Origin of the sequence: Micromonospora sp. WMMD1219 (assembly GCF_049315215.1) — a bacterium.
Classification (GTDB): Bacteria; Actinomycetota; Actinomycetes; order Mycobacteriales; family Micromonosporaceae; genus Micromonospora; species Micromonospora tulbaghiae.
The window spans coordinates 1977501-2035171 of the sequence record NZ_CP186057.1 but is presented as its reverse complement, the minus strand read 5'-3'; the positions used below and the strand labels follow the sequence as shown (position 1 = coordinate 2035171).

Sequence of the window (57671 nt, the reverse complement as noted above, 5' to 3'; positions counted from 1 at the left end):
CGACATGGGGGTGACGGCCGACCACGGCGGCGAGCGCGTCGGCGTCGTCGAGACCCATCGCGTCCATGCCCGGCACGCCCACCGCGACCGGCGGATGGTGCAGGCACACGACGGCGGGCGCGTCGGTACGCCCGCCGAGCACCCCGTCCAGCCAGGCGAGCTGCTCGTCGCCGAGCCGACCGCCGGGGCTGCCCGGGGTGAGCGAGTCGAGCACGACGAGCGTCGCGTCCGGCAGGTCGACGTGGTAGTGCGCCGAGAAGCCACCGGCCAGGTAGGGGGTGCCGCCGAACGTGTCGAGCAGCGACTCGCGGTCGTCGTGGTTGCCGGTGACCAGGTGCACCGGCAGCGGGAACGCGCCGACGATCTCGCGCAGGGCGAGGTATTCGTCCGGCCGGCCGTTGGCGGTGAGGTCGCCGGTGATCACCACGCAGTCGGGCCGGGGACGCAGCGCGAGCACCATGCCGAGCGCCCGGTGCAATCCGGACGCCGGGTCGGCCGCGAGCGGGCCGGTGGTCACGTGCGGGTCGCTGAGCTGGGCGATGAGCATCGGCCGCCTCCTCGGGTGCCCGGGCCTTCACGCTATCGCCGCGCGGCCTCCCCGCGCAGGCCCGATCCTGCCCACAGGCTGCGTCCACAGCCTGTGGATAGCACATGTGTACGAAGGTCGGCGGCGGCTGCGCTGAGTACCCTTGATCGCGACCCGACCCCCTCCGAGCAGGAACGACGTGGATCACGAGCGAGTCCTCCGCGACGTCACGGTGCGCCTTCCCACGGCGTCCACCGTCCCGGAGGCGTGCCAGTGGACCGTCGCCGCGCTCGCCCGGCACACCCCGGCGACCGCCACCGTCCTGCTCCGCGTCCACGACCGTCTGCGCTGCGTCGCCGCGACCGGCGCCTGGCAGGTGTTCTCGCACGTGCCGGCCACCGCCGACGGCGCCCCGCCGGGCCGGCACCGGCCCGAACCCTCGGTGGTGCGGCGGGTCTACGCCTCCGGGATCACCGCCGCCGTGCCCGACGTCAGCGCCGACCCCGACTACCTGGAGGTCCGCCCGGACGTCACAGCCGAACTCTGTGTGCCGGTACGCGACCCGGACGGCCGTCCGATCGGCGTGCTCGACCTGCAGTGGAGCGAGCCGGTCGTGCTCGCGGCGTGGCGGGAGACCGCCGAACTGGTGGCCGACCGCCTCGGCGGCCGGATCGCCGCGCTCGGCGGGCCGCCGGCCGAGAGCCGCAGCGAGAAGCTGCTCCGGCACGCCGCCGCCTTCACCGCCGCGCCGACCGACTGGGATCTGATGACCGCCGCGCTCGCCGCGGCCCGGGACGTGTCGGCGCTCGCCGCCGCCGTGCTGGTGCTCACCGGCCGGCGCGGCCCGCGCCTCGGCGCGCCCACCGGCACCCCGGGTGACCTGGAGGCGCGGATCCGGGCCGAGCTGGACGAGGCCGGACCAGCCGGGCTGGACCGCATGATCGACCGGGCCCACCGGTACGGCTCGGCATACACGCTGGGCGAGGCCGGCCACCCGCCCACCGACGAGTACCTGCCGCTGACCCGCGCCGGCGCGCGCACGCTGGTGGCGGTGCCGGTCGGCACACCGGCCTCCGGTGGCGTGCTGCTCGTCGCCGACGAGCAGCGCCTGCGCCCCGATCCGACCACAGTCAACCTGATCGAGCTGCTCGCCGGGCAGGCGTGGACCTGCCTGGACCGGCTGCGGACGCTCGCCCGGCTCCGCGAGCAGGCCAGCTCGGACCCGCTCACCGGGCTGCGGCACACCGGCCCCTTCGGGCAGCGGATCGCCACCGCCACGCCGGGGCGTACCGCGCTGCTGGCGATCGACGTGGACGGGTTCAAGGACGTCAACGACACGTACGGCCACCAGGCCGGCGACCGGCTGCTGGTGGGTCTGGCCCGGGCCCTGGAGGGCGCGTTGCGTCAGGGCGACGAGCTGTACCGGACCGGTGGCGACGAGTTCGTGGCGGTGATCGAGGTGAGCCGCCCGGAGGAGGCGGTCCGGATCGCCGAACGGCTCACCGAGGCGGCCCGCCGTACCGGCCGGACGATCAGCGTCGGCGTCGCCCTGCCGAGACCCGGCGAGTCCCCCGAACGCACCCTGCACCGAGCCGACCAGGCCCTGTACGCGGTCAAGCGCCACGGCCGAGACGGAGTCCACCTCTCCGCCGCCTGACCGCCCCCGCTCCCGTCACCCCTCTCCCCCGCGATCTTGCACTTTAGGCCCTGGCAAATGCCGCATATGCCCCACAATCAGGGCGGGAAGTGCAAGATCAACGCCGGACGAGGCGGCGGCGGGAGGGCGGCCGCGTTACGGGCGGGTCAGGTCCTTGGCCAGGAGTTCGGCGATCTGGGCCGTGTTGAGGGCGGCGCCCTTGCGGAGGTTGTCACCGGTCACGAAGAGGTCCAGGGCGCGGGGGTCGTCGACCGCTCGCCGGATGCGGCCCACCCAGGACGGGTCGGTGCCGACCGCGTCGATCGGCATCGGGAACTCCCCGGCCGCCGGGTCGTCGACCAGGATCACGCCCGGGGCGTTGCGCAGCGCCTCGCGGGCGCCCTCGGCGTCCACCTCGGTGGCGAAGACCGCGTGCACGGCGACCGAGTGACCGGTCACCACTGGCACCCGTACGCAGGTGGCGGACACCTTGAGGTCGGGCAGCCCGAGGATCTTGCGCGACTCGTTGCGCAGCTTCATCTCCTCGGAGGACCAGCCGCCGTCGGCGAGCGAGCCCGCCCACGGTACGACGTTGAGCGCCAGCGGCGCCGGGAACGGACCCAGCTCGTCGCCGACGGCCTGTCGCACGTCACCGGCGCGGGAGCCGAGCACCCGGTCGCCGGCGATCTTGCCGAGCTGGAGGTGCAGCGCGTCCACGCCGGCCTGCCCCGCCCCGGAGACCGCCTGGTACGAGGCGAGCACCAGCTCGCGCAGGCCGTACTCGCGGTGCAGCGGCGCGACCGCCACGATCATCGCCAGCGTGGTGCAGTTGGCGTTGGCGATGATCCCCTTGGGCCGGTTGCGTACCTGCTCGGGGTTGATCTCAGGGACGACGAGCGGCACGTCGCGGTCCATCCGGAACGCGCCGGAGTTGTCCACCACCACCGCGCCACGCGCGGCGGCGACCGGGGCCCACTGCGCGGAGACGTCGTCCGGCACGTCGAACATCGCCACGTCGACGCCGTCGAGCGCGTCGGCGGTGAGCGTCTGGACGGTCAGCTCCTCGCCCCGGCACTGCACGCGCCGGCCCGCCGACCGCTCGGAGGCGAGCAGCCGGATCTCGCCCCACACGTTGCGCCGGGAGGAGAGGATCTGACACATCACCGTACCGACGGCACCTGTCGCCCCGACCACGGCGAGGGTGGGCAGCGACGGCATGGCGCGTTACCGCCCGGTGCCGGCGTAGACGACGGCTTCGGTGTCACCACCCAGCTCGAAGGCGTCGTGGATGGCCCGGACCGCCTTGTCGAGGTCGGTGTCGCGGCAGACCACGGAGACCCGGATCTCCGACGTGGAGATCATCTCGATGTTCACGCCGGCCGCGCCGAGGGCGGCGAAGAAGCCGGCGGCCACGCCCGGGTGCGAACGCATGCCCGCGCCGATCAGCGAGACCTTGCCGACGTGGTCGTCGTACAGCAGGCCCTTGAACTTGACCGACTCCTGGATCTTGCTGAGCGCGGTCATCGCGGTCGGGCCGTCGGCCTTGGGGAGCGTGAACGAGATGTCCGTGCGGCCGGTGCCCTCGGTGGACACGTTCTGCACGATCATGTCGATGTTGATCTCCGCGCCGGCCACGGTGTCGAAGATCGCCGCGGCGGCACCCGGCTCGTCGGGCACGCCCACGATCGTGATCTTCGCTTCGCTGCGGTCGTGGGCGACCCCGGTGATCAGTGCCTGTTCCACAGGAAGGTCCTCCATCGATCCGGTGACCATCGTGCCGGTGTTGGTCGAGTATGACGAACGGACGTGGATCGGCAAGCCCGCGCGCCGCGCGTACTCGACGCTGCGCAGGTGCAGCACCTTCGCGCCGCAGGCGGCCAGCTCCAGCATCTCCTCGTAGGTGATCTGCTTGATGTGCCGGGCGTTCGGCACGATGCGCGGGTCGGCGGTGAAGATGCCGTCCACGTCGGTGTAGATCTCGCAGACGTCCGCCTCCAGCGCGGCGGCGAGCGCCACGGCTGTGGTGTCCGAGCCGCCCCGCCCGAGCGTGGTCACGTCCTTGGTGTCCTGCGAGACGCCCTGGAAGCCGGCCACGATGACCACCGCGCCCTCGTCCAGCGCGCCCTTGAGCCGCCCCGGGGTCACGTCGATGATCCGGGCCCGGCCGTGCACCGAGGTGGTGATCACGCCGGCCTGGGAACCGGTGAACGAGCGGGCCTCGTACCCCAGGTTGTGGATGGCCATGGCGAGCAGCGCCATGGAGATCCGCTCCCCGGCGGTGAGCAGCATGTCCAGCTCACGGCCCGGCGGCAGCGGGCTGACCTGGTTGGCCAGGTCGAGCAGCTCGTCGGTGGTGTCGCCCATGGCGGACACCACCACCACCACGTCGTCGCCGGCCTTGCGCGCGGCCACGATGCGCTCGGCCACCCGCTTGATCCGCTCGGCGTTGGCGACGGAGGACCCGCCGTACTTCTGCACCACGAGTGCCACGACGGTGCACTCCCTCCCAGCGACGACCCTGAGCGTGCCGACGCCGCCGGGTCTCTCGGTCCGGCGGCGCGTGTCAGACCGCCTCAGCCTATCGGGCGGGCCGCGACGCCGGGCCGGGTGATCCCACCATCCGGCCCCGGCGTGGGGCGGCTCACCAGCCCGGGAGGACGCGACACGCCAAGCGGTACAGCCGTACGGTGGGATGACCGGGACCGTGTCCACGACGCAGAATGAGCCGGTGCACGCTCATCGACGTGCGGCCCGCCTGACCGGCGTGGTCGCACTCACCCTGCCGGTACTGCTGGCCGCCTGCGACGGCGGCACTCCCGAGGCGGCGCCCACCGGCACCGCCGACCCGGTCCCGGTGCAGGTCGACGCCGCCCGCGAGGAACTGGCCGGGCTGGCCGCCGCGGCGCAGGACCGGCACCTCACCGCCACGTACGCGTTCGCGCCCGCCGAGGGCTCCCCCCGCACGGTGTCCTTCACCAGCGCCAACGACGGCAGCTGGCGGGTCGACGTGCCCGGCTGGGGGCACGCCGGCACCGTGGACGTCTCGCTCGCCGGCACCTCCGACGGGCTGTTCCAGTGCGCGCTGCCCTCGGCCGGCTGGGCCCAGGCGGCGACCTGCGTGCGCCTCGGCGACGCCGACGACGCGGTGCCGCGCCGGCTCGACCCCCGGGTGCAGCACCCGTTCACCGACTGGCTGGAGGTGCTGACCGACCGGCGCGCGCCGCTCGCGGTCTCCCCCGCCGAGCCGCTGCCCGGCGCCGACGGCCCGTGCTACACGGTCGACAGCACCTCGGCGTCGCTGAACGCGCCGCTGGACGTGGGCATCTACTGCTTCCGGGAGGACGGCACACCGGCGGCGGTAAAGGCCGGATTCGGCACCCTGACGCTGACCGGCGAGCCCGGCGCCGCGCCGGGCACCGTCGAACTGGCCGGCGCGGTGACCGACGGCGAGCCGGTCAGCCGGGACGCCCCGAGCCCGGGAGCGCCGTAGCCGATCCGGTGACTCCGATCCCATAGTCCGGACCAGCCTTCCCACCGCACGTCCCACCACGTAGGGTGACCTTGTCATGTGGCGCGCGTACCTTCTCCTTGGCTGCCGCGACGAGGCCTGACCGGCCGGCACCTCGTCGCGGAGTAGAAACGCGCCGTCCAGCACATCCGATCTTCTTCTCGGCACCGCCGCGCACCGTCGCCCGGCATCTCGCCGACACCTTTCCGATCTGCTGACGCCACATGTTCCAGGGAGCACTCCGAGATGGCTCAACCTGTCACCGAGACCGATCCGTTCGCCAGCCAGCGCCCCAGCCGGATGCCGGTCCACCGCTACGTTCCGTACGACCGTGAGTTCGGCGTCGACCTGCCGGACCGCGCCTGGCCGACCCGCCGCGTCGAGGCCGCGCCCCGCTGGTGCGCAGTCGACCTCCGCGACGGCAACCAGGCCCTGATCGACCCGATGTCGCCCGAGCGCAAGCGCCGGATGTTCCAGCTCCTGGTGCAGATGGGCTACAAGGAGATCGAGGTCGGCTTCCCGTCGGCGAGCCAGACCGACTACGACTTCGTACGGCAGCTGATCGAGCAGGACCTGATTCCCGAGGACGTCACCATCCAGGTGCTGACCCAGTGCCGGGAGCACCTGATCGAGCGGACCTTCGAGTCGCTGCGCGGCGCCCGCCGGGCCATCGTGCACTTCTACAACTCCACCTCGACGCTGCAGCGCCGGGTGGTCTTCGGCCTGGACCGCGACGGCATCACCGACATCGCCACGCAGGGCGCGCGGCTGTGCCAGAAGTACGCGGAGATCCACACCCCGGACACCGACATCCACTACGAGTACTCGCCGGAGTCGTACACGGGCACCGAGCTGGAGTACGCGCTGGAGGTCTGCTCGGCGGTCATCGACGTGATCGACCCGACGCCGGACCGGAAGCTGATCATCAACCTGCCGGCCACCGTCGAGATGGCGATGCCGAACGTCTACGCCGACTCGATCGAGTGGATGCACCGGCGCCTGCCCCGGCGGGACAGCCTGGTGCTGAGTCTGCACCCGCACAACGACCGGGGCACCGGCGTGGCCGCCGCCGAGCTGGGCCTGCTGGCCGGCGCCGACCGGATCGAGGGCTGCCTGTTCGGCAACGGCGAGCGCACCGGCAACGTGGACCTGGTGACGCTGGGCCTGAACATGTTCTCCCAGGGCATCGACCCGATGATCGACTTCTCGAACATCGACGAGATCAAGCGCGCCGTCGAGTACTGCAACCAGCTGCCGGTGCACGAGCGCCACCCGTACGCGGGCGACCTGGTCTACACCGCGTTCTCCGGCTCGCACCAGGACGCGATCAACAAGGGCTTCGCCGCGCTGAACGCCGCCGCCACGGCGGCCGGGGTGCCGGTCGACGACTTCACCTGGGCGGTGCCCTACCTGCCGATCGACCCGAAGGACCTGGGCCGCACCTACGAGGCGGTCATCCGGGTCAACTCGCAGTCCGGCAAGGGCGGCGTCGCGTACATCATGAAGACCGAGCACCAGCTCGACCTGCCGCGCCGCCTCCAGATCGAGTTCTCCGGCGTGGTGCAGCAGGTCACCGACCACGACGGCGGCGAGGTCGAGCCGGGCGCCATGTGGGAGATCTTCGCCCGCAACTACCTGGTCGACCACCAGGTCGACCCGGCCGTCAAGCTGGCCGACTACACGATCGGCACCGTCGACGGCAAGGTCGAGATCGACGCCCGCGTCGGCTTCGGCGGCGACACCCGCGCGCTCACCGCTGTCGGCAACGGCCCGATCGACGCGTACGTCAACGCGTTGCAGTCCCTGGGCGTGGCGGTACGGGTGCTCGACTACCACGAGCACGCGCTGTCCTCCGGCGGGGACGCACACGCCGCCGCGTACGTGGAGTGCGAGGTGGACGGCCGCACGGTGTGGGGCGTCGGGGTGGACGCCAACATCGTCACCGCCTCGATCAAGGCGGTCACGAGCGCGGTGAACCGCACCCGCGCCTGATCCCGGCGACGCGGGGGTCCGGCCTCAGGCCGGACCCCCGCTCTGCTTCGGCGGGCGGTGGATCAGCACGGCGGCGAGCACCGCGCCGGCGAGCAGCAGCCCGGCGCACCACGCCAACGCCCCCCGGTACGCGTCGGCCAGTGCGCCCTTCTGCTCGTACCCGGTGCCGGAGAGCCCGACCAGCAGCGGCAGCGCGGCCACCGCGAGCAGGCCGCCGGCCCGGGAGGCGGCGTTGTTGAAGCCGCTCGCCACCCCGGCGAAGCGGTCCGAGACCGCGCCGAGCACCGACGTGGTCAGCGGCGCCACCACGAGCGTGAGCCCGGCGCCGAACAGCGTCACGCCCGGCAGCACGTCCACCCAGTACGACGCGCCCGGCCCGACCCGGCGCAACAGCAGCAGACCCGCCGCGGCGATCACCGGGCCGACGGTGAGCGGCAGCCGGGGGCCGATGCGGGCCGACAGCGCGCCCGCGCGCGGCGAGCCGACCAGCAGCAGCACCGTCATCGGCACCGTGGCCAGGCCGGTGAGCAGCGCCGACCAGCCGACCACGTTCTGCAGGTAGACGGCGAGGAAGAAGGTGAACCCGCCGAGCGCCGCGTACACCACCACCGTGAAGACGTTCAGCACAGAGAACAGCCGGCTGGAGAACAGCCCGGTGGGCAGCATCGCGGTGTCGCCGCGCCGCCGCTCGACCAGCACGAACACCACCACGGCGGCCACCCCGAGCACCGCCGTGACCAGCACCGCCGGGGAATCCAGGCCGCGCGCCGGCGCGTCGATCAGCGCGTACGTGATCCCGCCGAGCGCGAGCGCGCCGAGCAGCGCACCAGCCACGTCGAACCGACGCCCCTCCCCGGTACGCGACGCCTCCTCGTCCCGGCTCTCCGGCACCCAGCGCAGCGCGGCGAGGACCACGCCGACGGCCAGCGGCAGGTTGACGAAGAAGATCCACCGCCAGGAGAGCGTGTCGATGAGCCAGCCGCCGAGCAGCGGACCGAGCGCTGTGGACACCCCGGACAGCCCGGACCAGGTGCCGATGGCCCGGCCCCGGTCGTCCGGGTGGAAGCTGGCCTGGAGCACCGACAGCGAGCCGGGGGTGAGCAGCGCCCCGCCGGCGCCCTGGAGGAACCGGGCGGCGACGAGCCATCCGGTGTCCTGGGCCAGCCCGCAGAGCACCGACGCCACCGCGAACCAGACCACGCCGAGCAGGAAGACGCGCCGCCGCCCGAACCGGTCCCCGAGTGCGCCGCCGAGCAGCACGAACGCGGCGAGCATGAGCAGGTAGCCGTTCACCGTCCACTGCAGACCGGCGACGGTGGCGTCCAGTTCGGCGCCGAGGCGCGGCAGCGCGACGTTGACGACCGTGCTGTCCAGGAACACCATGCCGGAGGCGAGGATCGCGGCGAGCAGCGTGCCGCGTCCGGCGGCGGAGCCGGTACGCAGCGCGGGAGCGGGTGCGGTCACGTCTCACCACTCTGCCCGCCGCCCACCGTCGACGCCACGAATCGCGGAAACCGCCGCCGGGTACTGTGCGGACTCGCCCGGAGCACGCAAGCTGGAGAGGTGTCGTCTGTGCGTACGAGATCAGGAGCCCGTGCCGGGCTGGCGGCCGCGCTGAGCGCGGTGCTCGCCCTCGGCGTGGCCGGCTGCGACGTGTCGGTCACCGAGCCGGAGGCGCCGCCGAGCGCCTCCGGGAACGTCAACAAGCAGCTCGGTGAGCTCACAGTGGCCACCGCCGGGTCGATGAAGGGCTACAGCCGCTCCCGTTTCCCGCACTGGCGCGACACCGGCAAGAACTGCGACGTGCGCGACAGCGTGCTACAGCGCGACGGCGAGGGCATCAAGCTGTCCGGCTGCAACGTGGTGGGCGGCCGGTGGGAGAGCGTCTACGACGGCGTGGTGCTCAACGATCCGTCGGGCGTGGACATCGACCACACGGTGCCGCTGGCCGCCGCGTGGCGGTCGGGCGCGGACGAGTGGGACGACTCGAAGCGCGGCGACTTCGCCAACGACCTGACCCGGCCGCAGCTCATCGCGGTTTCGGCGCGGTCCAACCGGGCAAAGGGTGACCAGGATCCGTCCCAGTGGAAGCCGCCGAACCGGTCGTCCTGGTGTCAGTACGCGGCGGACTGGGTGACGGTCAAGCACTACTGGCGGCTGACTGTGACAAGTGCCGAGAAGGCCGCTCTCACCGACATGCTGGAGGGCTGCACATGGGCGAGCAAACCGTGACCGGGCCGGGCGCCACACCGGCCCCGGAGGCAGGCGGCGCACCGGCCCCGGAGTCCGCACCGGCCGGTCCGGCCTCGGCCGGGATGACGGCGGACGGCCGGCAGCCGGCGTCCGCCGACGTCGCCGGGGCGGGCATGACCGCCGACGCGGTGCCGGGTGCGCCGGCCGGCGGCGCGCCGGGTGGACCGGCGGACCGGACCGCTGACATCACCGCCGGGCCGGGCGGGGTCATGACGGACGAGGTGGGCGTGGTGACCGGCGAGTTGACGTTGCGCACCGAGCACGCCGACGGCCGGGTGACGCTGCGGGTGCAGTACAAGGACGCCGACGAGTGGTACGCGGTCACCGGTGGTTCCGCGCCGCTGGCCGACCCGGCCGCGCTGGACGCCGTGCACACGATCGCGGTGGGTCTGCTCAACCGCCCCGAGGGCTGACCGACGAACGAGCGCGTCCCCGCCCCGGGCCGGGGTGGGGACGCGCTTCGTCGTGTCAGACGTACGATCCGGGCTCGCTGGGCGCGGAGACCACGCCCGGCTCCTCGCCCTCGCCCTCCGGCCGGGTGATCTTCGCGGTCACCTCGTGCGGGCGCAGCTCACCGGCGGCGATCTGCTCGGCCCAGTGGCAGGCGACCCGGCTGGCGCCGATCTGGCGCAGCTCCGGCCGCTCGTCGGCGCAACGGGTCGGCTGCGCCCACGGGCAGCGGGTGTGGAACCGGCAGCCCGACGGCGGGTTGGCGGGCGACGGCAGGTCACCGGCGAGCAGGATGCGCTCGCGCCGGTCCTCGACGTCCGGGTCCGGCACCGGCACCGCCGACATCAGCGCCCGGGTGTACGGGTGCAGCGGCTCGGTGTAGAGCCGCTCGCTCGGCGCCTCCTCCACCAGCGCGCCCAGGTACATCACGCCGACGATGTCGGAGATGTGCCGCACCACGGCCAGGTCGTGCGCGATGACCAGGTAGGTCAGGCCGAGGCTGTCCTGGAGTTCGTCGAGCAGGTTCACCACCTGCGCCTGGATCGACACGTCCAGCGCGGAGACCGGCTCGTCGGCGACGATCAGCTCCGGGCCGAGGACCAGGGCGCGGGCGATGCCGATGCGCTGGCGCTGGCCGCCGGAGAACTCGTGCGGGTAGCGGGACAGCGCCCATTTCGGCAGGCCCACCGCGTCGAGCGTCTCGCCGATGATCCGCCGCCGGTCGTCCCGGTTCGCGCCGATGCCGTGGGTCTGGAGGCCCTCGGTCAGGATCGACTCGACGTTCTGCCGGGGGTCCAGGCTGGACATCGGGTCCTGGAAGATCATCTGCATCCGGCGGCGCATCGAGCGCAGCTTGCCGGCGGGCAGCGTGGTCAGCTCGACGCCGTCGAACGTCACCTCGCCGCCGGTCGGCGGGGTGAGCTGGAGCAGCGCCCGGCCGAGCGTGGACTTGCCGCAACCGGACTCGCCCACCAGCCCGTACGTCTTGCCGCGCGGGATGCTCAGGTCGACCCCGTCGACCGCCTTGACGTGCCCGACGGTCCGGTCGAAGATCACGCCCCGGCGGATCGGGAAGTGCACCTTCAGGTCGCGGACCTCGACGAGGATGTCGTCGTCGCTCATGGGGTCTCCTCCTCGCGCGGAGCCGGTCCGAAGCCGGGGACGGCGGGCGGGTCGGCCGGTTCGGCCTGGGCCGGCACGGCACCCGGTTCGGTGGTCGTCGGCGCGGTCGCCCGGGCGTCCGCCTCCGGGGTCAGGCCGGGGATCGGCACCGGATTGACGCAGCGGTAGCTGCGCGCGTCGTGGGTCAGCACCAGCTCCGGCGGCTCGCCCACGCACTCGTCGACCCGGCGGGCGCAGCGCGGGGCGAACGCGCAGCCGTCCGGCCAGGGCAGCACGTCGCGCACCGAGCCGGGGATCGGGTTCAGCCGTTCGCCACGGCCGGCGTCGAGGCGCGGCACCGAGGCGAGCAGACCCTCGGTGTACGGGTGCCGGGGCTGGCGGAACAGCGGACGGCGGGTGGCCGTCTCCACCACCCGGCCGGCGTAGAGCACGTTGACGGTGTCGCACATGCCGGCCACCACGCCGAGGTCGTGCGTGATCATGACCAGTGCGGTGCCGGAGTCCCGGACCAGGTCCTTCAGCAGTTCCAGGATCTGCGCCTGGATGGTGACGTCGAGCGCGGTGGTCGGCTCGTCGGCGATCAGCAGCCGGGGCTGGCAGGCGACAGCCATGGCGATCAGCGCCCGCTGCCGCATGCCGCCGGAAAGCTGGTGCGGGTACTCCTTGAGCCGCCGCCGCGGGTCCGGGATGCCCACCCGGTCGAGCAGGTCGGCGGCCTCCTTGGCGGCCGCCTCGCCCTTCATGCCCCGGTGCCGGGCCAGCACCTCGGTCACCTGGAGCCCGATCGGGATGACCGGGTTCAGCGAGGACAGCGGGTCCTGGAAGATCATCGCGACGTCCCGGCCGCGGATGTCGCGACGAGAGCGGTCGTCGAGCTGGAGCAGGTCGGTGCCGTCGAAGACCGCCTTGCCGCCGACCCGCAGGCCCGGCTGCTTGGGCAGCAGGCCCATGATGGCCAGCGACGTGACGCTCTTGCCGCAGCCGGACTCGCCGACCAGGCCGACCACCTCGCCGGCGTCGACCGAGAAGGACACCCCGTCCACCGCGTGCACGGTGCGCTGCCCACGACGGGCGAACGTGACGGAGAGGTCGTCCACTTCGAGCAGTGCCATGACTGACTGACCTACTTCCGCAGCTTCGGATCGAGAGCCTCGCGCATCGCCTCACCGAGCAGGGTGAATCCCAGCGCGGTGATGATGATGCCGAGCGCCGGATAGATCGCCAGGCCCGGCCGGATGCCCAGGTACGGCTGCGCGTCGGCGAGCATGACGCCCCACTCCGGGATGGCCGAGTCGGGGTTGCCGAGGCCGAGGAAGGACAGCGCGGCCGCCTCGATGATCGCGGTCGCCAGCGTCAGCGTGGCCTGCACGATGACCGGGGCGATCGAGTTCGGCACCACGTGGGTGAGGGCGATCTTGGACCGCTTCACGCCGAGCGACGTCGCGGCCAGCACGTAGTCGCTGTTGGCCTGCGCGATCATCGAGCCGCGCAGCAGCCGGGCGAAGATCGGCACCGACACCACACCGACGGCGATCATCACGGTGGTGAGGCTGGCGCCGAGCAGCGCCGCGATGCTCACCGCGAGCAGCAGGCTCGGCATGGCCAGCAGCATGTCGATGAAGCGCATCAGGGTGGTGTCGATCCAGCGGCCCCAGCGCCCGCCGAGGCCGGCCGCGGCACCGGCGACGCCGCCGATCAGCGCGCCGACCGCGAGACCGATCAGGGTGGAGACGACGCCGACGAGCAGCGTCTGCCGGGCGCCGACGATGAGCCGGCTGAACTCGTCCCGGCCCTGGTGGTCGAAGCCGAGCCAGTGGTCGGCGGAGATGCCCGGGATGATGCCCTGGCCGGACTTGACCAGGCCCTCGCGGATGCCGATGGAGTCCGTCGGGCTGTACGGGACGAGGAACGGCCCGATGACCGCGACCAGGACGAAGACCGCCAGGATGACCACGCCGATGACGGCCGCCGGGTTGCGCCGCAGCCGGCGGAACGCCTCCTTCCAGAGGCTCACCCCCTGCTCGTCGTCGCGGGCGGCCAGCTCGGCGAGCCGGTCGATCTTCTCGCGCTTCTTGCCAGTGGTGATGGTCATCGCACCCTCACCCTCGGGTCGATCACGCTGTAGGAGAGGTCGACCAGGAGATTCACCAGCACGTACACCACCGCAATGATCATGATGAAGCCCATCAGCACCGGGTAGTCGCGTTGGCTGATCGACTCGGCGACGAACGCGCCGATGCCGCTGAACGCGAACACGGTCTCGGTCAGCACCGCGCCGGAGAGCAGGAGACCGGTCTGGAGACCGATCGAGGTGGCCACCGGCAGCATGGCGTTGCGCAGCACGTGCCGGCGGCGGACGGTCCGCTCGGTCAGGCCCTTGGCCTCGGCGGTGCGGACGAAGTCCTCGTTGAGCACCTCCAGCACGCTGGCCCGGGTGATCCGGACGATGATCGCGAGCGGGATGCTGGCGAGCGCAATGCCCGGCAGCACGAGGTGCCAGAGCGCGTCGGCGGCGGCGTCCCACTCGCGGGTCATGAGCCCGTCGAGGACGAAGAAGTTGGTGACCCGGGTCGCCCCGATGGTCGGGTCCTGCCGGCCGCTGGAGGGGAACCAGCCCAGGTTCTCCGCGAAGATCGCCTTGAGCACGTACGCCAGGAAGAAGACCGGGATGCAGATGCCGATGAGCGATCCGCCGACCGAGGCGTGGTCGAGGAACCGGCCGCGGCGGCGGGCGGCCAGGTAGCCGAGCGGGATGCCGATGCCGACCGCGAGGATCATGGCCATGACGGTCAGCTCGACGGTGCCGGGGAACCGCTCCACGAACTCCGTGGTGACGGCCCGCTTCGTACCGGTCGAGGTGCCCAGGTCGAGCCGGATCATCCGCCGCAGGAAGCGGGCGTACTGGACCAGGATCGGCTCGTCGAGGCCGAGGTTGCGCCGGATGGCGGCGCGCGTCTCGGGCGTGCCCCGTTCACCGAGGATCGCGGTCTCGGGCCCGCCGGGAAGTCGGTGGAGCCAGATGAACAGCAGGACGGAGAGCCCGAACAGCGTTGGTATCAGCTGTAGCAGGCGTCTGATGATGAACCGGAACACGGGCGCCTCGGAGGGTGTGCGGAGGGGTGCGGGCGGGCGCTGTGGTCACAGCGCCCGCCCGCGTACGGTGCCTTCAGATCACTTGAACTCTGCGGTCGCGTACCGCTCGTCGGTGAGCGGGCTCGCCTTGATCCCGGTCACGTCCTTGCCGAACACGATCGCCGGCGGGGAGTGCGAGATCGGCACACCCGGCAGGAAGTCCATGATCGACTTGTTCAGTGCCTTGTACTTCTCCGTCCGGGCCGCCGCGTCGGCGGTGGTGTCGGCGTCCTTGAACTGCGCGAAGAGTGCGGGGTTGTTGAAGCCCCACTCGTCCTTCGGACGGTCGAAGAAGGTGCCGATGAAGTTGTACGCGTCGCCGTAGTCACCGGTCCAGCCGAGGAAGTGCAGGTCGTGCTTGTTCCCGGAGGTGGTGGCGTTGAGGTAGTCCGGGCTCCACTTCAGCGGGATGGCCTGGACGTTGATGCCGACCGCCTTGAGGTCCGCCGAGAGCAGCTCGAAGATGTCCTTCGGGTTCGGCATGTACGGCCGGGTGACCTCGGTCGGGTAGTGGAACTTCAGCGTCAGGTTCGACGCGCCGGCCTCGGCCAGCAGCTGCTTGGCCTTCTCCGGGTTGTAGTCGTACTTGGTGACGTCGCCGTTCCAGCCCTCGACGGTGTCCGGGAAGAAGTTCATCGCGACCTTGGCGCCCGGGGGCAGCTTCGAGTCGACCAGGGCCTGCCGGTTCAGCGCGTGCGCGATGGCCTGCCGGACCTTCAGGTCGGCCAGCTTCGGGTTCCCCTTCTGGTTGATCGCCAGGTAGAGGATGTTGAAGGCGGGCCGGGTGAGGACGTTGAAGCCCTCCTTCTTCAGCGGCTCGACGTCGGCCGGGCCGACCAGGTCGTAGCCCTGGATGTCACCCGAGCGGAGCGCCTGCTTGCGGGCGTTCTCGTCCGAGATCGTCTTGAAGATGATGGTCTTCAGCTTGGCCTTGTCGCCGTAGTAGTCGTCGTTGCGCTCGATGGTGAGCGACTTGTTCGCGACGTCCCACGCCTTGAACTTGAACGGGCCGGTGCCGGTCGGGTGCTCCATCGCGTACGCCGGGTACTTGATGTCCTCGGCGGTGCCGGTCACGTTGCTGGCGTCGTACTGCTCCATCGCCTTCGGGCTCTGGATCGAGAACGACGGCAGCATGAGCGCGGCCGGGATCTTGCTGGAGACCCGGGTGAACGCCAGGTCCACAGTGGTGGCGTCCTTGGCGGTGCAGGACTTGAAGAGGCTCGGCGGCAGGTCCGGGTTCTCGTTCTTGGCGAACCCGCCCATGACGTCCTGCCAGTACGCGGTCACGTCCGGGCTCTGCATGAGGCCCTTGGCGTTGTACCAGCGGTTGAAGTTGACGCAGACGGCCTCGGCGTTGAAGTCGGTGCCGTCGTGGAACTTGACACCCGAGCGGAGCTTGAACGTCCAGGTCGTGCCCGCCGCATCCGGCGTCCAGGACTCGGCGAGGCCCGGCGTCACCTTGGTGCCGCCCTCCTCCGGACGGACCAGGGTCTCGAAGACCTGGCGCGCCACGCGCAGCGACTCACCGTCGCTGGCGAAGCTGGGGTCGAGCACCTTCGGGTCTCCGGCGACGCCGAAGACGAGGGTGTCCTTCTTGCTATCTCCGGAGCCACTCTCACGGTCGCTCTCGGCGCAGCCTGCAACCGCGAGGGCCGCGACCGCGACGGCCGCGATTGCGACCTTCGGCCTGGATGCACGCATGGTGCTTCACCTCGTCCTTGGGGGTACGGACAACGTGGTGACAGGGTCACCGATGTGCGCAGACCTTAGCCCTCGGGTGGACGGCGCGGAAACGGGCGGGGGGCGGGTTGGTATCGAATCGTGTCTGTTCCGCAACGAGGCATACGAATCGAAGGGGAATCCCTTACCTCGCCGAACTTTCGTCGGTTTGAAGGGCGAATTTATTACGTCGATCCGGTCCCGGACGCACGTTCCTGTTAGATCGACCGACATGCCGGTACGGCCCGGAGACACGTCCGGCGGGCACCCCGCAGGGCACCCGCCGGAGGCGGTACGACTGGATTCAGACGGCCCGTCGGCCCTCGAAGGCCCGGCCCAGCGTGATCTCGTCGGCGTACTCCAGGTCGCCGCCGACCGGCAGTCCACTCGCGAGCCGGGTCACCGCGATCCCCATCGGCTTGACCATCAGCGCCAGGTAGGTGGCGGTCGCCTCGCCCTCGGTGTTCGGGTCGGTGGCGAGGATCAGCTCGCGGACCTCGCCGCCGCCGAGTCGGGTCATCAGCTCACGGATCCGCAGGTTGTCCGGGCCGATGCCCTCCAGCGGATTGATCGCGCCGCCGAGCACGTGGTAACGCCCGCGGAACTCGCCGGTCCGCTCGATCGCCACCACGTCCTTCGGCTCCTCGACCACACAGAGCACCTCGTCGGTGCGCCGTGGGTCGCGGCAGATCCGGCACTGCTCCGACTCGGCCACGTTGTAGCAGGTCGTGCAGAACCGGACCAGGTCCTTGACCTTGCGCAGCGCGCCGGCCAGCCGGTTGACGTCGGCCGGATCCGCCGACAGCACGTGGAACGCGATCCGCTGGGCACTCTTCGGGCCCACGCCCGGCAACCGGCCCAGCTCGTCGATCAGATCCTGGATGGCACCCTCGTACATCTGCCGGCTCAGAACCCGGGCAGGCCGAGGCCGCCCATGCCGCCCGCGAGCGGGCCCATCTTCTTCTCGGTCAGCTCGCGGGCCGCCTCGGCGGCGTTGTGCACGGCCGCGACGACCAGGTCCTCGAGCGTCTCGACGTCCTCCGGGTCGACCGCCTTCGGGTCGATCTTGATCGCCTTCAGCTCACCGGTACCGGCGACGGTCGCGGTGACCAGGCCACCGCCGGCGGTGCCGGTCAGCTCCGCCTCGGCCAGCTCGGCCTGGGCCTTGGCGATCTGCTGCTGCATCTTCTGCGCCTGCTTCAGCATCTGCTGCATGTTCGGCTGTCCACCTGGGCGCACGGACCGCTCCTTCTTCCACTCGTCTGGTCGGCCGCGCCCAGCCTAGTCGGGCCACGGCACCGCTGAATCGCGGTCGGCGCGCGCTCAGCGCGCGTCCACCTCGTCGATCTTCTCCGCCCCGAACGTCTCGCGCAGCAGCTGCACCGCCTGCTCCTCGCTCGACTGCCGGGCGGTCCGCTCGTCGATCACGTCGTCGAGCGGCTCGTCGCCCGGATCGAACCCCTCGTAGGCGGGCGCCGCCGCCGGCGCGCCCCCGCCCCGCACCGGGCCGTCGAAGTCCGGGTCGTAGGGCGGCTCGCCCGCCCACTCGGCATCGGCCGTCTTCCGCGCCGGCTGCGCCGCGCGCGGCCCCTTGCCGGGACCACCGCCCGCAGCGGCGGCCGCCGCGGCCGCACGCGCCGCCGCGATCGCGCTGTTCTTCGCCCCCGCAGGCCTCGCCCCACCGGCAGGCGCCGGCGCCGCCGCGGGTGCCGCAGGCTTGGGTACGACGACAGGCGCGGTAGCGGTCGCCGTGCCCCCGCCCGGACGGGCCGCCGCCGGCCAGTCCTCCCCGTCGCCGGTGCTCGCGGCCGAGGCGGTGCCGGTGGCAGAGGCCGCGCCACCGGGCCGGGCCGGCTCCGGCCAGTCCTCCTCGCCGGCCTGGTCTGCCGCAGCGGTCGCCGCCGAACGGTGCGAGGCGTCGGGCGAACCCGCGCCGGCCCGGCCCGCCGGTCCCCCGGCCTGGCTACCGGTGGCCTGGTTACCAGTGGCTCGGCTGCCCGAGCCGGACACCGGCCGTCCCGGGGCGCCGCCGGACGCCGGGTGCCCGACGGCAGCGGAATCCGGACGGCCCGGACCGGAGTGGGCCGAACCCGGGCGGCCCGGTCCCGCGTCGGAGCCGGGACGGTTCGGTCCCGCGTCGGCGTCCGGGCGACCGGACCCGGTGTCGGACGCCGGGCCGGACGGGGCGGCCGCCGGGCGGACCGGGGCGCTGTCGGGTGCGTTGCGGCCCGGTGCGGCGTCGGCCTGCGCGCGGCTCGCACCGGACGGGCGGGACGGGCCACCGAGCGAGGCAGCGCCGCGCTCGCCCGCCACCTCGCAGCGGATCTGCCAGCGACCGCCCAGCTCCTCGTAGAGCGCGTCGGTCAGCACGGCCGCATGGTCGGCCATCATCTTCGCCAGCACCGTGGACTTCACGGTCAGCACCAGCGTGTCGCCGTCCAGGTCGCGTACCACCGCGTCCCGCATCAACGCGGCGATCCGCTTGTTGCTGCGGTTGACCTTGCCGACCACCTCGGGCCAGACCCGGCGCACCGCCACAGCGTCGAGCGCGCCCGGGTTGCCCGCTCCGGGGCGGGGCGGCTCGGGCGTGGCCGGGTCCGGCATCACCGCGGACGGCGGTACCGGGCGTCGGGCAGCGGCCTGCCCGGACGTCGTCGAGCCGGCGGCGGCTCGCTCGGCGGCGGCCGGCGCAGGGAACCCGGCGTCCGTGTCGGTGTGGACCCCGGCAGCCGCGGCCGCTTCGGTCGCCATCGGCGCTGTACGCGGGCCGGACTCGGCAGACGCCGGACCGGACTCGGCAACCGCACCGGCCGGCACGGGACGGGAATCGGCGCCCGCACCGTTCGGGGCCGGACGGGAACCGGGTGCGGCGTTCCGGGTACCCGCCGCAGCGGCGGCAGCGGCACGTGCGGCGGCGGCACCGGTCGGGGCGCCGGCAGCCGCCGGCGTGCCGGCGGTATCCGGGTGGACCGCGGCGGCAGCCGCGCCCGGGGCGGGAGCCGCCGGGCGTACCCCCTGGGTCTGGGTTGGGTGCGCGGAGTCGGCGGCGGCCGGCGGCAGCTCGGCGCCCCCGAGCGTCAGCCGGCGCTCCATCCGCTCCAGGCGCTGAAGCAGGCCGGCCGAGGAGTCGTCCGCGCCGGGCAGGAGCATGCGCGCGCAGATCAGCTCCAGCAGCAGCCGGGGCGCTGTGGTGCCGCGCATCTCGACCAGGCCGTTGTGCACGATGTCGGCGCAGCGGGACAGCGTGGCCGGGCCGAGGCGGTGGGCCTGGGCGGCCATCCGCTCGATCTGGTCGGCCGGGCCGTCGATGAGGCCCCTGGCGGCGGCATCGGGCACCTGCTGCAGGACGATCAGGTCACGGAGGCGTTCGAGCAGGTCGGAGGCGAAGCGGCGCGAGTCGTGCCCGGCCTCCGCGACCCGGTCGACGGTGGCGTACGCGGCGGCGCCGTCACCGGCGGCGAGCGCGTCGCACATCTCGTCGATCAGCGCGGCGTCGGTGACACCGAGCAGCGCGGCGGCCCGGGCGTAGTCGACGCCCTCCGGGCCGGCGCCCGCGATGAGCTGGTCGAGCACGGAGAGGCTGTCGCGCATGCTGCCCCCGCCGGCGCGCACCACCAGCGGGAAGACCGCCGGCTCGACCTTGACGCCCTCCGCCTCGCAGAGCTGCTCGAGGTAGGGGCGGACCACCTTCGGCGGGAACAACCGGAACGGGTAGTGGTGGGTCCGCGACTTGATCGTGCCGAGGACCTTCTCCGGTTCGGTGGTGGCGAAGATGAACTTGACGTACTCCGGGGGCTCCTCGACCAGCTTGAGCAGCGCGTTGAAGCCGGCCGACGAGACCATGTGCGCCTCGTCGATGATGTAGATCTTGAAGCGGCTGCGGGCCGGGGCGAAGAATGCCTTCTCGCGCAGCTCACGGGCGTCGTCGACACCACCGTGGCTGGCCGCGTCGATCTCGATGACGTCGATCGAGCCGCCGCCGTCGGGAGCCAGCCCGCGGCACGAGTCACACTGCCCGCACGGCTCGGGGGTGGGGCCCTGCTCGCAGTTGAGGGAGCGGGCCAGGATCCGGGCGCTGGAGGTCTTGCCGCAGCCCCGCGGACCGGAGAAGAGGTAGGCGTGGTTGAGCCGCCCGCTGCGCAGCGCCTGCGACAGCGGCTCGGTTACCTGCTCCTGGCCGATCATCTCGGCGAACGTCCGCGGCCGGTACTTGCGGTAAAGGGCCAGTGCCACCCGTCCCGCCTCCTCTCGACCGAGCCATTCTGCGCCGGTCGGCCCCGGGTGACCACCCACCACCCCGTGACCCGACCCGCAGCGACGTTACCCGGCCCGGGAGACAGAAAGGCCTCCCGTGCACCCGGCAGAGCTCGCTTATCCTTGCTGCCTTCCGGCCCTGGGGAGGTTCACGAGGTACCGCCGCACGGGAGGTGACGCCAAGCCTACCCGAAGGGTTGTGGATCTTCCGGGAGGGTGGGGTGGCCCGCCGTCGGGAGACCTGTATCCTGGCTCGCGGAGGATTCGCCTAGAGGCCTAGGGCGCACGCTTGGAAAGCGTGTTGGGTTTACACCCTCACGAGTTCGAATCTCGTATCCTCCGCTCGCCTGAGCAGCACGAACGTCAGGGCCGGCCCCACTGGGACCGGCCCTGAATCGTCTCTATGGTCGCTCTCGTCTCGGTTGTCGTTTCACTTCGGCGCACCTGATCGGTCATCTGCTGGTATCGGACCACCGTCGCCCAGTTGGACGAAGCCCATGGCACCCATCACGGTGGGGCGGGCGGAGGCACCGAGCTAGGAGCACGGCAGCGGCCGCCTTCCGGGCGCCGCGCAGCCCAATGATCTTGAACAGCCGTCTCCCAACCGTCGTAGTCGGTCGCCTGATCGCTGCCGGTCCCTGACGATCAACATCACGTCGGCTACCGAATTGTCGTAGACACTGGCTCGATGAAGAACAGGCACTGGTTCTGGCTATACGCGCCAACCCGAGCAACCACGTGCAGAAGGTCGCCGACACCAATGGAATTCGGGATGTTCGCGCCAGTGAGATGCAGGTCAGAGACGCTGACGTCCTCGAACTTGAACCCGGGCCCAACCACAGATTTCGGGCCCTTATCCCCAGGAGCGACGAGGATGTCGTAGCGAGTGTCGTAGTCGCCGTGATTCTGCATCGATGTGATGGAGCCATCGAACTCGACGGTCCTGCCCGCGTACTTGGCCGCGAACGTTCCGACCTTCTCGTCGCAGTAGTCCCGCACCGCCAAGAGCGCCACGAGATCCTTGCTGTTCTCCACCGTCATGACCTGCTCCGCGTCGGACCCACTTGAAGCCGATCCGTCAGGCTTCGGCGTCTCCGAGGGCTTTCCGCCAGCCACGCCCGTCACGTCGCTCGGCGACTTAGCCGTGCGGTCCGTATCGTCTCCACCCTGGAGCGCACCGACGATTCCACCAACGATGGCCAGAAGGAGGACGACACCGGCGGCCACGGCAACAAGTACCCACGGGATCCTCGGCTTCGGGCGGCGGAAGTTCAGCGTCGTCCGCAACGTCCCCTGGTTCCGGTCGACGAGTTCCCAACCAGCCTTCTGCCACTTCGCGATCGACCTGTCCTCGATGCCACGGATCGCCTGGACAGACTTGAACTCGTACTGCACGCCGTCATCAGCCATGCCGCCCCAGTCCCGAATCGGATTCATCACATTGACTCCTCGCGAGGATATGCCTCGGCGGAATTAGCGGGGGTAGAGGTGCCTTCGTGGAAACCGATGATTGGCTTCTGGCGTTCCTGCCATCCAGACAGCCAGCAGGTCTCACCGGCCACCCAACTGGTCCCGCCGCCGCTTCAGGTACGCCGTCTCCGCGCTGTTCCCGGCCAACGTGATCGCCCGGTCGTACGCCGCCCGCGCCTCCCCACCGCGCCCCATCCGGCGCAACAGCTCGGCGCGCGTCGCGTGGTACGCGTGGTAACCCTCCAGCGGCAACCCGTCCACCGCGGCCAGCGCCACCTGCGGCCCGTCCAGCTCGGCGACCGCCACGGCCCGGTTGAGCCGCACGATCGGTGACGGGTCGACACGTACCAGATGGTCGTAGAGCGCGGCGACCTGTGCCCAGTCGGTGTCCCGCGCGTCGCGGGCGTCGGTGTGGACGGCGTTGATCGCGGCGAGGATCTGGTAGCGGCCCGGCGGTCGGCCGGCGGCGATGCACGCGCGGACCAGGGCGTGGCCCTCGGCGATGAGGTCGCGGTCCCACGCGCTGCGGTCCTGCTCGGCGAGGACGACGAGTTCGCCTGTCGCGGACACCCGGGCGGGCCGGCGGGCCTCGGTGAGCAGCATCAGCGCCAGGAGGCCGGCAGCTTCGTGGTCGTCGGGCATCAGCGTACGGACCAGCCGGGTGAGCCGGATCGCCTCGGCGGTGAGGTCGGCGCGGACCGCCTCCTTGCCGGGATCGGAGGCGAGGTAGCCCTCGTTGAAGATCAGGTACAGAACGGCGAGCACGCCGCTGACCCGGGACGGCAGGTCGTCGCGGGACGGCACCCGGTACGGGATCCCGGCCGCCTTGATCTTCGTCTTGGCCCGAGTTATCCGCCTGCCCATAGCGGGCTCCTGGACCAGGTACGCGCGGGCGATCTCCGGCACGGTGAGGCCGCCGACCAGGCGCAGCGTCAACGCCACTCGCGCCTCCATGGCCAGCGCCGGGTGGCAGCAGGTGAAGATCAGACGGAGCCGGTCGTCGTCGATCACACCGAGCGGTTCCGGGGCGTCGGCCAGCATCAGCGCCTCCCGGTGCTTGTCCTCCCGCCGGCTCTCGCGCCGGATCCGGTCGACGGCCCGCCGGTACGCGGTGGTGGTGAGCCACGCGCCGGGGTTCGGCGGTACGCCGTCGGCCGACCACCGCTCGACTGCTGCGGCGAAGGCCTCGGCTGTCATTTCCTCCGCGACGTCGAGGTCGCCGATGCGCCGGGCGAGCGTGGCGACGACCCGGGCCCACTCCTCGCGGTGGACCCGGGTGAGCGCCTCGCCGACGTCTGTCACGCGACCAGGAACGGCCGCAGCTCGACCCGCCTGTTGCACCGCTGCGACGCCAGCGCGGCGAGTGGCAGCGCCACGTCGAAGTCCGGCGCCTCGATGATCCAGAACCCGCCGACGTACTCCTTCGTCTCCAGGTAGGGCCCGTCGGTGAGCAGCGGGTTCCCGTCCCGCGCGTCCACGACTGTGGCCGTCTCCGGCGCCGCGAGCCCACCGGCGAAGACCCAGTGGCCGTCGGCTCGCAACCGCTCGTTGAACTCACCGATCGCGGCCATCTCCGCGTCGGTGGCCGAGCCGGTCGTGTCGTCGAGTACGGAGATCAGGTACTGCGCCATCGGCTCCTCTTTCGCTCTCGCCGGCCGCCGGCCGGGCCGCCGTCACCCCGGCTACGAACGCCACCGCCCTGATCCGACAACCGTGCAGTGCGAGTATCGGGCGCGATGATGCGCGAGCGCTGCTCCGCCCGTACGTTGGGCATCGGTCGCGTCACTCGTCGAGCGCGCCGAGAGGCCCCATAATCCGTCGTACACATGTTCCATCCACAGCCTGTGGACGCCGAGAGGACCGGATGAGTTACCAGCTCAGCGCCGTGGTCGCCGACGTCGAGTTGCTTCGTGAGCAGACCGCAGACCTGGACCACGCGGTGCTCGCCGCGCTCCGCCAGGACTTCGCGCTGCTGCCGGTCACCCCGCAGCTCGTGCAGGAACTGACCGGCGGCCTGCCGGACTACGCCACCGAGGAGCCGCGCGCCGAGCGCCCGTTCCGGCTGGTGCTGTCACCGCCGCTGGCGGAGGTGCTGGCCCGTTGGTCGAGGAGCGGCCCGGTGGCGTACCTGGAAGCGGATTTCGCGGGCGGCCTGGGCCACCAGTCGGCCGTGGTCTGGCTCGGCGGCGAGGTGAGCTGGGGCCCGCGGTACGACGCCGCGCTGGACCGGCCGCGGACCGAGTGGCCGATCAACACCGCGCTCGCCCGGCTCGGCGCGGAGCCGGGCGCGTGGATCGACCCGTTCGCCGAGCTGGGCCTGCACCTGGAGCGCGACACGGACGGCTGGCTGGCGCACGGCCGGCGCGGACTGTCCGCCGACTACTGGGACGAGCTGGCCGAGGAGTGGGAACTACGCCAATCCGACCAACAACAGCAACCTCATCGCCCCGGTCCCGTTGGTGACTGGGGGATTGCATGAAACTACGACAATTCGGCTTTATTGCCGCACTGCTTGCTGCCGCGTCCGCAGCCGGCAGCGGCGTTCATCCACAGTGGCCCACCCGTCCGGTTGGCGCCGCTCAGGTGGTCAGTCTGGAGGGCCTGCGCAACGCGGAGTTCGGCGACACCGAGGCGGACCTGACCCGGCGCGGCCTGCTGCGCGCCGACGAGGAGGCATGCGGGCCCGCGCTCGTCGGGCACGGATCGGTCAGCCCGATCTTCGTCGACGACCGCCTCGTCCTGCTCTGGCTCGACGACCCGATGAGCACACCCGAGGGCATCAGCGCCGGCACGCCGGTCGGCGAGGTCCGCGCCGCGTATCCCGGCGCCGTCGACCTGCCCGCGCCGCCGGGCAGTCACCGCTTCGCCGGGCTGCTCGCCCGCGACGGCGACCGCGCGTACCTCTTCCTGCACGACGGGGTCACCGTCCGGGAGATCATCGCCGGGTACGCGGACTGGGCCCGCCGCCTCTTCGACGAGGGCTACGGCCCCTGCTGACGACAAAGCGCCCGGGACAACCCGGGCGCTTGATCGATATGGCGGTGGCGGCGGGATTTGAACCCGCGGAGGGCGTAAACCCTCACACGCTTTCGAGGCGTGCTCCTTAGGCCACTCGGACACGCCACCGCCGACGAGGGTACAGGACCGCCGGCTTGGACGCCGAACCGGTATCCCTCGGCCCGGCCTGGCAGGATCTTTGCCATGAGTACGCACATCGGCGCTGAGCCGGGAGAGATCGCCGAGCGGGTCCTGATGCCGGGTGACCCGCTGCGGGCCAAGTGGATCGCGGAGACCTACCTGGAGGGGGCCCGCTGCTACACGACGGTGCGCGGCATGCTGGGCTTCACCGGGAAGTGGAACGGTGTCGACGTGTCCGTCCAGGGCTCCGGCATGGGCATGCCGTCCGCCTCGATCTACGCCCACGAATTGGTCAACGAGTACGGCGTGAAGTCGCTGATCCGGGTCGGCTCCTGCGGGGCCCTGACCGAGGATCTGCAGCTGCGGGACGTGGTGGCGGCGATCGGGTCGTCCACCGACTCGAACATGAACCGGATGCGCTTCGACGGGCTGATCGACTACGCCCCGGTGGCCGACTTCGGGCTGCTGCGTACCTCGGTCGAGGTGGCCGAGCGGCGCGCCATCAGCATGCGGGTGGGGCCGATCCTGGCGGCGGACGCCTTCTACACGGACCGGCCGGACCTGTACGACCGGCTCGCCGACTACGGCGTGCTGGCGGTGGAGATGGAGTCGGCGGCGCTCTACACGATCGCGGCGCGCTTCAAGGCCCGCGCCCTGACCATCCTGACCGTCAGCGACCACATCAAGACCGGCGAGAAGACCACGTCGCAGGAGCGCGAGCAGACGTTCGGCCAGATGGTCGAGATCGCGCTGGACACCATCATCGCCTGACCGATCGACCCTGGACCGCCTCGTCGCCGCAAGGTGGCGGGGCGGTTCGCGTTACCCGGGTCACAGAAATGAATACGACCGGTCGTGCTTGTTTCCTCTACGCTGACCGCATGACCTCCGACGGCCGCGTCGCCCGTGGCGACCGCACCCGCACCGCGGTGCTGGACACCGCCGTGGCGCTGGCGACCGAGGTCGGCCTGCACGGCCTCTCCCTGGCCCAGCTCGCCGACCGGCTGGAGGTGAGCAAGTCCGGCCTCTTCGCGCACTGGCGATCCAAGGAGGCGCTGCAACTCGCCACCGTCGAGCGGGCGGTCGCGCAGTGGCAGGAGCGGATCGTCGCCCCAGCCCTGCACGCCCCACGGGGCGTACGCCGGCTGCGCGCGCTGCACGACGCCCGGATCGACTTCTACGCCGCCCGGGTGCTGCCCGGCGGCTGTTTCTTCGCCAACACCGAGTTCGAGTACAACGCCCGTCCCGGCCCGGTCCGGGACCGGCTAGCCGAGGCGTTCGCCCGCTGGACCGCGCTCCTCGAACGCCTCGTCCAAGAGGCCGTCGACCTCGGCGAACTGCCCGCCGACCTGGACGTGCCGCTGCTGGCGTACGAGATCGACGCGCTGGGGATCAGCGCGGTGATGCGGTCCCGGCTGCTCGACCCGGACGCCACCTACCGGCATGCCCGCCAGGGCCTGCTGACCCGGCTGCGGGCGCTCTGCCCGGATCCGACCCTGCTACCGGAAGGCCAGTCATGAGCCACGCCGCAGTCGACCGGCCGGTCGCCGAGTTCGGGCACGTCGAGCACGTGCCCGTGCACTTCGACGACCTCGACGCCATGGGCATCCTGCACAACGCCCGCTACGCGGTGCTGCTGGAACGCGCTTTGACGCCCTACTGGGCCGAGCGCGGCGTCGCCTTCCGGGGCGACGTGCACGCCGCCCCCGACGTGTTCCACGCGGTCCGCGAGTTCACCATCACCTACCAGGCGCCGGTCATCGGCGTCGGCACGGTGGCGGTGCACTTCTGGCTGGAGCACTTCGGCACCAGCAGCGCCCGCTACGCCTTCGAGTTCCGCTCGACCGACGGCGACACCGTGCACGCCACCGGCACCCGGTCCATCGTCCGGCTGGACCCGGCCACCCTGCGCCCGACCGCCTGGACCGAGGTCGGCCGCGCGATCGCCGCGACGCTGCTGCGTCCGACGACGACGCACGCCTGAGTCGGGACGGTCAGCGAAAGAAGGCGCGCAGCACCGCCGCGCTCTCGCGCTCCAGCACGCCGCCGTACACCTCGGGGCGGTGCGTGACGCGGCGGTCGCGCAGCACGTCCCAGAGCGACCCGACGGCGCCGGTCTTCGGTTCCCAGGCGCCGAACACCACAGTCGAGACGCGGGCCAGCGCGATCGCACCGGCGCACATGGTGCACGGTTCCAGCGTCACCACCAGCGTGCAGTCGTCCAGCCGCCAGCGGCCCAGCCGCTGCGCGGCCCGGCGCAACGCCAGCACCTCGGCGTGCGCGGTCGGGTCGCCGGTCAGCTCCCGCTCGTTGCGTCCGATCGCCAGTTCGGTGCCGTCGGGGCCGTAGAGCACCGCGCCGACCGGCACGTCGTCGGCGTCGGGGGCCGCCTCGTCGGGGCCGGTCACCGCGACCTCCAGGGCCCGGCGCATCCACAGCTCGTGCCGCTGCCGGCGGCCCACCGCGCCCGGGTCGGCGAGCGCCTCGTCGGCGCCGGGACCGACGCGCGCGGCCCGGCCGGGGGTGGGCTGCCCCGGGCGTACGGTCTCCAGCGCCGGATCCGTCGCGTCGGCCGGTTCGGCGGCGCCGGGCGTCAGGGACTCCCCGGGCTCAGACCTCACGCAGCTCCTCGACCTCGTCCGCGCAGCCGAGCACCTGGCAGATCTCGGCGGTCACGTCGGCCGGCATGGAGCCCTCGTGCGCGCAGAGCGCCAGCAGCTTCTGCGCCGGGATGCCCAGGTCGGCGAGGAGGTCCGCGTCGCCGACCGGGTCGGCCTCCGGGTCCACGGCGGGCTGCTCGGTGTCGTCGTCGCCGCCGGAGGCGCGCGGCTCGTCGACGTCCTCCAGGCCGGTCACCGAGGTCTTCAGGTCACCGACGAGCAGCGCGCCCAGCCGGGACTCCTCCGCGTACGCCGAGTCCGAGCCGAAGATCCGCAGATCCTCCCCCTCGTCCAGGCGCAGGACGACCAGGTACGTGTCGTCGGCCTCGACGAACAGCAGCGAGAGGTCGGCGTCCGGCTCGACGTCGCGCAGCCGGTCGGCCACCTCCTCGATGTCGGTGACGCCACGCAGGCTCACCTCACCGGCGGTCCAGCCGCCGTCGACGCGCGCCACGGCAGCAGCGAAGTACGACACGGTCCCCCCAAATCAGCCTCGGCAGCACGCCGACACGTCACGCGATGCACGTTAACCGGTCGGGTCGGCAGGCGAGCGGTCAACGCCCCGTATGGGCCGGCCGATCCTTCAGAGAAAGCCGGTCAGCCGACGACGCGCCGGCGGGTGGCGATGAGTTGGCGCAGCCGCTCGGTGCGGGCCCGCTGCGGCCGCTGGCGCTGCTGTACCGCACGGGCACCGGCCAACTCGGCGAGGAGTTGCAGGCGACGGCGGCTCCGATCGGGGTCGAGCCGCGGCGGTGTGGTCCAGGCCATACCGCGAGCGTGGACCGTCCTCAGGCGTACGTCAAGGTGGCCTTCGCTACGCAGCGAGACCGGCACCGAAGGTCACCAGAGCGGCCAGTCTCCGGTCTGCGCCCACCGCGTCGCGACGATCGCGGCGGCGATGCTCCAGCCACCCGCGGTGACGATCGCCACGCCCGTCGCCACCCCCCGGTCGCCGTGGCGGACCAGCACCGCGGTGGCCAGCCACGCCAGGCCGCCGGCCAGCAGCGTCCACCAGACGTAGCCGGCGACGCCACCGCCGAGCAGCCCGAACAACAGCAACCAGGCGAACGCGACGAGCGCGCCGACCGCGACGCCGGCGCCGGTGACCGGGTACGGCTCGCGGTAGCTGGGCCGCATCGACGTGCTCGACGGGAACAGCCCCGACGGCGTACGCGGCGGCGGTGGGAACGCCCCCGGACCGGTCCCCTCGGGTCCGCCGTGCCACCCGTGCGTCACCGCCGCCCCCTTTCCCGGACCGTCCGTACCGCGTTCGGCTTTCGTCCCTACGGTAGTGGTCTGTCAGGATGACCGGATGCGCTCGCCATCGATCGGTCGCCGCACGCTGCCGGCGTACCCGGTCCTGCTGCTCGTCGCGGCGCTCGCCGCCGGGTGCGGCTCCCCCACCGGGCGCGCCGACAGGTGGCAGGAACCGAGCCCGATGGCGACGGCCGCGCAGCCCGCCGACCCGGCCAGCCCGGTACCGCCGGCCGCCTCCCCGCCGTCACCGACGCGCACCGACGTGAAGCGGGTCTTCCCGGTGCGGGCCGGCAACGTCGACTACCACCCGACGCACGGCGGCTACCCGGGCACCGACGTGTTCGCCGACTGCGGGGAACCGGTGGTCGCGGTCACCGACGGTGTGGTGCTGGAGGTGAGCCGCGTCGACCGGTTCGACAGGCGCGGGCCGCTGGGCCCGAACAACGGCGGGCTCTCCGTCTCGCTGCTCGGCGACGACGGGGTGCGCTACTACGGCTCCCACCTGAGCGCGATCGCAGCCGGCGTCGACGCCGGGGTACGGGTGCGTGCCGGGCAGCAGCTCGGCAAGGTGGGCCGTACCGGCAACGCCAACAACGTCTGCCACCTGCACTTCGGCCTGTCGCCGAAGTGCACCGGCGCCGACGACTGGTGGATCCGCCGGGGCGTGGTCTGGCCGGCGCCGTACCTGAACTCCTGGCGCAAGGGCGGCAACCGCTCGCCGGTCACCGAGGTCACCGCCTGGCAGCGCAAGCACGGCTGCCCGGCCTCGCCCGGCCGGTCCACCCGCAGCGGCTGACCGACTCGCGCCGCGGGGACACGCGGCGGACGGCGGATGCGCGTAGGTTCCAGGACATGAGTGCCCGGGATCCCCTCGCCGACCTGCGCCGGATCGCGTTCCTGCTGGAACGGGCGAACGAGGCCACGTACCGGGTCCGGGCGTTCCGGTCGGCGGCGAAGACGCTCGGGGCGCTGCCCGCCGCCGAGGTGGCCGAGCGGGCCCGCACCGGCAAGCTGACCGAGCTGTCCGGCGTCGGTGACGTGACCGCCCGCTGCGTGGCCGAGTCGCTGGCCGGCGAGGAACCGGTCTACCTACGCCGGCTGCTGGCGACCGAGGGCACCGACCTGGACGAGGCGGCGGCGAAGCTGCGGGACGCGCTGCGCGGTGACTGCCACACCCACTCGGACTGGTCCGACGGCGGCTCACCGATCGAGGAGATGGCGCTGGCGGCGGTCGAGCTGGGTCACGAGTACCTGGTGCTCACCGACCACTCGCCGCGGCTCACAGTGGCCCGGGGTCTGACCGCGGAGCGGCTGCGCAAGCAGCTCGACCACGTCGCCGCGGTCAACGAGGCGCTGCCGAAGGGTTTCCGCATCCTCACCGGCATCGAGGTCGACATCCTCGCCGACGGCTCGCTCGACCAGGACGAGAAGCTGCTGGCCCGCCTGGACGTGGTGGTCGGCTCGGTGCACAGCGGCCTGAACGACGACCGGGCGAAGATGACCCGCCGGATGCTGACCGCGATCGCGAACCCGCACCTGGACATCCTCGGCCACTGCACCGGCCGGATGGTCTCCTCCCGGCCCGCCGGGGTGACCGGGCCCGGCGACCGGGGGCACCGGGCGCGTACCCGCAAGGAGAGCGAGTTCGACGCGGACGCCGTCTTCGCCGCCTGCGCCGAGCACGACGTGGCCGTCGAGATCAACTCCCGGCCGGAGCGGCAGGACCCGCCGAAGCGGCTGATCCGCCTCGCGCTGGAGGCCGGGTGCCGGTTCGCGATCGACACCGACGCGCACGCGCCCGGCCAGCTCGACTGGCAGCGCTTCGGCTGCGAGCGGGCCGCGCTGTGCGGCGTACCGGCGAAGCGGGTGGTGAACACCTGGACGGCCGACCGCCTGGTGAAGTGGACGGCCGGCCGCGGCTGACGGTCAGCCGCGCGTGGCCGGTTCGGCCGTGCGGGCGGTGGGCGTCACCGCCTCCGGGCGTGGACGGCGCCGCCCGAACAGGCCCTGGGCGACCGCCACGCCGACGAGCACCACGAACGCGCCGACGGGCTGGTGCCAGTTCATCCGCTCGCCCAGCACCACCGCGCCGACGAGCACCGCGAACACCGGGATCAGGTACGTCACTGTGGACGCCGTACTGGCCCCGGCCAGCCGGATGTTGCGCATGTTGATCACGAAGGCGAGCCCGGTGCCGAGCGCGCCGAGCGCCAGCACGCTCGCCGCCACGCGCGGGGAGAGGCCGATCGGCGACGGCGGCGTACCGACGAACGGCGCGACCAGCGCGAGCTGCGCGGTCGCCACCAGCAGCTGGGCCGCCGACAGCGACAGGCCGGAGTACGCGCTGCCCGCGACGAACTTCTTCTGGTACGGGATCGCCAGCCCGTAGCAGGCCGCCGCGCCGAAGCACATGAGCTGGCCGACGAAGTGGGCGCCGCCCACGCCCTCCCAGACGCCGAGCACCACGAGCACGCCGACGAAGCCCAGCCCCAGCCCGACGGCACGGCGGGCGGTCAGCCGCTCGGTGCGGAACACCAGCACCGCCAGCGGCAGCACGATCAGCGGCGTGGTGGCGTTCCAGATGCCGGCGAGCATCGACTCGACCCGCTGCTCGCCGTAGCCGAACAGCGTGAACGGCACGGCGACGCCGAACGCGGCCACCACGAGCATGTGCGCCCACACCCGCAGGTCGCGGGGCAGCCGGTCGCGCAGCACCGCGAGCACCACGAGCAGCGTCAGCGCGCCGGTGGCCACCCGGTAGAGCGTGAGGTGCACGGGGTGCAGCTCGGTCACGCCGACCTTGATGAACAGGAAGCTGGAACCCCAGATGGCGGCGAGCGCGACGAACCCGGGCAGCCAGCTCCGCACCGGCGCGCGGTCAGGAGTGATCTCGACGTTCACCCCTGACACTCTGCCGCAGAGGTACGACGAAGTCGCGCGGTATTCCGGATGCGGCGTCACGTAGGGTCGCCTGGTGGGACGAATCGATGACCTCGCCAACCGGTACGTGGCCGAGTGGGCTCCGCTGAGCCCGACCGGCGCCACCTACGTCGGCATCGCCGGCTACGACGACCAGCTCGACGACCTGTCGCCCGAGGGTTACGCCGCCCGCGCCGAACTGGCCCGTCGCACGCTCGGCGAACTCGACGTGACCGAGCCGGAGACCGAGGCGGAGCGGACCGCCAAGGAGGCCATGCAGGAACGCCTCGGCCTGGAGCTGGCCCGCCACGACGCGGGCGAGACCGGCAGCGAGGTCAACGTGATCGCGAGCGGGCTGCACGAGATCCGGATGGTCTTCGACCTCATGCCGACCGACGGCGAGGAAGCCCGGGCGAACGTGGCCGCCCGGCTCAACCGTTTCGCGTCCGCGCTGGACGGCTACAAGCGCACGCTGCGCGAGGCCGCCGCGGCGGGACGGGTCAGCTCGCGGGTGCAGCTCGTCGAGGTCGCCAAGCAGTGCGACGTCTGGGTCGACCCGGAGGGCGACAACTTCTTCCACGGGATGGTCGAGCGGATCGACGCCGACGGCGCACTCGGCGCGGAGCTGCGCAAGGGCGCCGCCGCCGCGACCGCCGCGACCGCCGAGTTCGGGCAGTTCCTGCGCACCGAGCTGGCGCCGGTGGGCCGGGAGAAGCAGGCCGCCGGGCGGGAGCGCTACGAGCTGGCCTCGCAGTACTTCCTCGGCGCGAAGGTCGACCTGGACGAGACGTACGCCTGGGGTTTCGCGGAGCTGGCCCGGCTGGAGGCCGAGATGCGGGCGGTGGCCGCGCGGATCGCCGGGCGCGGCGCCTCGGTCGACGACGCGGTACGCGCGCTCGACGCCGACCCGGCGCGGACGGTACGCGGCAAGGAGGCGTTCCGGGACTGGATGCAGGCGCTCGCCGACAGGGCGGTCACCGAGCTGAACGGCACCCACTTCGACATCCCCGAGCAGGTGCGCCGGATCGAGTGCTGCCTCGCGCCGACGAGCGACGGCGCCATCTACTACACCGGCCCGAGCGAGGACTTCTCCCGGCCCGGACGGATGTGGTGGGCGGTGCCGCAGGGCATCACCGACTTCTCCACCTGGCGCGAGGTGACCACCGTCTACCACGAGGGCGTGCCGGGTCACCACCTCCAGGTCGCCCAGACCGCCGTCCGGGCCGACCTGCTCAACCGCTGGCAGCGGCTGCTGTGCTGGGTCTCCGGGCACGGCGAGGGCTGGGCGCTCTACTCGGAGCGGCTGATGGACGAGCTGGGCTACCTCGACGACCCGGGTGACCGGCTCGGCATGCTCGACGGGCAGGCGCTGCGCGCGGCCCGGGTCATCGTGGACATCGGCATGCACCTGGAGCTGGAGATCCCGAAGGACAACCCGTTCGGCTTCCACCCGGGCGAGCGGTGGACGCCGGAGCTGGGCTGGGAGTTCATGCGGGCGCACTGCCGGGTGCCGGACGAGAACCTGCGCTTCGAGCTGAACCGCTACCTGGGCTGGCCCGGGCAGGCGCCGTCGTACAAGGTGGGCGAGCGGATCTGGTTGCAGGCCCGGGAGGACGCGAAGGCCCGCAAGGGCGCCGACTTCGACCTCAAGGAGTTCCACCGCCAGGCGCTCGACCTGGGTTCGCTGGGGCTCGACCCGCTGCGCAAGGCGCTGGCCCGGATCTGAGCCGGTGCCGGGTGCCGGCGGTGAGTCCCGCCGGCACCCGCACGCGTCAGGCGCCGAGCGTCAGCCGCAGCGTCGGCCGGCCGGTGAGCGTGTTGCTGGTGACGTACGCCAGGTCGATGACCGGGTCGGTGAACGTCACCGGGATGGGCAGCGTGACCGGCAGGCCGTCCGGGAACGGCAGGTCCGGGGTCAGCGTCAGCTTGATGCCGGCGAGCTTGCCGACGAACCGGGTGCAGTAGAACGCGACGTCGTCGCGGACCGTGAGGCGGTCGGTCGCGTACCGCTGGGTGCGGCCCCGGGGACCGTCGGCGACCAGCAGGAAGTCGTCGGTCACCGCCTCCTTCATGCTGAACTTCAGCACCTTGAGCACGCCCTGCTCGGTCTGCAGGTCGGTGATCCCCTCGAACCGCAGCCCGGTCATGGTCACCTTGGAGCCGGTGAGCTTCGACGGCTGCTGGCCCACCTTCGGCAGGCTCGGGTCGGCGGCGATACGCGGCAGCGGCTTGCCCGGTTCCACCTTGCCGGGCTTCGCCGGTTCCTCCTTGCCCGGCTTGCCCGGCGCCGGGCAGTCGGTCGGGCCGGGACGGGTCGTCGGCTTGCTCGTCGGGGTCGCCGACCCGCTCGCGGTCGGTGTGGGCGAGGGCGTCGCGCTCTTGTCGCTGCCGCCCTTGAACAGGTCGCCGATCCCGTCGAAGAAGTCGGTGATGATGTTGCCTTCCCGCGTCGGGCTCGCGCTCGGCGTCGGGGTGGGCGTCGCGGAGGGTGCGCTCGCGCCGGACGACGGCGTGGCGGGCTTCGACGGGCAGGCGCTCGCGGCGGGCTTGCTCGGGGCGGCCTGCACCGCCTGCGGCTGTACGGCCAGGCCGGCGGCGGCGAGGCCGAGCACCACGAGGACGATGCCGAAGGTGCGCGGGTCCGCCGAACGTCCCGCCCACTCCGGCGGGCCGCCGTCGGATCCGGCCGCCTGCCCGTTCGCCGACTGCCGAGGGACCGGCCGCTCCCCGCCCGGCCGCTCGGCAGTCGGCTGCTCGACGGCCGGCCGGACGCCGACCGGCACCTCGACGGTCGGCCGCTCGTCCGCGGTCTGCGCGTTCACAGGCTGTGCGTCCACGGCGGTCTCGGGCTCGTCGTCCACAGTGGTGCCGGGCTCGTCGGTGTCGCGCCCGGCCTCGGCCGCTTCGGCACCGGCGGGACCGGCCGGCAGGGTCGGCACCCAGGCGAACGCGAGCGCGCTGCCCACGATGCCGAGCAGCAGGCCGAGGAAGAAGCCGCCGAGGTTGAGCCCGATCAGGGAGTAGACGGCGGTGATCGCCGCGACGATCGAGTAGAACAGCCGCTGCGCCGGACTGAGCCAGAGCAGCACCCCGCAGGTCACCAGGATGCCCGGGATCAGCAGGGAGAGCAGGCCGGTGGCGCCGCTGCTGAAGCTCAGGCCGTTGAGGGTCAACCGGGTGGAGGCGAGCATCTCCACCCCGGCCAGGATGATGAACAGGCCGCCCCAGAACGGCCGGGTCCGCTGCCAGCGGCGGAAGGTCCGCCAAGCCCGGGCCGCGGTGCCGAGCCGGGCGTGGGACGGTTCGACGGTTGTCACGTACTCCTCCTGGCGGAGCGGGGACGGGGACGGTGGGGCGGGCCCGCGGTGGTCGGCCACCGCGGGCCGTGCTCAGCTCAGAAGCACTCCTTGCCCTTGGCGTCGTCGCCCACGTTGACCTTGAGCCGGAGCCCGACCAGGTTGAACGTCGAGGAAGTGGTGTAGCGGGACACCTGCTTCAGATCACGGATGGTCACCCGGTCGGAGTTCTGGCCGAACGAGCCCCGCTGCGCCGTCGGGTTGAGGTCGCTGGCGTCGCGGCCGATCTGGATGTTGGTGAAGGTGGCGTTGCCCTCGAGCGAGTCCATCGCGATGACGAGGTCCTTGGCCCGGGCGGGGTCCTTGCCCTCACCGGCGTTGATGGTGAGGACCACCGGCAGGCCGGGCAGGTCGGCGCGGACGGACTGGCAGAGCTTGTACAGCTCGGCGCTGCTGATCTCGGCCATCGCGACCGGGCGCGTGGCGCCGGCCTTGCCGTCCTCGCCCTTCTCGCGGACGATGCCGCCGTACTGCTTGAAGCCCTCGCCCTCCAGGCGCTCGGCGCCGATCTTGAACGTCTGCCCGGACACGGTGATGTCGGAGGCGATGGCGCCGGTCGACATGCCGAACAGGATGGCACCGGCGGCGGCCGTGGTGGGCACGATCATGGCGGCGAACCGCCGCCACCGGGTACGACCCTGGTTGTCGAGCCGATTCTGCACGGAGTTCCTCCTCGAACGAATGTGCGCGGCGGCCGGTTGCGAACCGGCGGCCCGCGCCGGGCCCGTCCTTCTGTTACCGACGGGTAACGATCGAGCCTGATCGTGCACCCGATGCGGTGTGGCTCACAACCCCCTGATTACCCGGCGGTAACACCGGGGGGATACGGGCAGGTGACCGGGCGTCACGAAATCCCAGGCCACGCAGGGAGATGAGGGCGAAATGTCGCGCCAAACCGGGCATCGATGGCGATGAGCGCGACGGAAAGTTACCGGATATCTCGCCGTTACAATCGAGTAACGAATGTAAAGTACGGTCGCCCGCATGGGAGACCTGCACGACGGAGGGGTGGACCGCACTGCGGCCCACCCCTCCGTCGTGCTTCCGGCGTACCGGTCAGCGGCGTTCCACCTCACCGGCGCCCGAGCGCTGGGCCGGCACCGACGGATCGTCGGACCGCCAGTTCGTCGACGCCGGCGGGATCTCGTCGTCGAGCGGACCACCGACGGGCTCCTGGTCGACGCGGGTGGGCGTCGGGTCGGAGGTCGGCGCGTCCGCGCGATGCCGGGCGTTGCCGTCGCCCTTGGGCCGGGTCACCAGCCACACGCCCGCGATCAGGGCGATCAGGCCCAGCACACCGGCGATGATCGGGCCCCAGACACTGATCATGCCGATCTTGAAACGGTTGTCCTTCACCGTCTCGACGCTGCGGCTGATCGTGTCGTCGTTGTAGTTGAAGTCCGCATCCAGCAGCACGGTCGGGGCGCCGGTGTCCGGACGCAGCTCCTTGTACTGCTGCTCGCGCACCTTGATGTAGGCGCCGGTCACCGGGTCGACCCAGAGCGTACGGGTGTTGCTGTAGACGACCTGACCGCTGGTCGCGGTCGGCGCGAACTTGCCCAGCAGCGTCTTGACGCTGTCCGCCGGGGTGTTCAGCGGCTCGTTCTCGATCCGCTGCTCGAAGCGGTAAGTCTCGACGCCCTTGATCTTCTCGGTGCCGGTGAACCGCGCCGGGAAGGTCTTCTTCAGGTCGCGGTCGAACACCTGGTAGTCACGCTTGCCGGTGCCGAACGGGAACTTGTAGATCTGGCCGGAGTAGCGCACGTTCCCGACCGGGGTCTGCTCCGCGCCGGACTCGTTGAGCCACTGCTCGTCCCACGGCGCCGCCGCGCCGGAGATCCGGTAGAGCGCCAGCTCGGTGCTGTACTGGCTGATCACATCCTGGTTGTCGCTGCGCTTGACCGTCTGGAAGACGTTCCAGATGACCGCGTCGCCCTTCAGCTCCTTGGGCACGCGGTCCTTGGTGTCCTCCGGCTGCGGGATGACCTCGATGCTGGACACGAGATCGGCCTGCGGCACCTCGATGCTCACCGCGCCGGCTTCGGACTTGATCTGTAGGAACTTCGCGCCCTTCGCCTCCGCGACGGACGTCGTTGGTTCCAGGTCATAGGGCAGCTTGGTCACGGCGGGGGCCACGTAGAACGGCAGCCCGGCCGCGAAGACCAGCAACAAGACACCTAGCCCGAAGAGCGCGGCGCCCACGCGAAGCTTCACTCATCCTCCTGTAACCTGCCGCCCTACGGTCTGTCGTCCGGGGCACCCGATCCTTAGCATTGGCGGGAGGTTACTCCCCAGTCACCTGCAAAAGCGACCCCCTGGATGTCCAGATGTCCACAGCCACCACGCCAACAGTCCCGGAGCCATCGGTAACGGGCCGTCTTCCCGCCCTCGACGCGCTGCGAGCGATCGGCGCGGTGGCGGTCGTCGGTCACCACGTCGGCTTCCAGACCGCCGTCACCATGAACGCCACGTGGGGCGGCTGGTTGGCGCGCCTGGACGTGGGCGTGGCGATCTTCTTCGTGCTCTCCGGCTTCCTGCTGTTCCGCCCGTGGGCGCTCAGCGTCGCGACCGGACGGCCGCGGCCCCGCACCGAGCGGTACTTCTGGCGCCGGGCGCTGCGGATCCTGCCCGCGTACTGGCTGGCGGTGGTGGTCTGTTTCGTCGTCCTGCCCGGCAACCACCCGGCGTCGGCAGGTGACTGGCTGCGCCACCTCACGCTCACCCAGATCTACGAGGCCGGGCAGCTCGGGCACGGGCTCAGCCAGACCTGGAGCCTCGCCACCGAGGTCGTCTTCTACCTGCTCCTGCCGCTGCTCGCCGTGCTCGCCGTGGGCCGGACCTGGCGTCCCGTCCGCACCGTGCTGCTCGCCTCCTCCGGGGCGCTGCTGACGCTCGCGTGGGTCGCCATGATGGGCGCCGGCTGGCTCGACGGCGCGCTGCACACGATGTGGTTCCCCTCGTACGGCGCCTGGTTCGGCGGTGGCATGGCGCTGGCCGCGGCGCACGTGGCCCTGCGTACCGGCACGGCGCCGGCCGCCTTCCGCGTGCTCGACGACCTCGCCTCCGCACCGCTCGCCTGCTGGGCGGCAGCGGTCGCGGTGATGGCGATCGCGACGACGCCGATCGCCGGCCCGCGCGACCTGACCAGCCCGACCGCCACCGAGTTCGGCACCAAGCTGGCGCTCTACCTCCTGATCGCCGTCCTGATCACGATCCCGGTGGCGTTCGGCGGGCGAACCCGGGCGAAGGAGGCCTTCAGCAGCGGGTGGGCACGGTGGATGGGGCACGTGTCGTACGGCCTGTTCCTGTGGCACCCGCTGGTCATCGAGCTGATCTACCTGATCGAGGACCGGCCGCTGTTCACCGGCCAGTTCGTCGACGTCTTCGCCCTGACCATGGTCTTCGGCCTGGCGTACGCCGCGGTCAGCTACTACGGCGTCGAGCGCCCGCTCCAGACGCTCGGCACGCAGAGCCGCCGCCGGCCGACCGGGCGCGGACCGGCATCGGGGACGTCCGCCGTCCCGGCCACCACACCGGACGTCGCGGCACCCGCCTAGCTGTCACGCATCGCTCACCTTCAGTGACCCGGCGGCGGCCGGCGGCCCGACGCCGCCGGTCGGGGCATTGCCGGGCGCAGGCCCAGCCCTTAATGTGACGCGCACCGCTAAATTACTTGAGAGTAGGGTTCGCGTGGAGCGTCGCTTCGGCATGCCCGGACACGTGCTGTTCCTCAACTGGCGAGACACTCGCAACCCCGAGGGCGGCGGTTCCGAGGTGTACGTGGAACGGATCGCCGCCGAGCTGGTGGCGCGCGGATTCCGCGCCACCCTGTTCTGCGCCGCGCACCGCGAGGCCCCCGCCGACGAGGTCAACGACGAGGGCATCCGGTTCGTCCGGCGCGGTGGCCGGCACACCGTCTACCTCTGGGCCGCGCTCTGCTACCTGGCCGGGGCGTTCGGCCTCGGCCCGCTCGCCGCGCGCCGCGGCGGCCGGCCGGACATCCTCGTCGACGTCTGCAACGGCCTGCCGTTCCTCTCCCCGCTCTGGGCCCGCCGCCCGGTGGTCAAGCTGATCCACCACGTGCACCGCGAGCAGTGGCCGGTGGTCCTGCCGCAGTGGGCCGCCCGGTTCGGCTGGTGGGTCGAGTCGTCGCTGGCGGTACGCGTCTACCGGCGGTGCCGGTACGTCACCGTGTCCGAGGCGACCCGGCGCGAACTCGCCACCCTCGGCGTACCGCCGGAGCAGGTCTCGGTGGTCTACAACGGCACGCCGGAGCTGCCCCGCACCGACGTCGAACGCGCCCCGTTCCCGCTGCTCGTGACGCTCAACCGCCTTGTGCCGCACAAGCGGGTGGAGGTGGCGCTGCGCGCTGTCGCGGCGCTCGCCGACGAGCTGCCCCAGCTCCGGCTGGTGGTCGCGGGGCAGGGCTGGTGGGAGTCGCACCTGCGCGAGGTCGCCGACGAGCTGGCCATCACCGACCGGGTGGACTTCCGGGGCTTCGTGACGGAGGAGGAGAAGGCCGCGCTGCTCGCCTCGGCCTGGGTCGCCCTGACGCCGTCGCTCAAGGAGGGCTGGGGGCTGACGATCGTGGAGGCCGGCGCGGCGGGTACGCCGACAGTGGCGTTCCGGGAGGCGGGCGGCGTCGCGGAGGCGGTGGTCGACGGGCGTACCGGCCTGCTGGCCGACGACATCGACGACTACCTGGCGAAGGTGCGCGCGCTGCTGCACGACGACGAGATGCGTCAGGAGATGGGCGCTCAGGCCCGGCGGCACGCGGCGAACTTCACCTGGCCGGTGGCGGGGGAACGCTTCGCGACCCTGCTGGAGACTGCGGACTCGCCCCGCCCGGTCCAGCGGCGGGGCGACCCGTCCTACCTGTTGCCGTAGACCTCGGGGGCGTACGGGTCCTGCTTCCCGGCCCGCTTGGCCGCCTCCGTGGCGTTACGCGCCTCGGTCGCGGCCTCCTCGGCCGTGGCGGTCGCGGCGGCCGAGAGCCCGCCGAGGGCCAGGACCCCGAGCAACGCCGCCACCAGGCCGGACACGACAAGGGTCAAAGCTCTACGCATGCCATTCCTCCGATGGTGAGACGTGCGAGCGGACGTTACCACGCAGTAGCTCGCCGGCGTAGGGTCGAAAAGGCGGCAGCCATGACCGCCAGAACGGCAGTTCCGCACGCGAGCACGACCAGCCAGCGGCTCGCTCCGGCCCGCGGCGGCGGACCCGAGGCGGCCGGGTTCCGGTAGAGGCTCAGCGACTCCCCCTCGTACCGGAGGTCGAGACCGGCCAGGACGGCCGGGTCCACTGTGCTCGGCGTACCGTGCTGCACCACCACCCAGCCCACGCCGGTGGCCGAGACCGGCCGCCCCTCGGCGAGCACCCGGCGCACCTCGCGCAGGCGCGGATTCTCCCCGGCCACCGCGACGTCGTCGACCACGAGCGTGTCGTCGGTGAGCACGGTTCCCGGCAGGTAGCGGGGCGCCGGGTCCAGCACCACCCGGCCCGGGTTCCACGGATAGGCCCGGTAGGTGGTCAGCGGCAGGGCGAGGATCTCACCGGGGTCGTCGGGCAGGCGCTCGGCGACCGCCCGCCAGTCCGCCGGGTAGCGCACCGGGCTGATCCGGCCGGCCCCGCCGAACGCCAGGTCGGGCATCACGGCCACCGGCAGGAGCAGCAGCCCGGCCAGCACGATCCCGGCGACCTCGCGGTCGATCCGGGCCACCAGCCGTTCGGCGCCCAGCGCCGCGCACACCACCAGCACGAGGGCGTACGGCGCGAGGAACTTCTGCCCGTCGCGGAGCAGTCCCGCCCCCGGCACGTGCGCCACCGCCCAGCTCAGCGCCGCCTGCCCGCCGGGCAGCACGGCGAGCGCGGCCAGCAGGTACGCGCCGCCGGCCAGCACGCCCAGCCGTACCGCCGCGCCCGCCGGCAGCCGCCGCCGTAGCAGACCGGCGCCGACAGCGGCCAGCACCACGAGGACCAGTGTCGCCAGCGGGGCCAGCGTGGCGGACCGGCTGGCCGGGGTGGCCTGCACGTTCCAGATGCCGCCGGTGCCCGCGAGCGCCACCAGCGGGCCCGCCCAGTTCTCGGCGCGCGCCGCGAACGCCGCCACGCCGGCCGGGTCGGACGTGCCGCCCGCGCCGGTGACCAGGGCCGCCACGATCCACGGGGCGTTGAGCAGCGCGACACCGCCCACCGCGACCGCGGACAGCCGCAGCCGGGCCCGGTCCGCCGCCAGCACCAGCACCGTCGCCAGCGCGATCAGGCCGCCGGTCGGGGTGATCGCGGCGGGCGCGGCGAACAGCACCACCCGGGCGAGCGCACCGTCGCGGCCCGCCCGCAGGTCCAGCGCCGCCCGCACCAGCCAGGGCAGTGCGGCGTACGCCAGCAGCAGCCCCCACTGCCCGATCAGCAACCGCTCGGCCAGGTACGGCGTCCACGCGTACGCCACCGCGGCGACGAGTTGCACCGCACGTCGCTCGGTCGGCACCAGCCGTCCGGCTCCCACGGCGGCGAACAGGACCGCCCCGGCCAGCGCCACCCGCTGCACCACCCAGCCCGGCACGAGCTGGGTCACCAGCGAGACCAGCGCGTCCATCGGCACCGCCCGGGGCAGGCTCTGCGCCGGGGCCACCAGATCCCAGCTCAGCGGCTGCCGGGGAACGAACACCATGTCGTACCGCAGCGCGTAGCCCGGCGCCGCGAGCGGCGCCAGGATCAACACGGTGGCGACGACCGCCACGAGGTACAGCGGCAGCGACTCCCGCCACCGCCGGACCGCGGGGCCGCCGCCCTCGGCGGGACGTCCGGTCATTACGGCTTCGGCACCGCCCGGCCGATGGTGACCAGGTTGGTGCACAACCGGACTCCGGGCGTGTTCACGGTCAGTTCGACGGCGGACCCGGCGCCCTCCAGCATGAAGAACACGTCGTTCAGCCCGCTCTTCAGCGTGATCTCGCGGGTGGCGTCGCCGAGCTTGAACACCGCCGTCGAGTCACCGGAGCTGACGTAGCCGAAGTGCACCACGTACGGCCACTCCACCAGGTAGCCGTCCATCGGGATGCGGACGGTCCGGCCGCCCTCGGCCAGGTGCCCGCAGCCCTCCACGGTGCCGGGCGCGACCTTGCGCCCCTCGACCACGACCGGCCGGATCCGGCCGTTCTCGTCGAACGTCGACGGCTTCTCGCTCATCGTCACGAACGTCGGCCGGCGCTGGGCCGGACGGAAGAAGTGGGACTGGAGGTTGTCCGGCCAGAAGTACCCGGCCACGACCCGGTCCGGGACGGTCGTGTCGAAGAAGACGGTGCCGGGCGGCGCGGCGGCCAACTCGGCCTGCGTCGTGGCCAGGTAGTCCCGCCCGTGCTTGGTGCTCCAGTTGTCGCCGAACCGCGCGGTGCTCCACAGCGTGCCCACCCCGATGGTGGCCAGCAGCACGACCATCGAGACCAGGCCGACCGCGAACGCGCCCGGCTCCCGCAGCACGGTCGGCAGCGGCCACGCGGAGACGTCGTCCTCGTCGCTGTCCTTCATCCCGAGCAGCGCCACCCCGACGCAGATCGCGGCCACCAGCACCACGTCCGCGACGTACCGGGGGACGACGCCGACCAGCGGCCCCAACGGTCCGCCGAGCCGGGTCACCGCGAACAGCGCTGCGACCAGGCCGAGGTAGCAGGCGAGCAGCAGCCAGGCCCGCCCGGCGGTCGGCCGCCGCCGCACGGTGACCACGATCAGCGCCGCGAGCACCGCCCAGGACAGCCACTTCGCGATGTCGTACGGGTCGGACAGCGGCGGCCCGTCACCGGCGTACGTCCAGCGCCACGGCCCGCCGAGCAGGCCCGGCACCACCGTGTCGCCGATCAGGTCGCCCAGGAAGGTGAAGACCTGCCCGACCGAGGTGGGCTCGTCCAGCCCACGGGCCGGGCGGGTCAGGTAGTACGCCAGGTAAGCCCCGGACAGCACGGTGAGCATCAGCCACGCCGGCCAGAACCGCACGACGGTGGTCACCAGGCTGCGCCACGCGCGGCCCTTGGTGAACAGGAACGCGGTCAGCAGGAACAGCAGCGGCACGATCAGCAGCGCCTTGGTGTCGAAGAGCAGGCCGAACACCAGCCAGAACGCGACCAGGACGAGGTGCCGCCTCCGGCCGGTGCGCACGTACCGGACCTGGGCCGCCACGGCGAGGACCAGGGCGAGTTGCGGCGGCAGCACCAGCAGGCCGACCAGCCACAGCGACGACACCTCGAGCGTCAGCGGGCTGAACAGGAACAGGCTCAGCGGGACGAGCAGCCCCCAGCCGGGCCGCAGCAGGTCACGGAGCAGCCGGTAGAGGGCGATCCCCACCGCCGCCTGCCCGGCCGCCAGCAGCAGGATCCACGGCCAGCCGGCGAAACCGGCCGCCCGGACCATCAGCCAGGCGACCGCCAGCCCGCCCGGCATGAGGTGGTTGTTGAACGTGCCCAGCAGGTAGTCCGGGTCCAGCCGGGTGTCGAGCACCTGCGCGGCGATGACGAACTCGTCCTGCGAGAACCAGCCACGGGCGGCCAGCCCGGCGCGCGACGCGACGGACACGATGATGATCGCGATCGCGACCGCGCGGACGCGGTCGGCGGCTATCCAGCGACCGAGCGGTCCGGGTCCGTCGTCCTCCGCGCCGACGGCTGCCGGATGCGTCTCGGCCGCTGCTTGTGGCATTGACATGGTCGGCAGCCTGCCACACGCTTACACGCCGTGGGGACGGCCGTTCTCCTGATAACGCCCCGCAACGCCCCCAGGTCGCCGCTGCGCGTCCGGTCCGGATAACGTCGCGCGACACGCGTCATGTTGCAGGTGCGCGTACGGCCGGCGAGACAGGAGCCGAAAATGCGTGCGGACGGGACGACAACGTCGCCGACGGGGACGGACCTCCCCGCCCGGGAGACCGGCCGGGCCCGGCAGACGGCGCGACGGTTCCGGCACCTGACGATCTGTCTCGCGCTCACCGCACTCGCCTTCCAGCAGGCGCCCGGGCAGGTCGTCCCGGACACCAAGGTCGACCTGAACGTCAATCCGGCCGGGTGGCTACTGCGCTCGCTGCACCTCTGGGACCCCACCGGCACGTTCGGCCAGCTCCAGAACCAGGCGTACGGGTATCTCTGGCCGATGGGTCCGTTCTTCCTGCTCGGGACGGAACTGGGCATCGCGCCGTGGATCGTCCAGCGGCTGTGGTGGGCGCTGCTGTTCTGCGTCGCGTACCTCGGTGTGGTGCGGCTGGCGGGCCGGCTCGGCATCGGCAGCCCCGCCGGCCGGATGATCGCCGGCGTCGCGTTCGCGCTGTCCCCGCGCATCCTGACCCAGCTCGGCTGGTCGTCGGTGGAGTCCTGGCCCAGCGCCGTCGCGCCGTGGGTGCTCATCCCGCTCGTCGGACTCGCCCGGGGCGCCCGGCTGCGCCGCGCGGTCGCCGGGTCGGCTATCGCCGTCGCCTGCGCGGGCGGCGTCAACGCCACAGCCGTCGCCGCCGTGGTGCCGCTCGCCCTGCTCTGGCTCGCCACGCTCCGGCCGCTGCGCCGCCGCGTCACCGCCCTCGCGGCCTGGTGCGGCGCGGTCGCCCTGGCCACCGCGTGGTGGCTGATCCCGCTGCTGGTCCTCGGCCGGTACAGCCCGCCGTTCCTCGACTACATCGAGACCGCCCGCAACACCACGAGCGTCACCGACGCGGTGACGACGCTGCGCGGCGCCTCCTACTGGGTCGCCTACCTGGCGTCCCCGTTCGGCGCGACCATCCCGGCCGGCGCGCGGCTGGCCAACGACACGCTGCTCGTCGTGGCCACCCTGGCGGTCGCCGCGCTCGGCGTGCTCGGCCTGTCCCGGCGGGGGATGCCGCACCGGCGGTTCCTCATCACCGGCCTGCTGCTCGGCGTCGCGCTCGTCGGGCTCGGGCACACCGGCGACCTGCCCAACATCCTCGCCGGGCCGCAGCAGCAGTTCCTCGACGGCATCGGCGCCCCGCTGCGCAACGTGCACAAGTTCGACGTGCTGCTCCGCCTGCCGCTGGCGCTCGGCCTGGCGCACCTGGTCAGCCTCGCCGTACGCGCCGCCCGGACCGCACCCGGGCAGCACCGCGGCCGCGCCACGGCCCGGGCCTGGCTCACCGCCGGCACCGCGATGGTCGCGGTCGCGGGCGTCGCCTCACCGGCGCTCGCCGGTGGCCTGGCCACCCCGGGCGCGGTCAAGGACGTGCCCGGCTACTGGCACGAGGCCACCGACTGGCTGGACGCGAACACCGGACGCGGGCGCGTGCTCGTCGTCCCCGGCGCGCGCTTCCCCGCGTACGACTGGGGCAGCACCACCGACGAGATCGCCCAGCCGCTGCTGGACAGCCGGTGGGCGGTCCGCAACGCCATCCCGTTCACCCCGCCCGCCACGATCCGGCTGCTCGACGCGATCGAGTCGACGCTCGCCACCGGCGCCGGCTCGGCCGGCCTGGCCGACCTGCTCGCCCGCTCCGGGATCAGCCACGTCCTGTTCCGCGCCGACCTCGACCACGGCCGCTCGGACACGGCCCGCCCGGCGGTCGTCCGGCAGGCGCTGGAACGCTCGCCCGGGCTGACCCGCGTCGTGTCCTTCGGCCCGGTACGCGGCGGCTCCGACTCCCCGGACGAGTTCCGCGACCAGGGCCTCGACGTGCCCGGACGCGCACTTGAGGTGTACCGGGTGGACCGGCCCGTCCAGCCGGTGGTCGCGTACGACCGCGACGACGTGACCACAGTCGTCGGCGGTCCCGAGTCGCTGCTCGACCTGGCCGCCTCGGGCCAGCTCGGCGCCGCGCCCACGGTCCTGGCCGGCGACGCGAAGGCCGGCGAGACCACCGGGCCGGTCGTGCTGACCGACGGGCTGCGCCGGCGCGACGTCTCGTTCGGCCGGCTGCGCGACAACTCCTCCCAGACGCTCACCGCCGACGACACCTTCGCGGTGACCGCGCCCGCGCACGACTACCTGCCCGACTGGGGGCCGGAGTGGTCGACAGTCGCCCGCTTCGAGGGCATCAGCGGCATCCGCGCCTCGACCGCCCGCTCCCAGATCGACGCCACCGGCGGTGCCCGGCCGGAGTACCAGCCGTACGCGGCGATGGACGGCGACACCGCCACGTCCTGGCGCTCGGCGCCGCACTCGCGCAGCGACAGGCAGTGGATCGAGGTGAACCTGGCGAACCCGACCCGGGTCACCCGGGTGGAGGTGTGGTTCGACCTGAAGGCCGACGCCCTGCCCACCACGGTCACCGTGACCGCCGGGTACGAGAGCCGCACCGTCGAGCAGTTCGGCGACCACATGGTCTTCGAGCTGCAGGGCGTCCACGCCACCCGCAAGGTCGAGGTCTCCGTCGACGCCGCGTTCGACCTGCGCCCGTTCGGCGACAAGTCGGTCGGCATCACCGAGATCAAGATTCCCGGCGTCGAGACCGGCCGGACGCTCCAGTTGCCCGCCGCCCCCGCCACCGACCAGCCGGCCGGCGTCGTCGTGTCGGCGGCGCCGTCCACGCCCGCCTGCTTCACCGTCGACGGCCGCCCGCGCTGCTCCACCGACGCGATCCGCGGCTCGGAGGACGCCTCCACCATCGACCGCACCTTCACGCTGCCGGTGGCCGGGACGTACGACGCGAGGATGTGGGCGCGGCCGACGCCCGGCCCGGAGCTGAACGCCGCCCTGGACAAGCTGGTCGCCGACGCCCAGCCGTTGCGCCTCGCGCCGCAGGTCACCGCGTCCTCGACGGCGGTGCCCGACCCGGCCGGCCGGCCCGGCGCGGTCCTCGACGGCGACCCGGCCACGAGCTGGTCACCGGCGCTGAACGACGAGGCGCCGATCCTCCGTCTCACCTGGCTCGAACCGCAGGTCATCAGCCGGATCCGGTTCACCGTCGAGGACGGGACCGCCGCCACCCGGCTCGGCAGCGTCCGGGTGGTCGGCAACGACGGGTTCCGCAGCAACCTGCTCACCAACGACGGTGTGCTCACGCTCGACCCGCCGATGCGAACCGACTCGATCACCATCCAGTTCCTCGACAAGCCGTCCGCCACCAGCATCGACCCGTACGGCCTGCGCCTGCCCGAGCCGCTGCCCGTCGCGGTCGGCGAGGTGACGGTGCTGCCCCTCGGCACCACTGTCGCGCCCCGCCCGGAGACGCCGCTGAAGCTGGCCTGCGGATCGGGCCCGACGCTCCAGGTCGGCTCGTCCCGGGTCACCACCACGCTCACCGGCACCGTGCGCGACCTGCTGGAGATGCGCGAGATGCCGGTCACCGCCTGTGGCCGCAACACGCCGAAGCAGCTCGACCTGGGCAGCGGCGAGCACCGCGTCGTCACCACGGCGAGCACGCTCGCCGCCGCCACCCGGGTCGCGCTGGCGCCGCGTACCGCCACGCCCGCCGCGGCGGCCACCGCCGGCGACATCCAGGTGGGTTCCTGGTCGGCCACCGAGCGTCGGGTACGCGTGTCCGAGCACCCCGTCGACCGGGTGCTCGCGGTCCGGGAGAACACCAACACCGGCTGGCAGGCGACCGTCGGCGGGAAGACGCTCACCCCGCTCGTGGTGGACGGCTGGCAGCAGGGCTGGATCCTTCCCGCCGGTGTCTCCGGGGACGTGGTGCTGCGCTTCACGCCGGACACCCCGTACCGGATGGGTCTGCTGCTCGGCGGCGTCCTGCTGGCGGTGGTGGTCCTGCTCGCGGTGCTGCCGGACCGCCGGCCGGCCGGGAATCGCGCGGTCGTCGCCGTACCGGCGGCCCGGCGACGGCTCACCCGCTCGCTGCCGCTGCTCGCGGTCGGCGCCGCCGCGCTCGTGCTCCACAGCGGTCTGCTCGGCGCCCTGCTGGTCGCGGCGGGCTTCATGCTCGCCGTACCCGGGCCGCGCCGCCTGCCCTGGACCGGTGACCCCCGGCGGGTCAGGAGGATCGCCCGGGCGGCCGAGACGTGGCTTCCCGGCGCGCTCGTGGCGCTGGCCGGGTGGGTCTACCTGGAATCGGCCGACCAGCACACCGACGCGCTGCCGCAGCTCCTGACGGTCGCCGCCCTGGGCGCGCTCTGGCTTCCCACGACCGCCCGCCGACGGCCCGTGCGCCGGATCAGGCCGACCTCGGCGGCGGCCCCGGCCGTGCCGGCCCTCCGGGCGCCGGAGCCGGCCGGGCAGCCGACGCCCGTCCCCGCCCTCGCCGCCGCTGCCGTCGCCGCTCCGGCCACAGTCGCCGTTCCTGCCGCCGCACCCATCGGTCCGGGTCCGGTTGCGGGCCTGGGACCGGACCACGAGACCGGTACGGGCGGGAGCCGCGATGCCGAGCCTGACGCGGCCCCGCGGACGGACCGTGGGGCCGAGCCGGGCGCGGGCCGCGACGTCGAGCCGGGCGCGGACCGAGGCCCGGACCACGACGCCGAGCCGGGTCCGGACCTGGACGGTCGCGCCGTGCCGGGTCCCGACGGGCGGCCGGGCCCGGACGCCGTCCCGGGCTCGGACGGCGTGCCGGGCTCGGACGCCATCCCGGGCTCGGACGGCGTGCCGGGCTCGGAGGGCGGCCCCGGCTCGGACGGCGGCCCGGTGTCCCGCGTCTCGGAGATCACGTGAGCGAGGGCCGGCCGGGCCCCGAGCCGGAGGCGGCGGACGGCCGGAGAACCGGGCTGGGCGCGGCGGGCGTCGCGGTCACGCTCGCCGGTGTCCTGGTCAACGGCCTGGCCTACCTGGTGCCGGTGCTCGCCGCCCGGAAGCTCGACGCGGACGACCTCGGCGCGCTCGCCACCGCCCTCGGCCTGGTGGCCATCGCCGGTGTGCCGGGGCTGGGCCTGCAACTGGCGGTCGCCGTGCACCACGCCCGGCACGGCCCGTCCGACACCCGGCGGCTCACCGTGCTGACCGCCGCCGTGTGCGCGGGGGCGCTGCTGGTGGCGACGCCGGTGCTGGTCGCCGCGCTGGACCTGCCGGCGGTGGTGCCCGCGCTGCTGGCGGTCACCACCGCCTCGGTGGTGCTCTCGTCGCGCTCGCTCGGCGAACTGCAGGGCGGTCAGCGCTTCCTGCGGCTCGCCACCGCGATGGCGCTGCTCGCCGCCGCCCGCTACGGCGGGGTGATCGTGGGGCTGCTGCTCGGCGCGGGCCTGACCGGCGCGCTGGGGATCGGTGCGCTCACCGCCGCGCTTGCGCCACCGGCGCTGGCCTGGCTCACCGGTACGCCCCGGCGTCCGTCGGCCGCCCCGCGCCTGACCGTCGCCCAGGTGACCGCCGGATGCGGGGCGACGCTGGCGATGCTCGTCGTCTCCTACGCCGACCTGCTCCTGGCCCGGCAACTGCTGCCACCGTCGGGCTCCGGGGCGTACTCGGTGGGGACCGTCCTGACCAAGGGCGCGCTCTGGGCGCCGCAGGTCGCCGCCGTCCTCGCCCTGCCGCGCCTGGCCCGCGGGGACCGCCGCAGCCGCACCGTCGCGCTCGCGGTGACGGGTGCGTGCGGTCTGGTCCTGGTCGGCGCGTCGGCGGTCGCGGGCGGGTTGGCCTTCCGGCTCGTCGGCGGACCCGACTACACGGCGCTCGGCCGGTACGCGCCGCTGTTCGCCGCCGTCGGCGCGCTCTACGCGATGACGTTCGTGCTGCTCAACGACCGGCTAGCCGGGGGCGTCAGGTGGGCGGCGGCACCGCTGTGGCTGGGCACCGCGGCGCTGGTGACGGTCGCCGCGATCGTGCGCCCGCGTACCGTCGGCGGTCTCGTCGCCGCGGCCCTCGCGACGGCCGTGGTCACGACACTGCTGATGGCCGTGCCGGCGCATCGGCGGACAGCCAGTCACCCAGCAACAGATGATCGATCGAGTCCACCCGGCCCAGCGACCGGCCGGACGCGATCCGCTCCCGCAGCTCCGCCCGCGTGAACCAGCGCGCGTCCAGCAGCTCCACGCCGTCGACGCGGACCTCCTCGGAGGCGGCGACGGCCCGGAAACCCACCATCAGGCCGGCGGGGAACGGCCACGCCTGCGACCCCTGGTAGGTCACGTCGGTGACGGTCACGCCCGCCTCTTCCTGAAGCTCCCGGCGGACCGCGTCCTCCAGGCTCTCGCCGACCTCGACGAAACCGGCGAGCGTCGACCAGGCCCCCTCGGCCGCGCCCGCGTGCCGGGCCAGCAGGCAGCGCCCCGGCGGGCCGGGCGCCTCGACGAGCACGATGACGGCCGGCTCGATCCGGGGGAACAGCAGCCGCCCGCACTCCGCGCCGGCGCAGGCCCGGACGTGCCCGCCACCACCGGCCACCGCCGCCGCGCCGCACGCACCGCAGTAGCGCTGCTGCCGGTGCCACAACAGCAACCCCCGGGCGTACGCCTGCACGGCCGCACCGGCCGGGTCGAGCCGGCCGGCCAGCGCCCGCAGGTCGAGAGCCTTCGTCGCGGAGGCCGCCTCCACTGCGGCCCGCTCGCCCAGCGCGGAGAGATCCACGGCGAACACCGCCGCGTCGCCGTCGACCCCGAGGAAGACGGTCTCGCCCGCGGCGGCCCGGACCGCCGACGCGCGCTCCCCGGTGAGCCGGACCGGGCCGTCGTCGTCGACCAGGCAGCGGTCCCGCCACAGCGGCAGCACGACGCTCGCCGGATCGGCCAGCCGTTCGGCCAGCCAGTCCGCGTCGGCGCGCCGCGCCGCAGCCCGGTCCAGCCACCCGCCGCCGTACGCCGGCACCCGATCCTGTGTCCGCACCAGCTCACCGTGTCACGATCCACGCCCCGGCACGGCCCCGAAACGGGTGATCGGTGCGACACCGGCGGTCCGCCGACACGACCGCCGGACCGGACACTCCCGGCGGGCCCGAGCGTTGGTTACCGTAGGTGTCTCCCGCGGGGGAAGCGGTCCCCGCGTGTACTTCCGATCGAGGTTGCAGTGACGATGTACGGCGAGAAGATGCCGGCTGCCGACGACCGGCCCACCATCAAGGTGGCGGCGGTGAGCTGGCCCGGCGTCGAGATGGAGCCGGTCGCCACACCACCGGGGGGCGGCGGCAAGCCGGCACGCTCGCGACGGGCCCGGCTGCTGCTGGCCGGCGGGATCGTCGCGGCCGTGCTCGCCGGCGGCGTCGGCCTGGGTGCCTACGCGTACGCCGGTGACGTGCCCCGCGGCACCACGGTGCTCGGCACCGAGCTGGGCGGGCGGAGCAAGGCCGAAGCGGCCCAGGCGCTCCGCGCCGAGCTGGAACGCCGGGCTGACACGTTGAACACCCCGCTCGCGGTCACAGTCGGTGGGAACAAGGCCGAGCTGAAGCCGTCCGACGTGGGGCTCGCGATCGACGTGGAGGCGACTGTGGCGGCGGCCGCCGAGGCGGACGCGCACGCGGTGAGCCGACTCGTCGGCTCCCGGTCGGTCGAGCCGGTGGTCACCGTCGACCAGGCCAAGCTGGGGGCGGCCCTGCGCAAGGTGATGGGCGCGCAGGGGCGTGAGATGACCATGCCGGCGATCATCTGGACCGGGACCACACCGAAGCCCGTCTACCCGAAGCCGGCGCTGACGATCGACACCGACGGCGCCGCCGCCGTGGTCAAGGCCGGCTGGCTGGCCGCCGAGCCGGTCACCGTGCCGCTCGTCGAGAAGTGGCCGGCCACCACCCGCGAGGAGGTGGACCGGATCATCGCCGAACTGGCCCGGCCCGCGGTGGCCGCACCGGTCACGCTCACCACCGACGGAGGCTCGGTCACCGTCCCGCCCGCCGCCATCGCCCGGTCGCTGCGCTTCTCCGCCGACGACGCCGGCACGCTCACCCCGAAGGTCGACGTCAAGCGGCTGCGTACCGCGCTCGGCGACAAGCTGACCAAGCTCGAGGTCGAGCCGCGGGACGCCGGGCTGACCATCAGCGGCGGCAAGCCGAAGGTGCTGCCCAGCAAGGCCGGGCGCCAGGTCGACGCCGCCGCGCTCGGCCCGGCCCTGCTCGCGGTGCTGCCGAAGACCGAGGGCCGTACGGTGACCGCCGAGCTGAAGCCGGCCGCCCCCGAGCTGACCGAGGCGGAGCTGGCGAAGCTCGGCATCAAGGAGCGGGTGTCGACATTCACCACCCACTTCACCGGTGGCCTGTCGTCGCCGCGCAGCCAGAACATCGTCCGGGCGGCGAAGGACGTGGACGGCGCGCTGGTGAAGCCCGGCGAGACGTTCTCGCTCAACGGGCACACCGGCGAACGCGGCTACGACCAGGGCTACAAGGACGCCCCGACGATCGTCGGCGGCAAGCTGGTGCCGGGCGTCGGCGGTGGCGTCTCGCAGTTCACCACCACGCTGTTCAACGCCACCTACTACGCCGGGCTGGAGGACGTCGAGCACAAGCCGCACTCGTTCTACTTCAGCCGCTACCCGGCGGTGATCGAGTCGACCATCTACTGGCCGCAGCTCGACTTCAAGTTCCGCAACAACACGCCCTACGGCGTACTGATCGACACGTCGTACACGTCCAGCTCGATCACCGTGTCGATCTGGAGCACCAAGATCTACGACAGCGTGAAGACCGAGTACGGCCCGCGCCGCAACATCACCCAGCCGAAGACGGTCTACCTGACGCCGGGGCCGACCTGCATCGCCGCCGCCGGCGCGGTCGGGTTCGCCCAGGACGCGTACCGGGTCATCAAGAAGGACGGCAAGGTGTTCAAGCGGGAGAAGTTCAGCTGGCGCTACGACGCCGAGCCGCGCTTCATCTGCGCCCCGAAGCCGGGCGGCGACGACTGATCCACCGAACGCGAGAAGGCCCCGCCGGATCCGGCGGGGCCTTTCCCATGCTTGTCACGGCCGTGCCGCGGCCAGCCCTTCGCGTACGCCGTCGGCGTCCAGATCGGTGCCGTAGACGGGCGTGTCCGGCTGCTGCCGCCAGCTCTCGTCCAGGGTGCCCGCGTCGACCGGGTCGAAGCCCAGCTCGTCCACCAGGCCCATGACGGTCCGCTTGGCGTCCGCGTCGTCGGCGGCCACCGGCAGCGCGATCCGGCCGGAGGTGCCCGCCGGCTTGCCCTCGTCCATCAGGTGCGCGGCCTGGATGTTGTTGAAGACCTTCACCACCCGCGCGCCCTTGAGGTGGTCAGCGGTCCAGCGGCTGGAGCTGAGGCTGCGGTCCAGCAGCTCGGGGATGTCGCCGTCCCGCTGGGAGTAGTAGTTGTTGGCGTCGACCACGAGCTTGCCGTCGAAGAGCGCCGCCGGGAGCTGCGGCACCGCCTTCAGCGGGATCGCGATCACCACCAGCTCGGCACCCTGAACGGCATCCTCCACCGAAACGGCCCGGGCGCCGGTCTCGGCGGCCAGGTCGGCCAGGCTCTCCGGCCCGCGGGAGTTGGCCACCGCGACGTCGTGACCGAGTGAACGCAGACGACGGGTGAGGGTGCCCCCGATGTGCCCCGACCCGATGATTCCGATCTCCATGCCCACTCCTGTACCCCGTGCGGTCGGACCCGATCACGGTCCCGGCGTACGACACGTCACGTTTCGCGCCGGCGAGCCGGCGGGCGAGCGTGCGTCGACGGTCCCGGCTCGACGGTACGAGACCGAGGCGGCCCGTCGTGGTGTTTTCCGGGGGGAACGCAATTGGGGGGAAGTGGTGGGCCGGTTCGCCAGTTCGGGGAAGTGGCTGGGTCCGGGGTACTTCGTTGCCGCCACTTCGGGGAAATGGTGGGCCAGCCATCACTCACACGCGTCCGGGCCCGGGGAGGACGCAATTCAGGGCCACCCCGTGTAGGGGTGGCCCTGAATTGGAAGATTGTCCGGCGGTGTCCTACTCTCCCACACCCTCCCGAGTGCAGTACCATCGGCGCTGGAGGGCTTAGCTTCCGGGTTCGGAATGTTGCCGGGCGTTTCCCCTCCGCCATGACCGCCGTAACTCTATGAACATGTCAACCAACCCAGATGGGTGGTGGTTTGTTCAGAGTTGCACAGTGGACGCGTAGCAGCTTGGTAGTCAAGTCCTCGGCCTATTAGTACCGGTCAACTGAACCCGTTACCGGGCTTACATTTCCGGCCTATCAACCCAGTCGTCTAGCTGGGGGCCTTACCCCACAATGTGGGTGGGATACCTCATCTTGAAGCGAGCTTCCCGCTTAGATGCTTTCAGCGGTTATCCCTTCCGAACGTAGCTAACCAGCCGTGCCCCTGGCGGGACAACTGGCACACCAGAGGTTCGTCCGTCCCGGTCCTCTCGTACTAGGGACAGCCCTTCTCAAGTATCCTACGCGCACGGCGGATAGGGACCGAACTGTCTCACGACGTTCTAAACCCAGCTCGCGTACCGCTTTAATGGGCGAACAGCCCAACCCTTGGGACCTGCTACAGCCCCAGGATGCGACGAGCCGACATCGAGGTGCCAAACCATCCCGTCGATATGGACTCTTGGGGAAGATCAGCCTGTTATCCCCGGGGTACCTTTTATCCGTTGAGCGACACCGCTTCCACATGCCAGTGCCGGATCACTAGTCCCGACTTTCGTCCCTGCTCGACCTGTCAGTCTCACAGTCAAGCTCCCTTGTGCACTTGCACTCAACACCTGATTGCCAACCAGGCTGAGGGAACCTTTGGGCGCCTCCGTTACCCTTTAGGAGGCAACCGCCCCAGTTAAACTACCCACCAGACACTGTCCCTGAACCGGATAACGGTCCGAAGTTAGATACCCAAATCAACCAGAGTGGTATTTCAAGATTGCCTCCACCCATACTGGCGTATGGACTTCACCGGCTCCCACCTATCCTACACAAGCTAATTCAGATACCAATGTCAAGCTATAGTAAAGGTCCCGGGGTCTTTCCGTCCTGCCGCGCGTAACGAGCATCTTTACTCGTAATGCAATTTCGCCGGGCCTGTGGTTGAGACAGTGGGGAAGTCGTTACGCCATTCGTGCAGGTCGGAACTTACCCGACAAGGAATTTCGCTACCTTAGGATGGTTATAGTTACCACCGCCGTTTACTGGCGCTTAAGTTCTCCGCTTCGCCCCGAAGAGCTAACAGGTCCCCTTAACGTTCCAGCACCGGGCAGGCGTCAGTCCATATACATCGAATTACTTCTTCGCATGGACCTGTGTTTTTAGTAAACAGTCGCTTCCCCCTGCTCTCTGCGGCCATACAACGCTCCACCCGCGCGGGGCTTCACGTCTCCGGCCCCCCTTCTCCCTAAGTTACGGGGGCAATTTGCCGAGTTCCTTAACCACAGTTCGCCCGATCGCCTCGGTATTCTCTACCTGACCACCTGTGTCGGTTTGGGGTACGGGCCGCTAAGAACTCGCTAGAGGCTTTTCTCGGCAGCATAGGATCACTGACTTCACCTGAATCGGCTCGGCATCACGTCTCAGCCTCATGGTGTGCGGATTTGCCTACACACCGGCCTACACGCTTACCCCGGCACAACCACCGGCCGGGCTCAGCTACCTTCCTGCGTCACCCCATCGCTTGACTACTACCCGCCAGGTTCCCACGCTCCCCACCATTGGTCCGAAGACCGCCGGCAGCTCGGGTGGTTAGCACAACGAGGTTCGTCAGGGTCGCTCTTTCGCGGGTACGGGAATATCAACCCGTTGTCCATCGACTACGCCTCTCGGCCTCGCCTTAGGTCCCGACTCACCCAGGGCGGATTAGCCTGGCCCTGGAACCCTTGGTCATCCGGCGGAAGGGTTTCTCACCCTTCTTTCGCTACTCATGCCTGCATTCTCACTCGTGCCGCGTCCACAACTGGGTCACCCCGCTGCTTCACCCCCGGCACGACGCTCCCCTACCCATCCACACACCTGCATATCCCATCAAGGAGATACGAAGTTATTATGTGAATGCCACAGCTTCGGCGGTGTGCTTGAGCCCCGCTACATTGTCGGCGCGGAACCACTTGACCAGTGAGCTATTACGCACTCTTTAAAGGGTGGCTGCTTCTAAGCCAACCTCCTGGTTGTCTATGCGACCCCACATCCTTTTCCACTTAGCACACGCTTAGGGGCCTTAGCTGGTGATCTGGGCTGTTTCCCTCTCGACTACGAAGCTTATCCCCCGCAGTCTCACTGCCGCGCTCTCACTTACCGGCATTCGGAGTTTGGCTGATTTCGGTAAGCTTGTGGGCCCCCTAGACCATCCAGTGCTCTACCTCCGGCAAGAAACACGCGACGCTGCACCTAAATGCATTTCGGGGAGAACCAGCTATCACGGAGTTTGATTGGCCTTTCACCCCTAACCACAGGTCATCCCCCAACTTTTCAACGTTGGTGGGTTCGGCCCTCCACGCGGTCTTACCCGCGCTTCAGCCTGCCCATGGCTAGATCACTCCGCTTCGGGTCTAGAGCATGCGACTAAAAACGCCCTATTCAGACTCGCTTTCGCTACGGCTCCCCCACACGGGTTAACCTCGCCACATGCCACTAACTCGCAGGCTCATTCTTCAAAAGGCACGCCGTCACCCCGCAAGGCTCCGACGGATTGTAGGCGAACGGTTTCAGGTACTATTTCACTCCCCTCCCGGGGTACTTTTCACCATTCCCTCACGGTACTCGTCCGCTATCGGTCACCAGGAAGTATTTAGGCTTACCAGGTGGTCCTGGCAGATTCACGGCAGATTTCAGGAGTCCGCCGCTACTCGGGAACACCCACAGAAGACCAGCAGCTTTCACCTACCGGACTATCACCGTCTACGGTCAGCCATTCCAGACTGTTCGACTAACCACTGGCTTTGTAACTCCTCGAACAAGTGTCAGCTTGTCCAGCAGGGTCCCACAACCCCGACCACGCAACCCCTGACAGGTATCACACGCCGCCGGTTTAGCCTCAATCCGCTTTCGCTCGCCACTACTCACGGAATCACTAATTTGTTTTCTCTTCCTACGGGTACTGAGATGTTTCACTTCCCCGCGTTCCCCCCACACACCCTATGTGTTCAGGTGCGGGTGACATCACATGACTGATGCCGGGTTTCCCCATTCGGACACCCTGGGATCACAGCTTGGTTGACAGCTCCCCCAGGCCTATCGCGGCCTCCCACGTCCTTCATCGGCTCCTGGTGCCAAGGCATCCACCGTTCGCCCTTGACAACTTGACCACAAAGATGCTCGCGTCCACTGTGCAATTCTCAACAAACAACCAACCCACAACCCACAGCCCCACACCTACAACCACCACGTGATTACGGTTTGCGAGACCAGGCCATGCCTGGCGCCTTCCGCCCCCGGAAACACAGTCCACAGGGGCATCTCAAGGCTCTGAAACAACAACCACTCGGGTTGTTCTTTCAGGACCCAACAGGGTGCTTACATCCCGCGCCAGCCGCACCAGGTTCTCGTTCCCACCACCCGCAGGTGGCTGTACTAGAGGA

The 57671-nt window shown here is 71.7% G+C and carries 44 protein-coding genes, 2 tRNA genes, 2 rRNA genes, 1 other RNA gene and 2 pseudogenes (1 of these 51 only partly in view); 19 read left to right on the top strand and 32 right to left on the bottom strand.

Annotated elements, in window-relative coordinates:
* On the bottom strand, nucleotides 1–547 hold the 5' portion of the coding sequence (locus ACN27C_RS09765; protein ID WP_422750975.1) for a phosphodiesterase. 233 nt of this gene lie to the left of the window's left edge; the window shows 547 of its 780 coding nt (coding positions 1–547); the start codon lies at nucleotides 545–547; its stop codon lies off the left edge, out of view.
* A gap of 178 nt (nucleotides 548–725) precedes the next feature.
* On the opposite strand from ACN27C_RS09765, the gene ACN27C_RS09760 reads away from it, so the two are divergent.
* On the top strand, nucleotides 726–2183 hold the full coding sequence (locus tag ACN27C_RS09760; RefSeq protein WP_358173900.1) for a GGDEF domain-containing protein: 1458 nt from the start codon (nucleotides 726–728) through the stop codon (nucleotides 2181–2183).
* A gap of 135 nt (nucleotides 2184–2318) precedes the next feature.
* On the opposite strand, the gene ACN27C_RS09755 is transcribed toward ACN27C_RS09760, so the two are convergent.
* Together ACN27C_RS09755 and ACN27C_RS09750 are read right to left on the bottom strand one after the other, a co-directional pair.
* A complete protein-coding gene (locus tag ACN27C_RS09755) occupies nucleotides 2319–3380 on the bottom strand; it encodes an aspartate-semialdehyde dehydrogenase (RefSeq protein ID WP_120572737.1) in 1062 nt (353 codons plus the stop codon).
* A gap of 6 nt (nucleotides 3381–3386) precedes the next feature.
* Nucleotides 3387–4652, bottom strand: coding sequence for an aspartate kinase (locus ACN27C_RS09750; RefSeq protein WP_091330618.1), 1266 nt, complete (start codon nucleotides 4650–4652; stop codon nucleotides 3387–3389).
* A 238-nt stretch (nucleotides 4653–4890) separates the two neighbouring features.
* Here ACN27C_RS09750 and ACN27C_RS09745 point away from each other — a divergent pair, with 238 nt between their 5' ends.
* Entirely contained in the window at nucleotides 4891–5652 is a 762-nt protein-coding gene (locus ACN27C_RS09745) for a hypothetical protein (RefSeq protein ID WP_233585928.1), read from the top strand.
* A 264-nt stretch (nucleotides 5653–5916) separates the two neighbouring features.
* The gene (leuA, locus tag ACN27C_RS09740; protein WP_422750974.1) at nucleotides 5917–7662 is read left to right on the top strand and encodes a 2-isopropylmalate synthase; all 1746 of its coding nucleotides are present in this window, start codon (nucleotides 5917–5919) and stop codon (nucleotides 7660–7662) included.
* A 24-nt stretch (nucleotides 7663–7686) separates the two neighbouring features.
* Here the strand turns inward: leuA and ACN27C_RS09735 are convergent, their stop codons facing one another.
* Nucleotides 7687–9126: an MFS transporter gene (locus ACN27C_RS09735; protein ID WP_350815444.1), complete on the bottom strand. Its 1440-nt coding sequence runs from the start codon at nucleotides 9124–9126 to the stop codon at nucleotides 7687–7689.
* A 108-nt stretch (nucleotides 9127–9234) separates the two neighbouring features.
* On the opposite strand from ACN27C_RS09735, the gene ACN27C_RS09730 reads away from it, so the two are divergent.
* Together ACN27C_RS09730 and ACN27C_RS09725 are read left to right on the top strand one after the other, a co-directional pair.
* The gene (locus tag ACN27C_RS09730) at nucleotides 9235–9894 is read left to right on the top strand and encodes an HNH endonuclease family protein (protein ID WP_120572734.1); all 660 of its coding nucleotides are present in this window, start codon (nucleotides 9235–9237) and stop codon (nucleotides 9892–9894) included.
* Nucleotides 9876–10328 carry a hypothetical protein gene (locus ACN27C_RS09725; RefSeq protein WP_013474958.1) on the top strand — a complete coding sequence of 151 codons (453 nt, stop codon included), beginning with the start codon at nucleotides 9876–9878 and terminating at the stop codon, nucleotides 10326–10328. The genes ACN27C_RS09730 and ACN27C_RS09725 overlap by 19 nt, the downstream gene beginning before the upstream one ends.
* A gap of 55 nt (nucleotides 10329–10383) precedes the next feature.
* Here ACN27C_RS09725 and ACN27C_RS09720 read toward each other — a convergent pair whose 3' ends face one another.
* The 9 genes from ACN27C_RS09720 to ffs all read right to left on the bottom strand — a co-directional run bounded on the left by ACN27C_RS09720 (nucleotide 10384) and on the right by ffs (nucleotide 20768).
* Entirely contained in the window at nucleotides 10384–11487 is a 1104-nt protein-coding gene (locus ACN27C_RS09720) for an ABC transporter ATP-binding protein (RefSeq protein WP_013474957.1), read from the bottom strand.
* The gene (locus ACN27C_RS09715; protein WP_422750973.1) at nucleotides 11484–12599 is read right to left on the bottom strand and encodes an ABC transporter ATP-binding protein; all 1116 of its coding nucleotides are present in this window, start codon (nucleotides 12597–12599) and stop codon (nucleotides 11484–11486) included. Before ACN27C_RS09715 ends, ACN27C_RS09720 begins: the two co-directional genes overlap by 4 nt.
* 11 nt (nucleotides 12600–12610) lie before the next feature.
* Complete coding sequence (locus ACN27C_RS09710) at nucleotides 12611–13579, bottom strand: ABC transporter permease (protein WP_121685107.1); 969 nt, start codon at nucleotides 13577–13579, stop codon at nucleotides 12611–12613.
* Nucleotides 13576–14580, bottom strand: a complete 1005-nt coding sequence (locus ACN27C_RS09705; protein WP_013289048.1) for an ABC transporter permease — start codon at nucleotides 14578–14580, stop codon at nucleotides 13576–13578. Before ACN27C_RS09705 ends, ACN27C_RS09710 begins: the two co-directional genes overlap by 4 nt.
* A 78-nt stretch (nucleotides 14581–14658) precedes the next feature.
* Nucleotides 14659–16320, bottom strand: a complete 1662-nt coding sequence (locus tag ACN27C_RS09700) for an ABC transporter substrate-binding protein (RefSeq protein ID WP_120572732.1) — start codon at nucleotides 16318–16320, stop codon at nucleotides 14659–14661.
* 322 nt (nucleotides 16321–16642) lie between these two features.
* The gene (recR, locus tag ACN27C_RS09695) at nucleotides 16643–17236 is read right to left on the bottom strand and encodes a recombination mediator RecR (protein WP_013289050.1); all 594 of its coding nucleotides are present in this window, start codon (nucleotides 17234–17236) and stop codon (nucleotides 16643–16645) included.
* Between the two features lie 8 nt (nucleotides 17237–17244).
* A complete protein-coding gene (locus ACN27C_RS09690; protein WP_064446817.1) occupies nucleotides 17245–17553 on the bottom strand; it encodes a YbaB/EbfC family nucleoid-associated protein in 309 nt (102 codons plus the stop codon).
* A 108-nt stretch (nucleotides 17554–17661) separates the two neighbouring features.
* Nucleotides 17662–20571: a DNA polymerase III subunit gamma and tau gene (locus ACN27C_RS09685; protein ID WP_422750972.1), complete on the bottom strand. Its 2910-nt coding sequence runs from the start codon at nucleotides 20569–20571 to the stop codon at nucleotides 17662–17664.
* Nucleotides 20572–20678: 107 nt separating this feature from the next.
* Nucleotides 20679–20768, bottom strand: an RNA gene (gene ffs / locus ACN27C_RS09680) — signal recognition particle sRNA small type.
* An 81-nt stretch (nucleotides 20769–20849) separates the two neighbouring features.
* Between ffs and ACN27C_RS09675 the strand changes: the two genes are divergently transcribed.
* A tRNA-Ser gene (locus tag ACN27C_RS09675) sits at nucleotides 20850–20934 on the top strand.
* Between the two features lie 318 nt (nucleotides 20935–21252).
* Here ACN27C_RS09675 and ACN27C_RS09670 read toward each other — a convergent pair.
* The 3 genes from ACN27C_RS09670 to ACN27C_RS09660 all read right to left on the bottom strand — a co-directional run bounded on the left by ACN27C_RS09670 (nucleotide 21253) and on the right by ACN27C_RS09660 (nucleotide 23693).
* Entirely contained in the window at nucleotides 21253–22029 is a 777-nt protein-coding gene (locus ACN27C_RS09670) for a DUF4839 domain-containing protein (RefSeq protein WP_422750971.1), read from the bottom strand.
* Nucleotides 22030–22143: 114 nt separating this feature from the next.
* Nucleotides 22144–23364, bottom strand: coding sequence for an RNA polymerase sigma factor (locus tag ACN27C_RS09665; RefSeq protein ID WP_422750970.1), 1221 nt, complete (start codon nucleotides 23362–23364; stop codon nucleotides 22144–22146).
* Nucleotides 23361–23693, bottom strand: coding sequence for a YciI family protein (locus ACN27C_RS09660; RefSeq protein ID WP_422750969.1), 333 nt, complete (start codon nucleotides 23691–23693; stop codon nucleotides 23361–23363). Before ACN27C_RS09660 ends, ACN27C_RS09665 begins: the two co-directional genes overlap by 4 nt.
* A 233-nt stretch (nucleotides 23694–23926) precedes the next feature.
* Here ACN27C_RS09660 and ACN27C_RS09655 point away from each other — a divergent pair, with 233 nt between their 5' ends.
* On the top strand, nucleotides 23927–24541 hold the full coding sequence (locus ACN27C_RS09655) for a hypothetical protein (RefSeq protein ID WP_422750968.1): 615 nt from the start codon (nucleotides 23927–23929) through the stop codon (nucleotides 24539–24541).
* Entirely contained in the window at nucleotides 24538–25059 is a 522-nt protein-coding gene (locus ACN27C_RS09650; RefSeq protein WP_422750967.1) for a hypothetical protein, read from the top strand. The genes ACN27C_RS09655 and ACN27C_RS09650 overlap by 4 nt, the downstream gene beginning before the upstream one ends.
* A 39-nt stretch (nucleotides 25060–25098) precedes the next feature.
* Here the strand turns inward: ACN27C_RS09650 and ACN27C_RS09645 are convergent.
* Nucleotides 25099–25188 (bottom strand) — tRNA-Ser (locus tag ACN27C_RS09645).
* 75 nt (nucleotides 25189–25263) lie between these two features.
* Between ACN27C_RS09645 and deoD the strand changes: the two genes are divergently transcribed.
* The 3 genes from deoD (at nucleotide 25264) to ACN27C_RS09630 (ending at nucleotide 27184) form a co-directional block, all read left to right on the top strand.
* The gene (gene deoD, locus ACN27C_RS09640; RefSeq protein ID WP_422750966.1) at nucleotides 25264–25971 is read left to right on the top strand and encodes a purine-nucleoside phosphorylase; all 708 of its coding nucleotides are present in this window, start codon (nucleotides 25264–25266) and stop codon (nucleotides 25969–25971) included.
* 110 nt (nucleotides 25972–26081) lie between these two features.
* On the top strand, nucleotides 26082–26720 hold the full coding sequence (locus ACN27C_RS09635; RefSeq protein ID WP_421499139.1) for a TetR/AcrR family transcriptional regulator: 639 nt from the start codon (nucleotides 26082–26084) through the stop codon (nucleotides 26718–26720).
* A complete protein-coding gene (locus ACN27C_RS09630) occupies nucleotides 26717–27184 on the top strand; it encodes an acyl-CoA thioesterase (protein ID WP_121684571.1) in 468 nt (155 codons plus the stop codon). The genes ACN27C_RS09635 and ACN27C_RS09630 overlap by 4 nt, the downstream gene beginning before the upstream one ends.
* A 10-nt stretch (nucleotides 27185–27194) precedes the next feature.
* Here the strand turns inward: ACN27C_RS09630 and ACN27C_RS09625 are convergent, their stop codons facing one another.
* The 4 genes from ACN27C_RS09625 to ACN27C_RS09610 form a co-directional block, all read right to left on the bottom strand.
* The gene (locus ACN27C_RS09625) at nucleotides 27195–27662 is read right to left on the bottom strand and encodes a nucleoside deaminase (protein WP_422751603.1); all 468 of its coding nucleotides are present in this window, start codon (nucleotides 27660–27662) and stop codon (nucleotides 27195–27197) included.
* Between the two features lie 148 nt (nucleotides 27663–27810).
* Entirely contained in the window at nucleotides 27811–28335 is a 525-nt protein-coding gene (locus ACN27C_RS09620) for a tRNA adenosine deaminase-associated protein (protein ID WP_120572666.1), read from the bottom strand.
* Between the two features lie 122 nt (nucleotides 28336–28457).
* Entirely contained in the window at nucleotides 28458–28628 is a 171-nt protein-coding gene (locus ACN27C_RS09615) for a hypothetical protein (protein ID WP_018786529.1), read from the bottom strand.
* Nucleotides 28629–28700: 72 nt separating this feature from the next.
* Nucleotides 28701–28997 carry a hypothetical protein gene (locus ACN27C_RS09610; protein WP_422751602.1) on the bottom strand — a complete coding sequence of 99 codons (297 nt, stop codon included), beginning with the start codon at nucleotides 28995–28997 and terminating at the stop codon, nucleotides 28701–28703.
* 175 nt (nucleotides 28998–29172) lie between these two features.
* Here ACN27C_RS09610 and ACN27C_RS09605 point away from each other — a divergent pair, with 175 nt between their 5' ends.
* Both ACN27C_RS09605 and ACN27C_RS09600 read left to right on the top strand, forming a co-directional pair.
* A complete protein-coding gene (locus ACN27C_RS09605; protein WP_422750965.1) occupies nucleotides 29173–29913 on the top strand; it encodes a M23 family metallopeptidase in 741 nt (246 codons plus the stop codon).
* A gap of 56 nt (nucleotides 29914–29969) precedes the next feature.
* Nucleotides 29970–31040 carry a PHP domain-containing protein gene (locus ACN27C_RS09600; RefSeq protein ID WP_393159804.1) on the top strand — a complete coding sequence of 357 codons (1071 nt, stop codon included), beginning with the start codon at nucleotides 29970–29972 and terminating at the stop codon, nucleotides 31038–31040.
* Nucleotides 31041–31043: 3 nt separating this feature from the next.
* On the opposite strand, the gene ACN27C_RS09595 is transcribed toward ACN27C_RS09600, so the two are convergent.
* Nucleotides 31044–32018: a DMT family transporter gene (locus ACN27C_RS09595; protein ID WP_199733161.1), complete on the bottom strand. Its 975-nt coding sequence runs from the start codon at nucleotides 32016–32018 to the stop codon at nucleotides 31044–31046.
* A 73-nt stretch (nucleotides 32019–32091) separates the two neighbouring features.
* On the opposite strand from ACN27C_RS09595, the gene ACN27C_RS09590 reads away from it, so the two are divergent.
* Entirely contained in the window at nucleotides 32092–33762 is a 1671-nt protein-coding gene (locus ACN27C_RS09590) for a DUF885 domain-containing protein (RefSeq protein WP_121684566.1), read from the top strand.
* Between the two features lie 46 nt (nucleotides 33763–33808).
* On the opposite strand, the gene ACN27C_RS09585 is transcribed toward ACN27C_RS09590, so the two are convergent.
* From ACN27C_RS09585 to ACN27C_RS09575, 3 genes are all read right to left on the bottom strand, one after another.
* Nucleotides 33809–35353, bottom strand: a complete 1545-nt coding sequence (locus ACN27C_RS09585) for a DUF6114 domain-containing protein (RefSeq protein WP_422750964.1) — start codon at nucleotides 35351–35353, stop codon at nucleotides 33809–33811.
* 77 nt (nucleotides 35354–35430) lie between these two features.
* A complete protein-coding gene (locus ACN27C_RS09580; protein ID WP_120572660.1) occupies nucleotides 35431–36054 on the bottom strand; it encodes a DUF6230 family protein in 624 nt (207 codons plus the stop codon).
* 394 nt (nucleotides 36055–36448) lie between these two features.
* Nucleotides 36449–37606, bottom strand: a complete 1158-nt coding sequence (locus ACN27C_RS09575; protein ID WP_120572659.1) for a DUF3068 domain-containing protein — start codon at nucleotides 37604–37606, stop codon at nucleotides 36449–36451.
* Between the two features lie 113 nt (nucleotides 37607–37719).
* On the opposite strand from ACN27C_RS09575, the gene ACN27C_RS09570 reads away from it, so the two are divergent.
* Nucleotides 37720–38949 (top strand): acyltransferase family protein, encoded by a 1230-nt coding sequence (locus ACN27C_RS09570; RefSeq protein ID WP_422750963.1) that lies wholly within the window; start codon nucleotides 37720–37722, stop codon nucleotides 38947–38949.
* A 151-nt stretch (nucleotides 38950–39100) separates the two neighbouring features.
* The gene (locus ACN27C_RS09565; RefSeq protein WP_120574092.1) at nucleotides 39101–40279 is read left to right on the top strand and encodes a glycosyltransferase family 4 protein; all 1179 of its coding nucleotides are present in this window, start codon (nucleotides 39101–39103) and stop codon (nucleotides 40277–40279) included.
* Here ACN27C_RS09565 and ACN27C_RS09560 read toward each other — a convergent pair.
* The 3 genes from ACN27C_RS09560 to ACN27C_RS09550 are packed head-to-tail and all read right to left on the bottom strand — an operon-like array spanning nucleotide 40264 to nucleotide 44080.
* Nucleotides 40264–40458, bottom strand: coding sequence for a hypothetical protein (locus ACN27C_RS09560; RefSeq protein WP_091425994.1), 195 nt, complete (start codon nucleotides 40456–40458; stop codon nucleotides 40264–40266). The genes ACN27C_RS09565 and ACN27C_RS09560 overlap by 16 nt on opposite strands.
* Nucleotides 40459–40493: 35 nt before the next feature.
* Complete coding sequence (locus tag ACN27C_RS09555; protein WP_422750962.1) at nucleotides 40494–42203, bottom strand: hypothetical protein; 1710 nt, start codon at nucleotides 42201–42203, stop codon at nucleotides 40494–40496.
* Nucleotides 42203–44080: a hypothetical protein gene (locus ACN27C_RS09550; RefSeq protein ID WP_422751601.1), complete on the bottom strand. Its 1878-nt coding sequence runs from the start codon at nucleotides 44078–44080 to the stop codon at nucleotides 42203–42205. Before ACN27C_RS09550 ends, ACN27C_RS09555 begins: the two co-directional genes overlap by 1 nt.
* 168 nt (nucleotides 44081–44248) lie before the next feature.
* Here ACN27C_RS09550 and ACN27C_RS09545 point away from each other — a divergent pair.
* Both ACN27C_RS09545 and ACN27C_RS09540 read left to right on the top strand, forming a co-directional pair.
* Nucleotides 44249–48520, top strand: a pseudogene (locus ACN27C_RS09545) (alpha-(1->3)-arabinofuranosyltransferase); the annotation flags it as partial.
* A gap of 452 nt (nucleotides 48521–48972) precedes the next feature.
* The gene (locus tag ACN27C_RS09540) at nucleotides 48973–50262 is read left to right on the top strand and encodes a lipopolysaccharide biosynthesis protein (protein WP_422750961.1); all 1290 of its coding nucleotides are present in this window, start codon (nucleotides 48973–48975) and stop codon (nucleotides 50260–50262) included.
* On the opposite strand, the pseudogene nudC reads toward ACN27C_RS09540, so the two are convergent.
* Nucleotides 50153–51076, bottom strand: a pseudogene (nudC, locus tag ACN27C_RS09535) (NAD(+) diphosphatase); the annotation flags it as partial. The gene ACN27C_RS09540 and the pseudogene nudC sit on opposite strands and share 110 nt — an antisense overlap.
* 186 nt (nucleotides 51077–51262) lie before the next feature.
* Between nudC and ACN27C_RS09530 the strand changes: the two are divergent.
* Nucleotides 51263–53080, top strand: a complete 1818-nt coding sequence (locus tag ACN27C_RS09530; RefSeq protein ID WP_364812231.1) for a VanW family protein — start codon at nucleotides 51263–51265, stop codon at nucleotides 53078–53080.
* A 54-nt stretch (nucleotides 53081–53134) separates the two neighbouring features.
* Here the strand turns inward: ACN27C_RS09530 and ACN27C_RS09525 are convergent, their stop codons facing one another.
* From ACN27C_RS09525 to ACN27C_RS09515, 3 genes are all read right to left on the bottom strand, one after another.
* Nucleotides 53135–53761 carry an NADPH-dependent F420 reductase gene (locus ACN27C_RS09525; protein ID WP_364808851.1) on the bottom strand — a complete coding sequence of 209 codons (627 nt, stop codon included), beginning with the start codon at nucleotides 53759–53761 and terminating at the stop codon, nucleotides 53135–53137.
* 336 nt (nucleotides 53762–54097) lie between these two features.
* A 5S ribosomal RNA gene (gene rrf, locus ACN27C_RS09520) occupies nucleotides 54098–54214 on the bottom strand.
* Nucleotides 54215–54289: 75 nt separating this feature from the next.
* Nucleotides 54290–57398: ribosomal RNA gene (locus tag ACN27C_RS09515) — 23S ribosomal RNA — on the bottom strand.
* Nucleotides 57399–57671 lie beyond the last annotated feature (273 nt).

Coding starts and splice junctions, on each gene's coding strand:
- ACN27C_RS09565 (WP_120574092.1), top strand. CDS start 39,101: ATGCCCGGACACGTGCTGTTCCTCAACTGGCGAGACACTCGCAACCCC.
- ACN27C_RS09635 (WP_421499139.1), top strand. CDS start 26,082: ATGACCTCCGACGGCCGCGTCGCCCGTGGCGACCGCACCCGCACCGCG.
- ACN27C_RS09560 (WP_091425994.1), bottom strand. CDS start 40,458: ATGCGTAGAGCTTTGACCCTTGTCGTGTCCGGCCTGGTGGCGGCGTTG.
- ACN27C_RS09630 (WP_121684571.1), top strand. CDS start 26,717: ATGAGCCACGCCGCAGTCGACCGGCCGGTCGCCGAGTTCGGGCACGTC.
- ACN27C_RS09690 (WP_064446817.1), bottom strand. CDS start 17,553: ATGCAGCAGATGCTGAAGCAGGCGCAGAAGATGCAGCAGCAGATCGCC.
- ACN27C_RS09555 (WP_422750962.1), bottom strand. CDS start 42,203: ATGACCGGACGTCCCGCCGAGGGCGGCGGCCCCGCGGTCCGGCGGTGG.
- ACN27C_RS09650 (WP_422750967.1), top strand. CDS start 24,538: ATGAAACTACGACAATTCGGCTTTATTGCCGCACTGCTTGCTGCCGCG.
- recR (WP_013289050.1), bottom strand. CDS start 17,236: ATGTACGAGGGTGCCATCCAGGATCTGATCGACGAGCTGGGCCGGTTG.
- ACN27C_RS09725 (WP_013474958.1), top strand. CDS start 9,876: ATGGGCGAGCAAACCGTGACCGGGCCGGGCGCCACACCGGCCCCGGAG.
- ACN27C_RS09550 (WP_422751601.1), bottom strand. CDS start 44,080: ATGCCACAAGCAGCGGCCGAGACGCATCCGGCAGCCGTCGGCGCGGAG.
- ACN27C_RS09610 (WP_422751602.1), bottom strand. CDS start 28,997: ATGCGGCCCAGCTACCGCGAGCCGTACCCGGTCACCGGCGCCGGCGTC.
- ACN27C_RS09605 (WP_422750965.1), top strand. CDS start 29,173: ATGCGCTCGCCATCGATCGGTCGCCGCACGCTGCCGGCGTACCCGGTC.
- ACN27C_RS09715 (WP_422750973.1), bottom strand. CDS start 12,599: ATGGCACTGCTCGAAGTGGACGACCTCTCCGTCACGTTCGCCCGTCGT.
- ACN27C_RS09655 (WP_422750968.1), top strand. CDS start 23,927: ATGAGTTACCAGCTCAGCGCCGTGGTCGCCGACGTCGAGTTGCTTCGT.
- ACN27C_RS09660 (WP_422750969.1), bottom strand. CDS start 23,693: ATGGCGCAGTACCTGATCTCCGTACTCGACGACACGACCGGCTCGGCC.
- ACN27C_RS09720 (WP_013474957.1), bottom strand. CDS start 11,487: ATGAGCGACGACGACATCCTCGTCGAGGTCCGCGACCTGAAGGTGCAC.
- ACN27C_RS09755 (WP_120572737.1), bottom strand. CDS start 3,380: ATGCCGTCGCTGCCCACCCTCGCCGTGGTCGGGGCGACAGGTGCCGTC.
- ACN27C_RS09670 (WP_422750971.1), bottom strand. CDS start 22,029: ATGAATCCGATTCGGGACTGGGGCGGCATGGCTGATGACGGCGTGCAG.
- ACN27C_RS09710 (WP_121685107.1), bottom strand. CDS start 13,579: ATGACCATCACCACTGGCAAGAAGCGCGAGAAGATCGACCGGCTCGCC.
- leuA (WP_422750974.1), top strand. CDS start 5,917: ATGGCTCAACCTGTCACCGAGACCGATCCGTTCGCCAGCCAGCGCCCC.
- ACN27C_RS09570 (WP_422750963.1), top strand. CDS start 37,720: ATGTCCACAGCCACCACGCCAACAGTCCCGGAGCCATCGGTAACGGGC.
- ACN27C_RS09600 (WP_393159804.1), top strand. CDS start 29,970: ATGAGTGCCCGGGATCCCCTCGCCGACCTGCGCCGGATCGCGTTCCTG.
- ACN27C_RS09530 (WP_364812231.1), top strand. CDS start 51,263: ATGTACGGCGAGAAGATGCCGGCTGCCGACGACCGGCCCACCATCAAG.
- deoD (WP_422750966.1), top strand. CDS start 25,264: ATGAGTACGCACATCGGCGCTGAGCCGGGAGAGATCGCCGAGCGGGTC.
- ACN27C_RS09615 (WP_018786529.1), bottom strand. CDS start 28,628: ATGGCCTGGACCACACCGCCGCGGCTCGACCCCGATCGGAGCCGCCGT.
- ACN27C_RS09700 (WP_120572732.1), bottom strand. CDS start 16,320: ATGCGTGCATCCAGGCCGAAGGTCGCAATCGCGGCCGTCGCGGTCGCG.
- ACN27C_RS09525 (WP_364808851.1), bottom strand. CDS start 53,761: ATGGAGATCGGAATCATCGGGTCGGGGCACATCGGGGGCACCCTCACC.